44 protein-coding genes, 1 tRNA gene and 1 riboswitch are annotated in these 40,857 nt (G+C 67.2%); of the genes, 26 read left to right on the forward strand and 19 right to left on the reverse strand.

The annotated features are described in order from the left end of the window. On the reverse strand, positions 1-327 hold the full coding sequence (locus tag ACTS1X_RS10990; protein ID WP_442614438.1) for a chorismate mutase: 327 nt from the start codon (positions 325-327) through the stop codon (positions 1-3). A 90-nt stretch (positions 328-417) separates the two neighbouring features. Here ACTS1X_RS10990 and ACTS1X_RS10995 point away from each other — a divergent pair, with 90 nt between their 5' ends. Then, positions 418-1,581, forward strand: coding sequence for a JmjC domain-containing protein (locus tag ACTS1X_RS10995; RefSeq protein ID WP_442614439.1), 1,164 nt, complete (start codon positions 418-420; stop codon positions 1,579-1,581). Between the two features lie 18 nt (positions 1,582-1,599). On the opposite strand, the gene ACTS1X_RS11000 is transcribed toward ACTS1X_RS10995, so the two are convergent. Together ACTS1X_RS11000 and ACTS1X_RS11005 are read right to left on the reverse strand one after the other, a co-directional pair. Beyond that, positions 1,600-2,802: an NAD(P)/FAD-dependent oxidoreductase gene (locus tag ACTS1X_RS11000; RefSeq protein WP_442614440.1), complete on the reverse strand. Its 1,203-nt coding sequence runs from the start codon at positions 2,800-2,802 to the stop codon at positions 1,600-1,602. Then, positions 2,772-3,329 (reverse strand): pseudouridine synthase, encoded by a 558-nt coding sequence (locus ACTS1X_RS11005; RefSeq protein ID WP_442614441.1) that lies wholly within the window; start codon positions 3,327-3,329, stop codon positions 2,772-2,774. The genes ACTS1X_RS11000 and ACTS1X_RS11005 overlap by 31 nt, the downstream gene beginning before the upstream one ends. Before the next feature lie 101 nt (positions 3,330-3,430). On the opposite strand from ACTS1X_RS11005, the gene ACTS1X_RS11010 reads away from it, so the two are divergent. The 8 genes from ACTS1X_RS11010 (at position 3,431) to ACTS1X_RS11045 (ending at position 11,374) form a co-directional block, all read left to right on the forward strand. Next, positions 3,431-3,643 carry a helix-turn-helix domain-containing protein gene (locus ACTS1X_RS11010; RefSeq protein WP_442614442.1) on the forward strand — a complete coding sequence of 71 codons (213 nt, stop codon included), beginning with the start codon at positions 3,431-3,433 and terminating at the stop codon, positions 3,641-3,643. A gap of 21 nt (positions 3,644-3,664) precedes the next feature. Beyond that, positions 3,665-5,389 carry a cation:proton antiporter domain-containing protein gene (locus tag ACTS1X_RS11015; RefSeq protein WP_442614443.1) on the forward strand — a complete coding sequence of 575 codons (1,725 nt, stop codon included), beginning with the start codon at positions 3,665-3,667 and terminating at the stop codon, positions 5,387-5,389. Further along, entirely contained in the window at positions 5,386-6,201 is an 816-nt protein-coding gene (locus ACTS1X_RS11020) for a universal stress protein (RefSeq protein ID WP_442614444.1), read from the forward strand. Before ACTS1X_RS11015 ends, ACTS1X_RS11020 begins: the two co-directional genes overlap by 4 nt. A gap of 179 nt (positions 6,202-6,380) precedes the next feature. Further along, complete coding sequence (gene rpsD, locus ACTS1X_RS11025; RefSeq protein WP_442614445.1) at positions 6,381-6,995, forward strand: 30S ribosomal protein S4; 615 nt, start codon at positions 6,381-6,383, stop codon at positions 6,993-6,995. Between the two features lie 155 nt (positions 6,996-7,150). Next, the gene (locus tag ACTS1X_RS11030) at positions 7,151-7,975 is read left to right on the forward strand and encodes a thioesterase family protein (protein WP_442614446.1); all 825 of its coding nucleotides are present in this window, start codon (positions 7,151-7,153) and stop codon (positions 7,973-7,975) included. A gap of 100 nt (positions 7,976-8,075) precedes the next feature. Beyond that, positions 8,076-8,285, forward strand: coding sequence for a hypothetical protein (locus ACTS1X_RS11035; RefSeq protein ID WP_442614447.1), 210 nt, complete (start codon positions 8,076-8,078; stop codon positions 8,283-8,285). Beyond that, complete coding sequence (locus ACTS1X_RS11040) at positions 8,273-9,157, forward strand: fatty acid desaturase (RefSeq protein WP_442614448.1); 885 nt, start codon at positions 8,273-8,275, stop codon at positions 9,155-9,157. The genes ACTS1X_RS11035 and ACTS1X_RS11040 overlap by 13 nt, the downstream gene beginning before the upstream one ends. Before the next feature lie 75 nt (positions 9,158-9,232). Beyond that, complete coding sequence (locus ACTS1X_RS11045; protein ID WP_442614449.1) at positions 9,233-11,374, forward strand: penicillin acylase family protein; 2,142 nt, start codon at positions 9,233-9,235, stop codon at positions 11,372-11,374. A gap of 10 nt (positions 11,375-11,384) precedes the next feature. Here ACTS1X_RS11045 and ACTS1X_RS11050 read toward each other — a convergent pair whose 3' ends face one another. Both ACTS1X_RS11050 and ACTS1X_RS11055 read right to left on the reverse strand, forming a co-directional pair. Then, a complete protein-coding gene (locus tag ACTS1X_RS11050; protein WP_442614479.1) occupies positions 11,385-11,831 on the reverse strand; it encodes a YaiI/YqxD family protein in 447 nt (148 codons plus the stop codon). Positions 11,832-11,842: 11 nt separating this feature from the next. After that, positions 11,843-13,831: an alpha/beta hydrolase family protein gene (locus tag ACTS1X_RS11055; RefSeq protein WP_442614450.1), complete on the reverse strand. Its 1,989-nt coding sequence runs from the start codon at positions 13,829-13,831 to the stop codon at positions 11,843-11,845. A 125-nt stretch (positions 13,832-13,956) separates the two neighbouring features. On the opposite strand from ACTS1X_RS11055, the gene ACTS1X_RS11060 reads away from it, so the two are divergent. From ACTS1X_RS11060 to ACTS1X_RS11075, 4 genes are all read left to right on the forward strand, one after another. Further along, entirely contained in the window at positions 13,957-14,349 is a 393-nt protein-coding gene (locus ACTS1X_RS11060) for a YbaN family protein (RefSeq protein ID WP_442614451.1), read from the forward strand. Positions 14,350-14,548: 199 nt separating this feature from the next. Continuing rightward, entirely contained in the window at positions 14,549-15,370 is an 822-nt protein-coding gene (locus tag ACTS1X_RS11065) for a universal stress protein (RefSeq protein ID WP_442614452.1), read from the forward strand. Between the two features lie 154 nt (positions 15,371-15,524). Beyond that, positions 15,525-17,177 (forward strand): M28 family metallopeptidase, encoded by a 1,653-nt coding sequence (locus ACTS1X_RS11070; RefSeq protein WP_442614480.1) that lies wholly within the window; start codon positions 15,525-15,527, stop codon positions 17,175-17,177. A 25-nt stretch (positions 17,178-17,202) separates the two neighbouring features. After that, the gene (locus ACTS1X_RS11075; RefSeq protein WP_442614453.1) at positions 17,203-18,144 is read left to right on the forward strand and encodes a class I SAM-dependent methyltransferase; all 942 of its coding nucleotides are present in this window, start codon (positions 17,203-17,205) and stop codon (positions 18,142-18,144) included. 107 nt (positions 18,145-18,251) lie between these two features. Here ACTS1X_RS11075 and ACTS1X_RS11080 read toward each other — a convergent pair whose 3' ends face one another. Next, positions 18,252-18,926 carry a uracil-DNA glycosylase gene (locus ACTS1X_RS11080; RefSeq protein WP_442614454.1) on the reverse strand — a complete coding sequence of 225 codons (675 nt, stop codon included), beginning with the start codon at positions 18,924-18,926 and terminating at the stop codon, positions 18,252-18,254. After that, positions 18,919-19,422, reverse strand: a complete 504-nt coding sequence (locus tag ACTS1X_RS11085; protein WP_442614455.1) for a MarR family winged helix-turn-helix transcriptional regulator — start codon at positions 19,420-19,422, stop codon at positions 18,919-18,921. Before ACTS1X_RS11085 ends, ACTS1X_RS11080 begins: the two co-directional genes overlap by 8 nt. Positions 19,423-19,490: 68 nt before the next feature. Here ACTS1X_RS11085 and ACTS1X_RS11090 point away from each other — a divergent pair, with 68 nt between their 5' ends. The 3 genes from ACTS1X_RS11090 to ACTS1X_RS11100 all read left to right on the forward strand — a co-directional run bounded on the left by ACTS1X_RS11090 (position 19,491) and on the right by ACTS1X_RS11100 (position 21,283). Continuing rightward, entirely contained in the window at positions 19,491-20,612 is a 1,122-nt protein-coding gene (locus ACTS1X_RS11090; RefSeq protein WP_442614456.1) for a dipeptidase, read from the forward strand. A gap of 75 nt (positions 20,613-20,687) precedes the next feature. Continuing rightward, entirely contained in the window at positions 20,688-21,191 is a 504-nt protein-coding gene (gene folK, locus ACTS1X_RS11095) for a 2-amino-4-hydroxy-6-hydroxymethyldihydropteridine diphosphokinase (protein WP_442614457.1), read from the forward strand. A gap of 16 nt (positions 21,192-21,207) precedes the next feature. Further along, a tRNA-Lys gene (locus tag ACTS1X_RS11100) sits at positions 21,208-21,283 on the forward strand. A gap of 39 nt (positions 21,284-21,322) precedes the next feature. Here ACTS1X_RS11100 and ACTS1X_RS11105 read toward each other — a convergent pair. From ACTS1X_RS11105 to ACTS1X_RS11115, 3 genes are all read right to left on the reverse strand, one after another. Continuing rightward, complete coding sequence (locus tag ACTS1X_RS11105; RefSeq protein ID WP_442614458.1) at positions 21,323-21,709, reverse strand: PilZ domain-containing protein; 387 nt, start codon at positions 21,707-21,709, stop codon at positions 21,323-21,325. 87 nt (positions 21,710-21,796) lie between these two features. Continuing rightward, complete coding sequence (locus ACTS1X_RS11110; protein WP_442614459.1) at positions 21,797-22,438, reverse strand: DUF938 domain-containing protein; 642 nt, start codon at positions 22,436-22,438, stop codon at positions 21,797-21,799. Then, positions 22,435-23,448: a bile acid:sodium symporter family protein gene (locus ACTS1X_RS11115; RefSeq protein ID WP_442614460.1), complete on the reverse strand. Its 1,014-nt coding sequence runs from the start codon at positions 23,446-23,448 to the stop codon at positions 22,435-22,437. Before ACTS1X_RS11115 ends, ACTS1X_RS11110 begins: the two co-directional genes overlap by 4 nt. A gap of 89 nt (positions 23,449-23,537) precedes the next feature. Between ACTS1X_RS11115 and ACTS1X_RS11120 the strand changes: the two genes are divergently transcribed. Further along, the gene (locus ACTS1X_RS11120) at positions 23,538-24,017 is read left to right on the forward strand and encodes a methyltransferase family protein (protein ID WP_442614461.1); all 480 of its coding nucleotides are present in this window, start codon (positions 23,538-23,540) and stop codon (positions 24,015-24,017) included. Here ACTS1X_RS11120 and gcvPB read toward each other — a convergent pair whose 3' ends face one another. The 6 genes from gcvPB to ACTS1X_RS11150 all read right to left on the reverse strand — a co-directional run bounded on the left by gcvPB (position 24,018) and on the right by ACTS1X_RS11150 (position 30,198). After that, the gene (gcvPB, locus tag ACTS1X_RS11125) at positions 24,018-25,580 is read right to left on the reverse strand and encodes an aminomethyl-transferring glycine dehydrogenase subunit GcvPB (RefSeq protein ID WP_442614462.1); all 1,563 of its coding nucleotides are present in this window, start codon (positions 25,578-25,580) and stop codon (positions 24,018-24,020) included. It abuts the gene before it with no gap. After that, positions 25,577-26,959, reverse strand: coding sequence for an aminomethyl-transferring glycine dehydrogenase subunit GcvPA (gene gcvPA, locus ACTS1X_RS11130; protein WP_442614481.1), 1,383 nt, complete (start codon positions 26,957-26,959; stop codon positions 25,577-25,579). Before gcvPA ends, gcvPB begins: the two co-directional genes overlap by 4 nt. Positions 26,960-26,998: 39 nt before the next feature. Beyond that, positions 26,999-27,370 carry a glycine cleavage system protein GcvH gene (gene gcvH, locus ACTS1X_RS11135; protein ID WP_442614463.1) on the reverse strand — a complete coding sequence of 124 codons (372 nt, stop codon included), beginning with the start codon at positions 27,368-27,370 and terminating at the stop codon, positions 26,999-27,001. Between the two features lie 12 nt (positions 27,371-27,382). Continuing rightward, positions 27,383-28,558 (reverse strand): glycine cleavage system aminomethyltransferase GcvT, encoded by a 1,176-nt coding sequence (gcvT, locus tag ACTS1X_RS11140; RefSeq protein WP_442614464.1) that lies wholly within the window; start codon positions 28,556-28,558, stop codon positions 27,383-27,385. 146 nt (positions 28,559-28,704) lie between these two features. Continuing rightward, positions 28,705-28,793, reverse strand: a riboswitch (glycine riboswitch). A 95-nt stretch (positions 28,794-28,888) separates the two neighbouring features. Beyond that, positions 28,889-29,539 (reverse strand): MOSC domain-containing protein, encoded by a 651-nt coding sequence (locus ACTS1X_RS11145; protein ID WP_442614465.1) that lies wholly within the window; start codon positions 29,537-29,539, stop codon positions 28,889-28,891. Between the two features lie 5 nt (positions 29,540-29,544). Next, positions 29,545-30,198, reverse strand: a complete 654-nt coding sequence (locus ACTS1X_RS11150; protein ID WP_442614466.1) for a hypothetical protein — start codon at positions 30,196-30,198, stop codon at positions 29,545-29,547. 109 nt (positions 30,199-30,307) lie between these two features. On the opposite strand from ACTS1X_RS11150, the gene ispH reads away from it, so the two are divergent. Genes ispH through rnhA form a run of 3 tightly spaced genes read left to right on the forward strand, consistent with a single transcriptional unit; the run spans position 30,308 to position 32,661 of the window. Beyond that, entirely contained in the window at positions 30,308-31,258 is a 951-nt protein-coding gene (gene ispH, locus ACTS1X_RS11155) for a 4-hydroxy-3-methylbut-2-enyl diphosphate reductase (protein WP_442614467.1), read from the forward strand. 6 nt (positions 31,259-31,264) lie between these two features. Beyond that, positions 31,265-32,224: a homoserine kinase gene (gene thrB, locus ACTS1X_RS11160; RefSeq protein WP_442614468.1), complete on the forward strand. Its 960-nt coding sequence runs from the start codon at positions 31,265-31,267 to the stop codon at positions 32,222-32,224. Beyond that, positions 32,221-32,661: a ribonuclease HI gene (gene rnhA, locus ACTS1X_RS11165; protein WP_442614469.1), complete on the forward strand. Its 441-nt coding sequence runs from the start codon at positions 32,221-32,223 to the stop codon at positions 32,659-32,661. The genes thrB and rnhA overlap by 4 nt, the downstream gene beginning before the upstream one ends. A 67-nt stretch (positions 32,662-32,728) precedes the next feature. On the opposite strand, the gene ACTS1X_RS11170 is transcribed toward rnhA, so the two are convergent. From ACTS1X_RS11170 to ACTS1X_RS11180, 3 genes are all read right to left on the reverse strand, one after another. Continuing rightward, positions 32,729-32,905, reverse strand: coding sequence for a YegP family protein (locus ACTS1X_RS11170; protein WP_442614470.1), 177 nt, complete (start codon positions 32,903-32,905; stop codon positions 32,729-32,731). A 92-nt stretch (positions 32,906-32,997) separates the two neighbouring features. Further along, positions 32,998-34,110 (reverse strand): NAD(P)/FAD-dependent oxidoreductase, encoded by a 1,113-nt coding sequence (locus ACTS1X_RS11175; RefSeq protein ID WP_442614471.1) that lies wholly within the window; start codon positions 34,108-34,110, stop codon positions 32,998-33,000. Beyond that, positions 34,107-35,075 (reverse strand): alpha/beta fold hydrolase, encoded by a 969-nt coding sequence (locus ACTS1X_RS11180; protein ID WP_442614472.1) that lies wholly within the window; start codon positions 35,073-35,075, stop codon positions 34,107-34,109. The genes ACTS1X_RS11175 and ACTS1X_RS11180 overlap by 4 nt, the downstream gene beginning before the upstream one ends. A gap of 123 nt (positions 35,076-35,198) precedes the next feature. On the opposite strand from ACTS1X_RS11180, the gene ACTS1X_RS11185 reads away from it, so the two are divergent. From ACTS1X_RS11185 to ACTS1X_RS11210, 6 genes are all read left to right on the forward strand, one after another. Next, positions 35,199-35,603, forward strand: a complete 405-nt coding sequence (locus ACTS1X_RS11185) for an A24 family peptidase (RefSeq protein ID WP_442614473.1) — start codon at positions 35,199-35,201, stop codon at positions 35,601-35,603. A 36-nt stretch (positions 35,604-35,639) separates the two neighbouring features. Then, the gene (cpaB, locus tag ACTS1X_RS11190) at positions 35,640-36,698 is read left to right on the forward strand and encodes a Flp pilus assembly protein CpaB (protein WP_442614474.1); all 1,059 of its coding nucleotides are present in this window, start codon (positions 35,640-35,642) and stop codon (positions 36,696-36,698) included. A 1-nt stretch (position 36,699) separates the two neighbouring features. Then, positions 36,700-38,256 carry a type II and III secretion system protein family protein gene (locus ACTS1X_RS11195; RefSeq protein ID WP_442614475.1) on the forward strand — a complete coding sequence of 519 codons (1,557 nt, stop codon included), beginning with the start codon at positions 36,700-36,702 and terminating at the stop codon, positions 38,254-38,256. Between the two features lie 27 nt (positions 38,257-38,283). Beyond that, positions 38,284-38,922, forward strand: a complete 639-nt coding sequence (locus ACTS1X_RS11200) for a CpaD family pilus assembly protein (RefSeq protein WP_442614476.1) — start codon at positions 38,284-38,286, stop codon at positions 38,920-38,922. Continuing rightward, entirely contained in the window at positions 38,922-40,211 is a 1,290-nt protein-coding gene (locus tag ACTS1X_RS11205) for a pilus assembly protein CpaE (RefSeq protein WP_442614477.1), read from the forward strand. Before ACTS1X_RS11200 ends, ACTS1X_RS11205 begins: the two co-directional genes overlap by 1 nt. Before the next feature lie 71 nt (positions 40,212-40,282). Then, positions 40,283-40,857, forward strand: a 575-nt coding sequence (locus ACTS1X_RS11210) for a type II secretion system F family protein (RefSeq protein WP_442614478.1), incomplete at its 3' end; no start/stop codon positions are given.

The following is a 40,857-nucleotide window of genomic DNA, read 5'->3' on the forward strand; positions in this document are numbered from 1 at the left end:
CTAGCCCCGCATCTCGTCGTAGCGCACGAATTCATAGGCGATCGAGCTTTCGACGAGCATCTCCCAGAGCGCCGCGGCGAGCGGGACCGGGACGCCGAGCTCGGCCGCATGGGCCTTCACATGGGCGATCACATCGGCCTTGCGCGCCTCGTCGCGCACCGTTTCGCGGCTGGGCTTGATGCGCGCGGCGGCCTCCATATAGCGAAAACGGCGCGCCATCAGTTCGACCAGCGCGCGGTCGACCGCATCGACGCCCTCGCGCACCTCGGCCATGGATTCGCAGGACGCCGGATCGACCGTCCCGGCAACGGATTTTGCTGTGCTCATGCCCAGCGTCTCTAACCCGCGCGCCGCGAATGTCGAGATGGCGCGGCGGCGCGGATTCGCCTAGACCGATATCGAACCTAGCGAGAAACCATGCACTTCACGGATTTCGACCCCGAGGCGTTCCTGCGCGATCATTGGCAGAAGGCGCCGCTGCTGATCCGCAATCCCTGGCCGGACTGGCGCAACCCGATCGATCCGGAGGAATTGGCCGGGCTGGCCTGCGAGGAGGAGGTGGAATCGCGGCTCGTCGCCCATGCGGCGGATACGGACGGCGGACGATGGGCGGCCGAGCACGGCCCCTTCCCCGAAGACCGCTTCGGCGCGCTGCCGCCGCAGCAATGGACGCTGCTCGTCCAGGCCGTCGACCATTATGTGCCCGGGGTGGCCGCGCTGGTCGCGCCGTTCCGCTTCGTCCCCAACTGGCGGATCGACGATGTCATGGTGAGCCTCGCCGCGGACGGCGGCGGGGTCGGCCCGCATTTCGACCAGTATGACGTGTTCCTGATCCAGGGCCTCGGCCGGCGGCGCTGGCAGATCGGCGCGATGTGCGACGACAGCAGCGCGCTCCTCCCGCACGACGACCTGCGGCTGCTCGCGGACTTCGAACCGGCCGAGGAATGGCTGCTGGAACCGGGCGACATTCTCTACATTCCCCCGGGCATCGCGCATAACGGGGTGGCGGTCGGCGAGAATTGCATGACCTATTCGATCGGCTTTCGGGCGCCGTCGCGATCCGAGCTGATCGCGCACTGGACCGATCATGTGCTGGCCGCGCTGAACGACGACGACCGCTATGCGGATCCCGATCTCCGGCTGCAGGACAATCCCGGCGAGATTTCGGCCGAAGCGATCGGAAAACTGCACGCGATGGTGACCGAGAAAATGGGCGACCGCGACGCCTTCGCCCGCTGGTTCGGCGAATATAGCACGGCGCCCAAATATCCCGATATCGACTGGCGGCCGGAAGAGCCGGTGGACGCAGCGGAAATCCGCCGGCGGCTGGAGGCGGGCGGGACGCTCGTCCGCAATCCGGCGAGCCGATTCGCCTTTGTGCGGCGGGACGCGGGCGGCGTGCTGCTGTTCGTCGACGGGGAATGTTTCGCGTGCGGCGGCGAAACCGGCGCGTTTGTCGAGCGGCTATGTGCGGAAGACCGGATTGTGGATGCTGCGGGCCTGACGGGATCGGAGATGGCGACGGGATTGATCGAAACGCTGCTCGATCGAGGCAGCGTGGCGCTTGAGACCGGCGATTGATCGCTTGCGGCGAGATCGTCAGAGCGCCTGCGCCGCCGCCCATCCGCTGGCCCAGGCCCATTGGAAATTATAGCCGCCGAGCCAGCCGGTGACGTCGACCGCCTCGCCGATGGCGTAGAGGCCCGGCACGGTTTTCGCCTCCATCGTCTTCGAGGACAGGCCGGCCGTGGCGATGCCGCCGATCGTGACCTCGGCCTTGGCGAACCCTTCGGTGCCGTTGGGCCGGAAGCGCCAGTCGGCCAATTGCCGCTCCGCCGCGGACAGAACCCTGTCCGGCAGGTTGTCGAGATCGCCGTCCGCGCCCAGCCGCTCGGCCAGCGTCGCCGCCAGCCGGTCGGGCAGCGCATCGCGCAGCAGGGCCCGCACCGTGCCGCGCGGATGGGCGCGCTTGGCGGCGGGCAGCCATCCCCCCGCCCGCTCCGGCAGGAAATCGATCCCGATCTCGTCTCCGTGGCGCCAATAGGAGGATATCTGGAGGATCGCGGGGCCGGACAGGCCGCGATGGGTGAACAGCGCCGCCTCGCGAAATTCCGTCTTGCCGCAGCGCGCGACGACATCGGCGGCGACGCCGGAAAGGTCGCGGAACAGCACGTCCTCGCCGCCCAGCGTCAGCGGCACCAGCGCCGGGCGCGGTTCGACGACCTTCAGCCCGAATTGCCGCGCCAGGTCATAGGCGAAGCCGGTCGCGCCCATCTTGGGGATGGACGGCCCGCCGGTGGCGATGACCAGCGCGGGCGCCGCGTCCGTGCGGCCGCCATGCGTCACCCGGAACCGGCCGTCCGCATGGGCGATATCGGCGATCTGCCGGCCGAGCGCGAGGTCGACGCCGCCCTTCGCGCCCTCGTCGCGCAGCATGGCGACGATCTGCTTCGCCGACCCGTCGCAGAACAGCTGGCCGAGCGTCTTTTCGTGCCAGGCGATGCCATGGCGGTCGACGAGATCGATGAAATCCCGCGCCGTGTAGCGGCTGAGCGCCGATTTGGCGAAATGCGGATTGGCCGACAGATAGCGGTCGGGCGCGGTGTGGATATTGGTGAAGTTGCAGCGGCCGCCGCCCGAGATCAGGATCTTCTTGCCCGGCGCGTCCGCCCGCTCGATCAGCAGCACCCGCCGCCCGCGCTGGCCGGCGAGCGCCGCGCAGAACAGCCCGGCGGCGCCCGCGCCGAGGACGATCGCGTCATAGCCCGGCGTCATCGTGGCGCGCCCGCCGATTCCCGCCATTCGCCCGGCGCGATCCCGGCGACCGTCCAGTCCCCGACCGCCCAGCGCACGAGCCGCAGCGTCGGATGGCCGACCGCAGCGGTCATCCGCCGCACCTGCCGGTTGCGCCCTTCGCGGATCGTCAGCTTGAGCCAGCTGTCGGGGATCGAGCGGCGGACGCGGATCGGCGGATCGCGGGGCCAGAGACCGGGATCGGCGATGCGCTCGACCTCCGCCGGGCGGGTCGGGCCGTCCTTCAGCGCCACCCCGCGCCGCAGCGCGTCCAGCACCGCATCATCGGGTTCGCCTTCCACTTGCACGAGATAGGTTTTCGCCATCTTGAACTTCGGGTCGGCGATCCGCGCCTGGAGCCTGCCGTCATCGGTCAGCAACAGCAGCCCCTCGCTGTCGCGATCCAGCCGCCCGGCCGGATAGACGCCCGGCAAGTCGATAAAGGCCGACAGCGTCGGACGCGCGGTCGGCGACCCGCGGTCGGTGAATTGCGAGAGCACCCCGAAGGGCTTGTTGAACAGGATCAGCCGCGCCATGCGCGTCCCCCTGCACGATTCCGGCGCGGATTCCTATTTCGCTTCCGCAAAGCCTTTTGACGCGGTTGAGATATCCCTGTAGCGGTTGGGCGCTATCGGGGATGGTTGAGATGCTGAGCAGGCCGTTACTGACCACGCAGGAGATCGCCGCGCTGCTGAAGGTGCGCGAGCCGACCGTGCGGGGCTGGATTCATGACGGCGGCTTGCGCGCGATCAAGCTCAGCCGCGAATTCCGCGTGGTAGCAAAAGACCTGGAAGCCTTTCTCAATGCCCGCGCGACCCAACCCGGCCCGAAAGATCGCCAACCGCGATAAGGGCGATACAAGGATCCGATAGTGCACCCTGAAATCCCGTATCTTCGGGAAATCATAATCTTCCTCGTCGCCGCCGGGCTCGTCGTTCCGCTCGTCCGGCGCGGCGGGATCAGCCCGGTACTCGGCTTCCTGTTCGTCGGGCTGATCATCGGCCCCTATGGCGCGGGCCGGCTGGCCGGCGACACGCCGATCCTCGAATATCTCGTCATTTCGAATATCGAAGGGGTGAGCCGGGTCGCCGAGCTCGGCGTCATATTCCTGCTCTTCACGATCGGGCTCGAACTGTCGGTCGCGCAGCTCTGGGGGATGCGGCGGCTCGTCTTCGGCCTCGGCGCCGCACAGGTCACTGTCAGCGCGATCGTCATCGGCGTCATCGCCTATCTGTTCGGCAATTCGCTGGTCGCGGCGACGATCTTCGGCCTCTGCCTCGCCTTGTCCTCGACCGCGCTCGTGATGCAGCTGCTAACCGAAACGCGCCGGCTCAGCGCGCCGGCCGGTCGCTCGAGCTTCGGCATATTGCTGCTCCAGGACCTGGCGGTCGTGCCCATCCTCTTCTTCGTCGGCGTCGCCGGCGCGACGGTCGAGGGCTCGCTCGCCCTCGCGGCGGGCTGGGCGATCGGCGAGGCGACCCTCGTCATCGGCGCGATCTTCCTGATCGGAAGGATCGTCGTGCGGCCGCTGCTGCGCTTCGTCGGCGGCACGGGCAGCCGCGAGGTGTTCATGGCGGCGGTGGTGCTGCTCGTCCTCGCCACCGCGGCGTTGACCGCCGAGGCCGGGCTCTCGATGGCGCTCGGCGCCTTCCTCGCCGGGCTGCTGTTCGCCGGGACCGAATATCGCCACCAGATCGCCAGCGATATCGAACCGTTCAAGGGGCTGCTGCTCGGCCTGTTCTTCATCTCGGTCGGGATGAGCCTCGATATCCTCGCGGTGTGGGACAATATCGGCTGGGTGCTGCTGTCGGTCGTCGGGCTGCTGATCCTGAAGGGCGCGATCATCTACACGCTGGCGCGGATCTGGCGCCTGCCCAGGGACGTCGCCGCCGAGACCGCGGTGCTGATGAGCCAGGGCGGCGAGTTCGCCTTCGTCGTCATCGCGGCGGCGCTGTCCTACGCGCTGCTCGATCCGGAGATCGCGCAGTTCGTGCTGCTCGTCGTCATCGTCACCATGTTCCTGACCCCCCTGCTCGCCGTGGCCGGGCGGCGCCTGGGCCGGACGATCCGCGAGCGCAACGCCGGGGCGGCCGCCGAAGAAAAACCGATGGAGGACGGGCACCCGGTCATCATCGGCGGCTTCGGCCGGGTCGGCAAGATGCTCGCGCAGCTGCTCGACGAGCAGCGCGTTCCCTATGTCGCGATCGACAGCGACCCCGAACTCGTCGCGCGCGAACGCGCCGAGGGGGCCTGCGTCTTTTTCGGCGATGCGAGCCGGCCCGACCTGCTCGAGCATCTCGGCATCGAGCGGGCATCGGCGTTCGCGACGACGATGGACGAGCCGGGTTCGGCCGCTCATGTCATCAAGGCCGTGCACGGCGCCTGGCCGCACGTACCGATCATGGCGCGCGCCCGCGACGCCGGCCATGCGCGCCAGCTGCTGAAACAGGGCGCGGCGAGCGCGGTGCCCGAAACGGTCGAGGCGAGCCTCGAACTGTGCGAGCAGGTACTGACCGGCATCGGCTTTCCGGACGACGCCGCGCGCACGATCGTCGACGAGCGGCGCGGCCTGATGATTATCGGAGACGAGACATGACGGAAGCGAAACCGATGGGACCCAGGCATCTCCTGCTGCCCGTCCACGCCGATCACGGGCTGGACGCGCGGCTCGGCGCCGCTATCGCGCTGGCGCGGCGGTTCGGCGCCACGTTGCACTGCCTCCATGCGCGGACGCCTCCCGGCGCCGGACGCGCGATCAGCGCGAGCGGCATGGCGCGGCTCGACGAGGAGGAGGCGCGCGCGGGCAAGCGGCTGCGCCGCACCGTCGAAACCCGGCTGGCCGAGGCCGGCGTCGAGTGGGACTGGCAGGACCGGCCCGGCAACGTCGTGGACGCGCTGGTCGGCGAGGCGCCGCTCGCCGATCTCGTCCTGGTCAGCCCGATGACGGAGGGCAGCGGCCCGGCGGTGTCCGAGCCGATCGCCGAACCGCTGCTGCTGCGCAGCCCCACGCCGCTGCTGATCGCCCCGGACGGCCCCGCCGCCTTCGACACCGCGATGATCGCCTGGAACGGCAGCGCGCAATCGGCGCTCGCGATGCGGGAGGCGCTGCCGCTGCTGCGCGGCGCCGCGGCCGTCCATATCGTGACCGCGGCGGCCGATATCCGCGATTTCCCGCCGGAACGGGCCATCGACTATCTGCGCGCGCACGGCATCGAGAGCGCGCACCATATCGCCGCGGACGGCGGCGCCGACGCGGCCGACACGCTGACCCGGGAAGCCGCGCGCCTCGGCGCGGACTATATCGTCATGGGCGGCTATAGCCGGTCGCGGCTCAACGAGCTGATCTTCGGCGGCGTGACGCGCCATATGCTGCGCCGCCCGCCCGTGCCGATCTTCATCCGGCATTGAGCGCGCCGGCGCCGGACCATCGCGAACACGGCCCCAAATCCCTTGACTTTCCGGCGACGAGCCGCCACATGCGCGCCTTCGCAATTGGCCCCGCACCCCGGTGAAGTGGTGGCCGCGTCGTGCAGATCGGTACGGCGGTGCGTTCCGGGAACCTGAAACAAGCAAATTGGAGACGACTGATGTCGAAGCGCAACAGCGCCAAATACAAACTCGACCGCCGGATGGGCGAAAACATCTGGGGTCGCCCGAAAAGCCCGGTCAACCGCCGCGAATACGGCCCCGGCCAGCACGGCCAGCGCCGCAAGGGCAAGCTTTCCGACTTCGGCGTGCAGCTGCGCGCCAAACAGAAGCTCAAGGGCTATTACGGCGAAATCACCGAGAAGCAGTTCAAGCGCGCCTATACCGAGGCGAGCAAGATGAAGGGCGATACCTCGCAGAACCTGATCGGCATTCTCGAGCAGCGGCTCGACATGATCGTCTATCGCGCCAAGTTCGCGCCGACGATCTTCGCCGCGCGCCAGCTCGTCAATCACGGCCATGTCCGCGTCAATGGCGACAAGTGCAACATCCCCTCGCGCCGCATCAAGCCGGGCGACGAGATCATGCTGCGCCAGAAGGCCCAGGACATGGCGCTGGTGCTCGAGGCGCAGAGCCTCAACGAGCGCGACATTCCCGAATATGTGGTGCCCGACGGCACCGCCAAGGTGGTCTTCACGCGCATCCCGACGCTCGACGAAGTCCCCTATCCGGTGAAGATGGAACCCAACCTCGTCGTCGAATTCTATTCGCGTTAGGGTTCGGACCGAAGGTTCGGGGAGGACCCGATTCGAGAAGGGCGGCCCGCGGGCCGCCCTTTTTCGTTGGCGACCCTGTTTGCTGCCAGCGTCCTGTCAGCAGATCCCCATTCGGCGATTGCCCGGCCGATATTAGTCCCATATTGCAACCGACGATGGCAAACGGGGAGATCGGAATGGGCTATGCGCTCGACGCGGAAACGGAAATCGCGAGCCATGGCGACGGCCTCTATGCGCGCCCCGTCACCCAGGTCTTCTGGAACATGGAGAGCGCCTTTGGCGGCTGGGCGCTGGCGCTGGCGATGGAGGCGGTCGGACGGGAGGCCGATCCGGCCGCCGCGCTGTCCAGCATCAACGCGATCTTCGTCGCGGGGATCGACGGCGAGACGGTGTTCGTCCGCGTGGAGACGCTGAGCCAGCGCACGCGCACCGGCTTCTTCCGCGTCACGCTGCACAAGGATGCGGCCGACGGCCCGCTGCTGTTCGGCGCCGATATCGTGATGTCCGACCGGCGCGAGACCGATCTCGCCTACCAGCCGGACATGCCCGAGGTGACGCCGGCGGCCGAGACCGAGCGGCTCGCCTTCCCGCCCGGCATGGGCCCGCGCTGGTTCGGCCATTATGACCAGCGGATCGCGGTCGGCCGGCCCTTCACCGTCCAGGACAGGCCGCGCAGCGCGGTCTGGATGCGCGACGGCGACGGCCGGCCGCTCGATACCAAGGGGCTGGTCTCGATATCCGACGTGCCGATGCCCCGCGCCTTCTTCCTGGCCGATGCGCCACGCTTCAGCTCGACCGTGTCCTACAGCTTCGCGATGTTCGCGACCGAAGCGGAACTGGCGGCGATCGGCACCGACCATGTCCTCGTCGAGAGCGACAGCGCGCGCATCCGCCGGGGCATGAGCGACCAGCATGCCCGGATCTGGTCGCCGTCGGGCGACCTGATCGCGCTGACCAGCCAGACCGCCTTCTTCCGCTGAAAAACCCTGTCAAATTGTCATTGTTAGGCAGTTATTTAGCAATTCCCACTATTCACCTCTTCTCCGCGGGGAATTTCGAAATAATGGCAGAAGAGGATCAATGGCGATCGCTATTATCAAGACGGGATTCTATTTCGGGCCGCTGCTGTTCGGGATGTTGTTCATTCCCCCGGTAACCGCACAAATCATCGGGATTATGGGCTGGACCCCGCCGCTCGGCATGGCGCCGCTGGCCGCAGGCTTCGCACTGGGCGGCGTATGGGGCCTGTATGCACAGTGGCGCGGGAGCTGGCTGACATGGCGGCCATAGGCGAACTCCGGTCGGTCGCGACCGCCCATAACCGGCAACTGATGCAGCGCGAACAGGCGATCGCGCGCAAATATATGGGCGGCGTGCCCTGGCTCGCCGTCGCCTGGGGGCTCGGCAATTTCGCCGTCTGGCTCGCGCTCTGGCCGCTGGTCCTGTTCGGCATCCTGCCGCTCTGGGCCGCCTTCCCGGTCGCGACCGCCAATGTCATCCTCTGCTACCTGCCCTCGCACGAGGCGCAGCACGACATCATCGGCCGCCGCGGCACCAAGTGGCGCTGGCTCAACGAACTGGTCGGGCATCTCTCGACGATACCGCTCGTCCTGCCCTATCGCGCCGCCAAGCTCACCCATCTCGAGCATCACAAGCATACCAACCATCCCGAGCGCGACCCCGATTACAGCATGCGCGCCGACGGGCCTTTCCACATGCTCTGGGTCAGCCTGAAAAACCGCCAGCCGCGCTCCAATCGCGGGCTGCGCGGCTATCGCGAGGCGCTGGAGCGGATCGGCCGCCCGGACGCCGCGCTGGACGGCGTGCTCTACAACCTCGCCTATTACGCCCTGCTCTGCGGGTTCGCCTGGGCCGGTTACGGCATCGAGGCGCTGCTGCTCTGGTGGCTGCCGCGCCATATCGGCACCGCCTATATCCAGTTCTTCCTGAGCTGGGCGCCGCATCACCCGGCCAGGGCGGTCGGCCGCTACCGCAACACGCGGGCCTGGCGCAGCGCGCTCGGCAATATCGGATCGATGGGGATGCAGTATCACATCGTCCACCATCTCCACCCGACGATCCCGCTGACCCGCACTCCGGCCGCCTATCGCGAGATGCGGCCGATCCTCGAGGCACGCGGCTGCGATCTCGGCACGCTCTAGCACCGCCCCGCCCTTGATCTGGCGCGCCCGTCCGCCGATGATGGCGGGCGCGGGACGAGGGGACGGACAGGCTGCATGAAGAGACTGGCGAAGATTTTGGGGGTCGCCGCGACGCTCCTGTTCGTGACGGCCGCGATCAATGCGGCGCTCAACAGCCAATGGTATGCGCGGCAGGAGCAGGTCGCCGCGCCCGAGGCCCAGTATGACGTCGTCATCCGGCGCGACCGCTGGGGCGTGCCGCATGTGCTGGGGCAGACCGACGCCGACGCCGCGTTCGGCCTCGCCTATGCCCATGCCGAAGACGATTTCGAAACCTTGCAGGAAGTGATCGCCAGCGCGCGCGGGCGCCTCGGCGAGCTTACCGGCGCCGAGGGCGCGGCGCAGGACTATGTCTGGCACCTGTTCGACGCGCGCAGCGACGTCGACGCCGGCTATCGGCGCGCGCTGTCGCCCGAAACCCGGGCGCTGATCGAGGCCTATGCCGACGGGCTCAACCTCTACGCGTCGCAACATCCCGAAGAGTTGCGCATCCGCGGCCTGTTTCCGGTGACCGGCGAGGATATCGCCACCGGCTTCGCCTTCACCTCGCCCTTCTTCTACGGCATCGACCGGACGCTCGGCGCGCTCGCCGCGAGCGAGGAGCCGCCGCGCAACGGCGAACCGGCGACCGAGCGCGGCTCCAACGCCTTCGCCATCGCCCCGTCGCGCGATCCGGACGGCGCGACCAAGCTCATCGTCAATTCGCACCAGCCCTGGAACGGCCCGGTCGCCTGGTACGAGGCGCATGTCACCAGCGCCGAGGGGCTCGACATGATCGGCGGGCTGTTCCCGATCGCGCCGCTGCCGCTGCTCGGCCACAACCGCCATATCAGCTGGACCAACACGGTAAACCGCCCGGACCTGGTCGATGTCTACGAACTCACCCTCAACGAAGCGGGCGACGCCTATCGCTTCGACGGCGAATGGCGGCCGCTGGAGAGCCGCCGGATCTGGCTCCACGTCCGGATGGGGCCGCTCGTCGTGCCGGTCCCGCGGACCGTCCACCGCTCGATCCACGGGCCGGTGATGATCAACGACAATGGCGCCTTCGCGATCCGCTATGCCGGGATCGGCGAGATCCGCCAGGTCGAGCAATATTACCGGCTGACCCGGGCCGAGAGTTTCGAGGAATGGCAGGAGGTCATGCGGATGCAGGCGATCCCGGCCACCAACTTCATCTATGCCGATCGCGAAGGCCATATCGCCCGCCTCTACAATGCGCGCTTCCCCGACCGCGCGGAGGGCTTCGACTGGCGCGGCGTGCTGCCGGGCGACACCAGCCGCACGCTGTGGACGGCCGATGCGCCCTTCGCCTCGATCCCGTTCCTCGTCGACCCCGCTTCGGGCTATATCTTCGATGCCAACAGCACGCCCTGCATCGCCACCGCCGCGGCCGACAATCTCGATTGCGACGGTTTTTCCGCGCTGCTCGGCATCGAGAGCAACCGGACCAACCGGATGCTGCGCGCCGACGAGCTGATGGCCGCGATCGAGGGCCCGATCGGCTGGCCGGAGCTGCGCCGCGTGAAATACGATACCGGCTATTCGCGCCGGTCGGCGGCCGGCGCCTATTTCCGGCGGATCGCCGCGCTCAATTTCGAGCCGGGCGACCTGTCCGACGCGCAGCAGCTGCTGGCGCGGTGGGACTGGACGCTGGACGGCGAGGGACCGGCCGACGGCCTCGCCGCGCTCGTCCTGCGGCACATCATGCTCGCGGCCTATCGCGGCGATCCGCTTCCCGATCCGCGCGAGACCTTCGCCGGGGCCGTCGCCTTCCTGATCGACGAGCATGGCCGCCTCGAGGTCCCGCTCGGCGAGGTGGTCCGGCTGCGGCGCGGCGCGGCGGACCTGCCGCTCAGCGGCGGGCCGGACGCGCTGCGCGCCATCTATTGGGGCGATCCGGAAGACGGCGCGCATTCGGCCACGGCCGGCGACAGCTACATCATGGAGATCACCTGGCACCGCGACGGCACGGTCAGCTCGCGCAGCGTCCACCAGTTCGGCGCGGCGAGCACCCGGCCCGATTCGCCGCATTATGACGACCAGGCCCCGCTGTTCGCCGCGATGCGGATGAAGGACAGCTGGTTCGACGCGGAAGAACTGGCGCCCAATATCGTCTGCAGCTACCGCCCCGGCGAAGCGGGACGCACGCCCGACGGCGCCCCCTGCCCCCGCTAGCGCGGGACTCCTAGCCGCGCGTCAGCCGCACCAGCGTTTCGTCGAGCGCCGAGAGGAATCGCGAACGGTCGGCCTTCGCAAACGGCGGCGGCCCGCCGATCGCGTCGCCGCCCGCGCGCAGATCGGCCATGATCGCGCGCGTCGCGACCGCGGCGCCGATCGAGTTGGCGGTGAACGGCTTGCCGTTGGGCGCAATGACGCTGGCGCCCGCCTTGATGCAGCGGTCGGCGAGCAGGATATCGGCGGTGATCACGATCGTTCCGGCGCCTGCCCGCTCGGCGATCCAGTCGTCCGCCGCGTCGAAACCGTCGCTCACCACCTCGCGCGCGACCCGCGGGTGGTCGGGCACGCGCAGATGGCTGTTGCTGACGATCGTGACGGGCGCATCATGCCGGAAGGCGACCTTGTAGATTTCCTCCTTCACCGGACAGGCATCGGCATCGACGAGGATCCGGATCCCGTCTCCGGTCAAGACGGATTCCCGAGCCCCAGCGCCGCGCGCAGAAAGGCGTCGCTGCGCTCAAGCATCCGGGTGCGGGCGTCCGAATCGGTCAGATAGTGATTGAGACCCTCGAACACGATCAGTTCGCTGGGCCTGCCGACGTCGGTCAACCGATCGTGCATCCGGCGCGCATGGCCGATATCGACATTGATGTCCTGATCGCCATGAAAAAGGAGAACCGGAGCGTTGATGCGATCGGCATGGCGCGCCGGGGAACCGGCGAGAATATGCGGGCCGGTGCCCAGATATTCGGCGATATTGCGTCCGCCGAAAAAGGCCATGGCATCCTGGCGCAGCGCCGGCAGGTCCGTCACGGGCGCGATCGCGACGATCGCCTTGAACAGGCCCGGCTCCAGCACCCCGGATTGCAGCGCCGCGTAACCGCCATAGGACCAGCCGACCGCAGCCAGCTGATCGGCATTCGCTATGCCCTCGGAGACCAGCCAGCGCGCGCCGTCATTGACGTCGCCGATGGCGGTCGCCCAACTCTGAAAGCCGTTTTCGACAAGCCAGTCTTCGCCATACCCGTAGGAGCCGCGGAAATTGGGCTGGAGCACGGCATAGCCCTGATGCGCGAAGAACTGCGCGAGCCAGTCAAAGCTCAAAAAGGTACGCCATTCCGGACCGCCATGCGGCAGGACGATGGCCGGCAGGTTTTCGCCATCGCTTCCCGGCGGCAATGTCAGATAGCCGGGGATCATCGTGCCGTCGGCCGCCGGATAGCGAACCGGACGCACCTCGGCGAGCGTCACGCCCTCCAGCGCGGGCCGGGCGAGCAGTATCTCGTTCAACGCGCCGGTCGCCTTGTGGAACACGTAGTAGCGACCCGGATTCGTCGGACCGACCGCGCGAACGAGCAGCCGGCTTTCGTCGTCACTGGCATCGAGAAATATGATCTCCGGATTGCCCGGCAGCGCGTTGCTCAGAGCCTCATGCAGCGCTTCATATTCGGGATCGAAATAGGCAACGATGTTTTCGTCTTCCGAATAGCCGACACCGATCACGCGCTGCGCGCGACCCAATCGAAGGAGCCGGCTGACATCGACTTCGGGATGGGCATAAATCAGTTCGCGATCGAGCGTGTCGTTCAACGTGATGCGAAACAGCGCATCGCGGCCGTCATGCTTTTCCAGCCCGTACACCGCGTTCAGGGCGCGATCGACGACCAGCGGATAGAAGCCCGTATCATCCACCATGTTGTACGATCCGAACTCGCGCCATTCATCGCTGTCGGCCGTGCGGTAATAATAGTTGATCGTCTCGCCCGCCATGCCGGTGGCCCCCCGCCGCGAAATCGTCGCCTTCATGCGAACGGTCCCGTAGCCGTCGCTCAGGAAGCGGACATTCTGGCGCACCGGCGGTTCGATACGTTCCGTGCGGCCGGTGCGCGTGTCGATGAGGACGACCCCCAGTCCTTCGGCATTGTCGACGACCCGCGTCGCCCCGCGATTTTGCTCGGGCACATAGGTGCGGCTCATCGTGATCCGGTCATCGTCGTCCGGCAGCCAGTCGACGATGCTGCCCTCGAACTGCCGGTTGCGCCGGAAGATGTTGTCCCGCTGGCCCAGCGAACGGGCGTCCGAACTGTCGTCGTCGATCGCGAACAGGCGGTTGACCGGATAAATCTGGAGTTCGGCGCGCATCAAGGCCGAGACCGAACAGACCAGCCGCTCCTCGTTGACGAAGCGGCACCAGTCGAGCTCCATCGGGTCGCCGTCGCTGACCGACACGATCGACGACCGGCCGCCCGTCACATCGGCGACATAGGCGCGGGTTTCCTCGCCCGGTCCCGGGCCGAGATAGGTCACCCGGCTGCCGCTCGGCGACAGCGCGATCGCGCTGACCGCCGGCCGCTGGCCGAAGGCCTCGGCCGGGTTGTCGAGCTGCTGCGCGGCGGCGGGCGCGGCGATGCCCAAGGCGATCCAACCGGCCGACGCCAGTACAAGATTTTTCATGATATGCCCCGTTTGAAAGTCCAAAGCCCTGTATTTCCGCGACTATATCGGCTCGATCGTGCGAGGAAAAGGCACCGCCCGCAGTTTCCGATCTCGCCGGCGCGCCGAACATGCTAGGCGGCGGCGTGGACAAGCGCCTGGGCATCCGTCTCTTCTGGCTCGTGATCGGGCTTGGCGCGCTCGGGCTCGGCATTCTCGGCGCGGTCCTGCCGCTGATACCGACGACGCCCTTCCTGCTCGTCGCCGCCTTCGCCTTCGCCCGGTCGTCGCCCCGGCTCGCCGCCTGGCTCGAGGCGCATCCGCAATTCGGCCCGCTCGTCGCCAACTGGCGCGACCATGGCGCGATCAGCCGCCGCGCCAAGATCGCGGCGATGGCCGTCATTCTGGCGACGCCGCTGATCAGCCTCGCGCTGGGCATCGCGCCGTGGATACTGGCGGTGCAGATCGGCGTGCTGGCTGTCGTCGCCATGTTCATCGCAAGCCGCCCCGACGGCCCGGGCGGTGGCGATACGGCCTAGCGGGGCCGCTCCGATAGACGGCCTAAATCGCGGCGAGACACGAATCCTATAAAGGGCGGGAAATCACGCGAAAATCGCCGATTTCGAGGCGCTTTTCCGCCCGGCCGCCTTGCGCCGCCCCGCTGCGCTGATATCGTGGGGACCGAGGGGCGCTGGACCTGCGCGCGGCAGGTCGGAATGGAAAACAAGGGTCTTGTACATGCCTCCAACACTGTTGTTCGCAACCGATCTGACGGCGCGCGGCGATCGCCCGCTCGACCGGGCCGTATCGCTGGCCGACGAGATGCATTGCGACGTCAAGCTGCTCCACGTCATCGACAAGAAGGCCGCCGCGTTGAATGCCGACCCGTCCGACATATCGGAGAAGATCCGCGCCGACCTGCCCGAACAGGCGGCCGGCATGGACATCATCGTGGAGAAGGGTTCGCCGCCGCAGACGATCGCGCGGGTCGCCGAGGAGACGAGCGCCGACCTGATCGTTACCGGGGTCGCCCGCCATACGAGTCTGGGCGACATCACGCTCGGAACCGCGGTCGACTATATCGTCCGCCGGGCGCCGGTGCCGGTGCTCGTCGTCAAGAAGCGGCCGCTGCATCCCTACAAGACGCTGGTCGCCGCCACCGATTTCTCGGCCTATTCGCTGGGCGCGGTCAACGCCGCCGCGGCGCTGTTTCCCGAGGCCGAAATCCATCTCGTGCACGCCTATGCGGTCCCCTATAGCGGCTGGCTGAAATCGGACGAGGTCGAGAAGGAAGTCCGCGAGGAAGCCGAGGAATATATGGAGAAATTCCTCGCCGATCCGGGCTTTTCGGAAGAAGTGCGCGCCCGGCTCCATCCGCATATCGGCTATGGCCATATCGAGGAGGTCATCTACCGCGCGCTGCGCGAGCATGACGCGGACCTGCTGGTGCTCGGCACCCATGGCCGCAGCGGCTTCGCCCAGGCGACGATCGGCAGCAACGCCCAGTCGATGCTGACCGGGGCGCCGTCCGACGTGCTGATGGTGCGCAAGCAGAAATAGCCGGGTTCGCGCGGACCGACGCCGATTTCGCTTTTTCGTTGCGGAACCCGCGGGCGCGCGGTTAGTTGACGATATGTGAAGCGCCGGAACGCGGCGCCGCAATACAGGGGAGATTGTCTTGACGTTCCGCCACATCCCGCCGCTTGTCCTTCTGATGCTCGCCGGCGCCTGCGCGCCGATGGCCGAGGCGCCGCAAAGCGCGGCCGCCGAGCCCGCCGTCGCGCCCGCTGCCCCGCAAATCTCGCTCGAGACGCTGCGCGGTCTGACCGAGACCATGTCCTCGGACGCCTTCGAGGGCCGGGCGCCGGGAACGCCGGGCGAAGAGATGACGGTCAGCCTGCTCGCCGAGCGTTTCGCCGCGGCGGGCCTGCAGCCGGGCAACAACGGCAGCTGGTTCCAGGAAGTGCCGCTGGTCGAGATCAACGCGAACCCTGAGACCGCTGCCCTCTCCTACACGGCAAACGGCGAGACGGTGACGCTCGCCTATGGCAGCCACATGGTGATCGGCACGCCGCGCGTCGTACCCGAAATTGCCGTCGAGGACGCCGAACTCGTGTTCGTCGGCTACGGCATCAACGCGCCCGAGCGCGGCTGGAACGATTATGCGGGCATCGACATGGCGGGCCGCATCGCGGTCATCCTCGTCAACGATCCCGATTTCGAGAGCCCGACCAACGAGGGCCTCTTCGACGGCCGGGCGATGACCTATTACGGCCGCTGGACGTACAAGTACGAGGAAGCCGCGCGCCAGGGCGCAGCCGGCGCGATCATCGTCCACGACACCGAGCCCGCCTCCTATGGCTGGAACGTGGTCGAGAGCAGCTGGTCCGGTCCGCAGCTCAACATGGCCGCAGAGAACGACCATATGGACCGCGTGCCGATCGAGGGCTGGATGACCAACGAGGCGAGCCGCGCGATGCTGGCCGCCGCCGGGCAGGATCTCGACGCGCTCACCGCCGCCGCCCGGCAGCCGGGCTTCACCGCCGTGCCGCTCGGCATCACCGCGAGCGCCAGCGTCGATAACACGATCCGGCGCGAGAACAGCCGCAACGTGATCGCGATCCTCCCGGGCAGCACGCGGCCCGACGAATATGTGATCCACACCGCGCACTGGGACCATCTCGGCCGCTGCACGCCGGCGCCCGACGGCGACGATATCTGCAACGGCGCGCTCGACAATGCGACCGGCACCGCCGGGCTCGTCGCGCTGGCCGAGGCCCATGCCGCGGCCGGCCCCGCCGAACGCTCGCTCGTCTTCCTCGCGGTGACCGCCGAGGAGTCCGGGCTGCTCGGCTCGACCTATTACGGCGCCAATCCGGTCTTCCCGCTCGCCCAGACCGCCGGCGGCATCAACATGGACGGGCTCAACATCATCGGCGCCTCGCGCGATGTCGTCGTCGTCGGCTACGGCAAGTCCGAGCTCGAAGAGTATCTGGCGCGCGCCGCCGCGGCACAGGGCCGCGTCGTCCGGCCCGAGCCGACCCCCGAGGCCGGCTATTTCTTCCGCTCCGACCATTTCGCCCTCGCCCGTCCCGGCGTCCCGATGCTCTACGCCGAAGGCGGCGAAGATCTGGTCGAGGGCGGTCCGGAAGCCGGCGCCGCCGCCGCGCGCGACTATCGCGCCAACCGCTATCACGGGCCCAAGGACGAATATGACCCCAATTGGGACTGGACCGGCGCGATCATGGACCTGGAGCTCTATTACGCCATCGGCCGCGAGCTTGCCGATTCGACCGACTGGCCGAACTGGAATCCCGACGCCGAATTCCGGGCCGCCCGCGACGCCTCGCGGCCCGCATCCGACTGACACCCCGCTCTTTAGGAGAGACCTGATGAAACGCACCCTAGCCACGCTGATTGCCGCGACCGCGATCGCCGCCCCCGCCCTCGCCTATCAGGCGCAGGAACAGCAGGAGCCGCGCGAACCCTCGATCCTCGAACGCGTGCTCGATCGCGTTCTGGGCCCGGCCGAACAGCCCCAGACGGCCCAGACCGATCGGACGGCAGGCGAAGCGCCGGCGCCGGGCACGCTCTACAGCGTACTCGCAGCGGATTTCCGCGCCGAGGACCGCGCGCGCGACCGCTATCGCCACCCCGCCGAAACGCTCGATTTCTTCCGCGTCGAGCCGGGCATGACGGTCGCCGAATTCGGCCCCGGCGGCGGCTGGTACACGCGCGTCCTGGCGCCGTATATCGCGCCGCGGGGCCGCTATATCGCGGTCAACGCCGATTCCTCGTCGCGAACCCTCGACGCCGAACAGCGCGCCCGGATCGACAGCTGGCCGCAGCGTTTTGCCGCCAGTGTCGAGGAGTGGACGGGCGTCCCGGCCGCTTCGGTCACCGCGTTCGAGAGCGATGAAGCGCCGGAAAGCGTGGCGGGCACCGTCGACCGCATCCTGATCTTCCGTTCGCTGCACGGCCTGCGCAACGGCAATATCGCCGACAGCGAGCTGCGGCGGCTGCGCGCCATGCTGGCGGACGACGGCCTGGTCGGCGTCGTCCAGCACCGCGCGCCGGAAACCGAGACCTGGGAGCGCTCGAACGGCTCGCGCGGCTATCTGAAACAGTCGGACGTGATCAAGCTGTTCGAACTCAACGGATTCGAGCTGGTCTCGACTTCCGAGATCAACGCCAACCCGAACGACCCGGCGAACTGGGACCGCGGCGTCTGGACGCTGCCGCCCATCCTGACGCTCGGCGACGAGAATCGCGACCGCTATGTCGCGATCGGCGAAAGCGACCGGATGACGCTGCTGTTCCGCAAGGCGCGGTAGTTTTTCAGAATTTTCCTGACGGAAATAGCCGCACCGAAATTCGTCATTGCGAGCACAGCGAAGCAATCCGGAGCCGAACGCGCCACGCTCTGGATTGCCGCGTCGCCTTACGACTCCTCGCAATGACGCGAAACGCTTTTCAATCCCCGCAATTCGACCGCCCGCGCGAACACCGCTTCGAACATCGCGTCGGTCAGCCGGCCGGTATTCTGGTTGTAGCGCGAACAGTGATAGCTATCGATCAGCAGCCGCCCGCCCGGCAGCCGGTGCTCGGCGCCATGGCCGAACCGGTACCGCCCGGGCGTTTCGCCATGGGCACGCAGGATCGAGGCGTGCGCGATCGTCCCCAGCGCGACGATCGTCGTGAGCCTGGGCAGCGCATCCAGTTCGGGCGCCAGGAAGCGCCGGCACGCGTTGATCTCGGCGGCGACCGGCTTGTTCTGCGGCGGCACGCAGCGCACCGCGTTGAGGATGATCGCGCCGTTGAGCCTCAGCCCGTCGCCGATATCGCCCGCATAGGCCCCGGCGGTCATCCCGACCTTGCCGAGCGTCTCGTACAGCAGCCCGCCGGCATGATCGCCGGTGAACGGCCGGCCGGTCCGGTTGGCCCCGGTCAGCCCCGGGGCGAGTCCGACCACGGCGAGCCAGGCCTCCGGATCGCCGAACGAGGGCACCGGCGCGTTGAACCAGTCGGGATGCGCCCGTCGCTGCTCGGCGCGAAACCGGGCCAGCCGCGGGCAGAGCGCACAATCGGGCGGCGGCCCCGCGCCAAAATCATCCATCGGCACGCCCTGGATCGTCGAGTCGGCCGACCACCCGGTCGAACAGCGAACGCCGGGCCAGCGCATCGTCGAGCCGGTCGAGTGCCTCCGCGACCGCGCCTGCCTCGAGATCGAGCTCCGCCGAGGCATCCGAGAGCGCCCGCCACAGCGGATCGAGCGTCGCCACCAGCGCCCGGCCCTTCGCCGTCAGATCCAGCAGATTGCGGCGCGCATCGTCCGGATCGGCGCGGGTGGACACCAGCCCCGCGCCGGTAAGGGATTTGCGCGTCTGGCTAACGGAAACATGGGTGATGTCGAGGGCCGCCGCGATGTCGCCGACCGCCATCGGCCCGTTGAGGCGCAACTGGTTGAGGACGCCGAACCAGCGCTGTTCGAACGCAACCCCGAAGAAATCGTAGCAACGCGCCGCATCGCGATCGATCGTTTCCGACAGGCGGCGCAGCCGCGCGCCCAGCGCCCGTCCCCCGGAATCGCGTACATAGTCGGACCGTCCCATCTCATCGCCATAGCCATTGACAATTACGTAGTCACCTACGTAGTTGCCTACGCTAAAGGAGCCTGCCCATGACCATACGACCCGACCGCCGCACCTTCTGCCTGACGAGCGCCGCCGCGATCGGCGCCGCGGCCGCCGCGCCCCTGCGCGCGCTGGCGCCGACGGAAACGCCGGTCGATCGCATCATGCGCCGGGCCGTCGTCATCAACGGCAACATGCTGCCGCCCTTTTCCGAGGATCCGGCCAACGACATGGCCTTCGCCGCGGACCTTTCGGCCACCGGGTTGACGGCGGTCAAATACAGCCTGGCCGGCGCCGCGGGCGATTTCGGTACCGCTATCGACCATATCGGCGCGATCGCCAACGCCATCGCCGATCACGCCGACCGGTACCTGCTGGTCCGGACGGTCGCCGATATCGCGGACGCCAAGCGGACCGGACGGATCGGGATCATCTTCGCCTTCGAGGCCGCGACGATGTTCGACGGTTCGGTCGAACGCATCTCCTATTTCGGCGATCTCGGCGTCCGATCGATGCAGCTCTCCTACAATGGCCGTTCGCCCTTCGCCGCCGGCGTCATGGTCGACGATCCCGAGGCCGGATTGACCGAACTCGGGCGCCGGGCGGTCACCACGATGAACGCGGCCGGCATCGCGATCGACGCCAGCCATTCGAACGACCGGTCGACGTTCGACATCATCGGACAATCGAGCCGTCCGGTCATGATCTCGCATGGCGGCTGCGCCGCCATCCACCCCCATCTGCGCAACCGTTCCGATGCGGCGTTGCGCGCGATAGCCGACAATGGCGGCGTTTTCGGACTGTACGAACTGGCCTATCTGACGCCCGGCATGGAACAGCAGACCCTGGCCGATTACATGCGCCATCTCGTCCATGCGATCGACATCTGCGGCGTCGACCATGTCGGGATCGGCAGCGACTCGCTGATGCTGGAATTCGATACCGGGCCGGACAGTATCGCCGACTGGAATCGCAGCATCGAGGCGCGGCGCGCGGCGGGGGTGAACGCGCCCGGCGAAGGACCGCCGCCGTTCGTCGAAGGGCTGAACGGCCCGCACCGCATGCGGACGATCGCGGCGGAACTGCTGGCCCGCGGCCATGGGGAAGCGGCGATCGAGAAGATCCTGGGCGGCAACTTCTTCAGGCTGTTCGCCGAAACCTGGCGCTAGCCCGCACGGCTGCGGCCCTCACGCGACGGCGCCTTTGCGCTGGCCCGGGCGCGATCGCTGACCTAAGGCGCTGCCATGACGCGCGCGCGCTTCCTCATCGGCCTCGGATCGAACCGGTATCGCGGCGGGCCGCCGCGCCGCACCCTGGAGCGCGCCGTCGATACCCTTGCCGCGCGCGGGCTGGAGATAGTCCGACGCTCCGCGATCGTGACGACACGGCCGCTCGGCCCGGGCGCGCGCCGGTACGCCAATGCCGCGATCCTCGCGCGGACGGACCTGCCGCCGCCGGACCTGCTCGCGATGTGCAAGGAAATCGAAGCCGCGTTCGGGAGACGGTCCGGACGGCGCTGGGGCGACCGGATCCTCGACCTCGACCTGCTGCTCTGGTCGGGCGGATGCTGGTCCGGAGACGGGCTGACCCTGCCGCACCCGGCGCTTGCGGAACGCGATTTCGTGCTCGGCCCGCTCGCCGAGATCGCCCCCGGCTGGCGGCACCCGGTTTCGGGCCTCACGATCCGCCAGCTGAATCACCATCTGCGCCGCAATATCCCGGTTGACCGCGGGCCGAACCATCCCTAGGTCGCACGCGGTGGTCGGGCCCTTAGCTCAGTTGGTAGAGCAACTGACTTTTAATCAGTAGGTCGCTGGTTCGAACCCAGCAGGGCTCACCACCTTTTTCGGCATGTCGGATTTGTCGGGGCGGCGGCGCCCTATCTGCGGTGCGTGAAACCGGGCCGTTTATAGTCTTCGACCGGCTTGAAGCGCTGGGCCACGTTGAACTTCACGGGTTCCGCCGCAGGTCCCGATCCGGACATTTCCAGCTTGTCGAGGTCGATCGGCTCGTCGAATTCCATCCCGAACGACTTGTCGTCGACCCAGGCGACGCGGCCGTGCACCTGGCCGATGCCTTTGAGCATGATCGTCATCGTGTGTCCCGGCGATAGCGGGATATCGGTGACGCCGCCCAATCCCTTTTCCGAAAGGTTGCGGACACGCGCGTCACCGGCCGCGCCGCCATCCTCGCGCAGCGCGGTTTTCGTCAGCAAAGCCGTGCGCTTCGCCCGCTCGGTTGTCCCCCCCTGATAGTCGCATGTCATGTCCAATCCCTATCGTGGCTGGCTATGGCGATTTCAGGTGAGGACCGGCCTAGCAGAAGAGGGTAAAAGAAACGGAAATTCCGATGCTTAACGTCCCGGCACGCGGATATCGTTGTGGCGGCGCAGGACCACGGAAACATTATTGGCCGGCATGTCGATGATATCTTCGAGCATAAGGCCCTGGCGTTCGGCGCTTTTTTCGACATCGGCGATATCGCGCAGGCCCCAGGTCGGATTCCGGGCTTTCAGCGAGAGATCGAACGCTTCGTTACTCGGCGCCGTCGGACGGTCCGCCCTACGAAAAGGCCCGTAAAGATACAGCGGCGCGCCGGGGTCGAGCGCCCTTCCCGCGCCGGCCAGCAGCCCCTCGGTCGCCGCCCAAGGGCTGATATGGATCATGTTGATGCACAGGATCGCATCGGCGGACCCGATCGGCCAGACCTTCGCCGCCGCGTCGAGATCGAGCGGCGGCGCGATGTTGGAAAGGCCCGCCCCGGAAGTCCAGGCGGCGATCGACGCGCGGGAGGCGGGATCGGGATCGCTGGGCAGCCATTCGAGCGCCGGGAACAGCGCCGCGAAGTGAACGACATGTTCGCCCGATCCGCTGGCGATTTCGAGCACCCGGCCGGTTTCGGGCAACAGGCCGCGCAGGACCTCGGCGATCGCGTCTCGGTTGCGCACGGTTGCCGGGGCATGCCGCTTGGCGGCCGGATCGGCGTCGCCGCTCATACCGGCCTCGGATCGCCCGCCGCCGCCGTCGGAGCGGCATCCGGCGCGACCGCCCGGCGGCGCCAGATCCCTGCCAGAAAGCTGCCGATCACGACATGGTATACGGCCGATATCGCGCTCGGCACCGGCGCCAGCGCCGCCTGCATCGGCGTCGAGAATTGGGCGGCGAAGCCCTGCGTGGAGGCGAGGCTAGAGCCCAGCCCGCTATTCTGCATGCCGACCTCGATGCTGATCGTCCGGCGCTCGGTCTCCCCGAAACCGAGCAGGCGCGTTATCAGATAGCCGAGCCCGAACCCGAAGAGGTGGAGCAGCAGCACCGCGAGCAGCAGCACGCCGAAATGGGTCTCGATCAGCGGCTTCGACGCCGCGATGATCCCGCCGACGATCAGCACGACGACGAGCACCGAGGCGAGCGGCGAAACGATCGCGATCCGGGCCGTCGCGTTCGGGAAATAGCGGTTGAGCATGACTCCGGCGATCACCGGCACGAGGACGATCGAGACCATGTTCACGAACAGGTTCCACTGGTCGATCTCGACATATTTGCCCGCGAGCCAGCCGGTCAGCACCGGCGTCGCGACCACCGCGACCAGGGTCGAGGCCATGGTCATCGTGACCGACAGCGCCAGGTTCGCCCGCGCGAGATAGGCGACGACGTTGGACGCCGTGCCGCCGGGGCAGCAGGATACCAGGATCAGCCCGACCGCCAGCCCGGTTTCGAGCGCGAACCCCGTGGCGATCCCGATTCCCGCCAAGGGCATGACGGTAAATTGCAGCGCCACCCCGGCCGCGACGCATTTCGGGATCCGCGCGATCCGCCTGAAATCGTCGAGCGACAGCGTCAGCCCCATGCCGAGCATGATCACGCCGAGCAGCACGCTGATCAGCGGCTGGCCGAACGGGCGGAACCGGCCGTCCACCACCCAGAGGAAATGATCGGGAATGAACCAGGCCCAGGCGGTGCCGAGCACGGTCCAGAGCGCGAAGAGGCTGGTCAGGCGCTGGATCACGCAGGTCGGGGGCCGGCTATGGGCATCGGGACCGCATAGCGATAGACAGCGGACGTTCCAAGGGACACTGCAACGGGGAGGACGCGACCATGGCCAAGGCGAAACCGGGCGAAGCGCGGCCGAACGTGCGCTTTCCGCCGCCACTCGTCTTTATCGGCTTCATCCTGCTGGGGCTCGCCGCCGACCGGCTGTTCGCGCTGCCGCCGCTCGCGATGCCGCCGGCCGTCGGCTGGGCCGGGCTCGCCCTGGCAATCGCCGGCCTCGCGCTGATCGCCGTCGCCATCGGCCTGTTCCGCAAGGCCGGCGAAAATCCGGAGCCCTGGACGCCAAGCGAGACGATCATCGCGTCCGGCCCCTACCGGCTGACGCGCAACCCGATGTATCTGGGCATGGCCGCGGTCCAGCTCGGCTTCGCCCTGTGGTGGCCGAGCATCGGCGTGCTCGTGTCGCTGCCGATCGCCGTGATCCTGATCGACCGCTTCGTCATCGCGAAGGAAGAACGCTATCTGCGCGCCACCTTCGGCGCGGCGTATGACGGCTATCGCCGGCAGGTCCGCCGCTGGATCTGACTATTCCGCCGCCGCCGCGGTTTCCGGCTCCGTCCAGACCAGCACCGGCTTGCGCGCGGCCCCGGTTTCGTCGAGCCGGCGGCGCGGCGCATGGACCGGGGCGGCGTGCAGGGACTCGTCGCCGGCCTTCGCCCGCTCGACGACCGAACGCAGCGCGCCGATGAACTCGTCGAGCGCCGCCCGGCTCTCGGTCTCGGTCGGCTCGACGAGCATCGCGCCATGGACGACGAGCGGAAAATACATCGTCATCGGATGATAGCCCTCGTCGATCAGCGCTTTCGCCAGATCGAGCGTCGTAAATCCGTCCGCGAACCCTTTGTCGGAGAACAGCGCCTCGTGCATGCACGGCCCGCTCGCCGCGAACGGCGCGTCGAGCACGTCTTCGAGGCTGCGCAGGACGTAATTGGCGTTGAGCACCGCGTCCTCGGCGACCTGCTTCAGCCCGTCCGCGCCATGGCTCATCATATAGGCGAGCGCGCGGGTGAACATGCCCATCTGGCCGTGGAACGCGACCATCCGGCCGAAGCTCGATCCGTGATGATCCTCGGCGGTTTCCTCCTCGATCAGGACATAGTGATCGTCCTGCTTCTCGACGAAGGGCAAGGGCGCGAAGGGTGCCAGCGCCGCGGAGAAGACGACCGGCCCGGAGCCCGGCCCGCCGCCGCCATGCGGCGTCGAGAAGGTCTTGTGGAGGTTGATGTGCATCGCGTCGATGCCGAGATCGCCGGGCCGGACGCGGCCGACGATCGCGTTGAAGTTCGCGCCGTCGCAATAGACGAGCCCACCCGCCGCGTGGACGGCGTCCGAAATCCGCTTCATGTCCGGCTCGAACAGGCCGCAGGTATTGGGATTGGTGATCATCACGCCTGCGACGTCGGGGCCCAGCCGCTCCTCGAGCGCGGCGAGATCGACCCGGCCCTCGGGCGTCGCCGGGATGTCTTCCACCCGGTAGCCGGCGAATGCGGCCGTCGCCGGGTTGGTGCCATGTGCGCTTTCGGGGACGAGGATCACCTCGCGGGCGTCACCGCGCGCCTCGAGCGCCGAGCGGATCGCGAGGATCCCGCACAGTTCGCCATGGGCGCCGGCCTTGGGGCTCATCGCGACGGCCGGCATGCCGGTCAGCGTGCACAGCCATTCGCCGAGCTCGTGAATGACTTCGAGCGCGCCCTGCACGGTATCGACCGGCTGGAGCGGGTGAATGTCGGCGAAGCCTTTCAGCCGCGCGACGCGCTCGTTGAGCCGCGGATTGTGCTTCATCGTGCACGAACCGAGCGGAAACAGGCCGAGATCGATCGCATAGTTCATGCGCGACAGGCGCGTATAATGCCGCACGGTCTCGGGCTCGGACAGGCCGGCCAGCCCGATCGGGCGGTTGCGTTCGAGCCCGCCGAGCCGGCTTTCGGCCTCGGGCGCGGCGTCCAGATCGACGCCGGCCCGGTCGGCGGCGCCGATTTCGAAGATCAGCGGCTCTTCGAGCATCAGCGCGCGGTTGCCGGTGAAGGTTTCGGCCGCGCCTTCGGCTTCGTGCGGCCGGGTCGGGCGGCCCTGATTGTTCATGCTCATGCCGCGCCTCCTTCGCGCGCGGTTTCCAGGGCCGCTTCCAGCCCCTCGGCCAGCGTTTCGACGTCGGCGTCGCTCGTCGTCTCGGTGACGGCGACGACCAGCCCGTTGGCGAGCGCCGTTTCGTCCGGATACAGGCGGTTGAGCGACACCCCGGCCAGTATCCGGTCGTCGGCGAGCGCGCGGACGATCCGGCGGGCCCGCTGCGGCAGGCGCAGGGTGAACTCGTTGAAGAAACTGTCGTTGACGATGTCGACGCCCGGAATCCGGGACAGCCTATCGGCGGCGCGCACCGCCTTGGCATGATTGAGCGCGGCCAGCTCGCGCAGGCCGGCCTCGCCAAGCAAGGTCATATGGATCGAGAAAGCCAGCGCGCAAAGCCCTGAATTCGTGCAGATATTGGACGTCGCCTTTTCGCGGCGAATATGCTGTTCGCGGGTCGACAGCGTCAACACATAGCCGCGCTTGCCTTCGGCATCCTGGGTTTCGCCGCACAGGCGCCCGGGCATCTGCCGGACATATTTCTGGCTGCACCCGAACAGGCCCACATAGGGCCCGCCGAAGTTGAGGCCGACGCCGATCGACTGGCCTTCCCCCACCACGATATCGGCGCCCATCTCACCTGGTGGGACGAGCGCGCCGAGCGCCACCGGCTCGGTGACGACGGCGATCAGCAGCGCCTTGTGCGCATGCGCCTTGGCGGCCAGTTCGCTCATGTCGGAGATTCGGCCGAGAATGTCCGGATATTGCACGACGACGCAACTGGTCTCGTCGTCGATCCGGTCGAGCAAGGCGGCGGTATCGCCTTCCGCCGCCAGTTCCGGTGCGGAATGGACGAGCTCGTCCTTGGTGAAGCGCGCCATCGTCCTGGCGACCGACACATAGTGCGGATGCAGCCCGGACGAGAGGATCGCCCGTCCCCGCTTGGTGATCCGCCGCGCCATGACGATCGCTTCCCAGCAGGCCGTCGAACCGTCATACATCGAGGCGTTGGCGACATCGGTGCCGAACAGGCGCGCGACCTGGGTCTGGAACTCGAACAGCATCTGCAGCGTGCCCTGCGCGATCTCCGGCTGATAGGGCGTATAGGCGGTCAGGAACTCGCCGCGCTGGATCAGGTGGTCGACGCTCGCCGGGATATGATGGCGATAGGCACCGCAGCCGAGGAAGAAGGGCATGTCGGCCGCCGCGCTGTTCTTGCGCGCCATTTTCCGGAATGCGGCATCGACCGCCATTTCGGACGCATGGTTCGGCAGGTCCCGGATCGGCCCGTCGAGCCGCGCCTCTTCGGGCACGTCGGCGAACAGCGCGTCGATATCGGGGGCCCCGATTTTCGAGAGCATCGCCTGGCGATCGGCGGGTTCCAGCGGCAGATAACGCATCATGTTTCTCCGTCGCGGCTCATCATCGAGCCGCTGCAACTACAAACTGTCGACGAACGCCTTGTAGGCCTTGGCGTCCATCAGGCCTTCGAGCTCGCCCGCGTCCGACAGCGTCATGCGGAAGAACCAGCCCTCTTCCTCGGGCGAACCGTTGACCAGCGCGGGATCGTCGGCGAGCGCCGTATTGCCCTCGGTCACTTCGCCCGACACCGGCGCATAGACGTCGCTCGCGGCCTTGACCGATTCGACGACCGCCGCCTCGCCACCCTGTTCGAGCATCGTGCCGCTTTCCGGCACTTCGACGAACACGATATCGCCGAGCTGTTCCTGCGCATAATCGGTGATCCCGATCGTCGCATGGTCGCCATCGACATCGATCCATTCATGGTCTTCGGTAAAATAACGGGCCATCGCTGTTTTCCCCTACGGCTTTGGTTGACGGTGATATCGGTGCGGAACGAACGGCATGGCGGTCACCGTGCCGGTAAAGGGTTTTCCGCGCTGTTCGAGCATGATCTCGGTGCCGGGCTCCGCCATGCCGGCGGGTACATAGGCCATGGCGACGGGCTGTTGCAGGCTCGGCGAAAAGCCGCCGCTCGTGACCTTGCCGACCGCGTTACCTCCGCCATCGACCACGTCCGCGCCTTCGCGGACCGGCTGGCGCCCCTCTATCTTCAGGCCGACCCGCTTGCGATCGGCGCCATTTTCGCGCTGTGCCAGGATCCGCGCGGCGCCCGGAAAATCGCCCGCCTCGCGGCGGCGCTTGGAAAGCGCGAAGCCGAGATCGGCCTCGACCGGCGTCGTCTCGGTATCGATATCGTGCCCGTAGAGCGGCAGCCCGGCCTCGAGCCGGAGCGAATCGCGCGCACCGAGGCCGACGGGCTTGACCTCCGCCTGCCCGGCCAGTGCCTCGGCCAGCACCTCGGCGTGCCGGGCGGCGACCGAAATCTCGAACCCGTCCTCGCCCGTATAGCCCGAGCGGCTGATCCACAGGGCGACATCGCCCTCGGCCGACGCCCAGGTGAAGCCGCCGGCCTGCATGAAATACAGCGATGCCGTATCGGGCACGAGGCGGGCCAGCGCCGCGCCGGCCTTCGGCCCCTGCATCGCCAGCAGCGCCCGGTCCTCGAGGTGATGGATATGGATGTCGTCGGGCAGCGTCTCGCGCATATAGGCGATATCGCCATGCTTGGTCGCACCGTTGACGACGAGGTAGAAATATTCGCAATCCTCGGGCTCTTCCTCGCCCTCCGCGCGGCCGCAAAGCGCCGGATCGGCATAGGCGATCCGCGTCGCCATCAGGTCGTCGACGATCCCGCCGTCCGGCGCAAGCAACAGCGAATAGCGCATCCGCTCGACGCCGAGTTTCTGCATTTCGCCGGGCAGGACGGTCTCGAGCGCGTCCGCCGCGTCCCGGCCGCTGACGATGAGCTGGCCCATATGGCTGACATCGAACAGGCCCGCGGATTCGCGCGTCCACAGATGCTCGGCCATGATGCCCTCATACTGGATCGGCATCTCGTAGCCGGCGAAGCAGACCATCCGGGCGCCCCGGGCCCGGTGCCAATTGTCGAGGGGAAGTTTCGCGTCGTCGCCCATTATCACTCCATGACCAGAACCGGCCGGATTCCACCCGGCCTGCCCCCTCTGTCACGGAAGCCTGAGAGCTTTCACCATGTACCTAAGTGCACGGCTTACCCCTTCGGCGGGACATGGGCGGGCCATATCCACTTTCCAGAGTACCGATTGGCTGCGCGGTCCTTCGGCCTGAGAGATTCCGGGGCGGTTGCTCCTTCGGCGGTGCGGCTGGCGCACTCTCTCCCGCGCGGCCATCCGCCGGTTTCCCGGCGGCGGCATGACCATCGCTTGGCCCGCACCGCCCGGAGAGTCAACGGCGATAACGACGGAGCTGGTGAAAGAAGCCGCGGATCAGCGCGCCGCGATCTTCGCCGCCTTGGCGCGCCATTCCCGGGCAAGCACGTCGAGCCCTGCGAGGATTCCCACGGATTCGCGATCGGCCTTTCCCTCGCCCGCCACAAGCAGCGCGAAAACCCGCTCGACGGGCCATTCCGGATGCGGCCGGTCGACAAGGGCGAGCATGTCGCCGGCGGCGACACGGCCCGGCTCGATCACGCGATAGTACCAGCCGGTGCGCCGGTGCTCGACCATCAGCGAGACGAGCTCCGGCCAGTCCATCACATGGCCCTGCTTCCAGCACGGCTGCCGGCCCTGGCTGATTTCCACGAGCGCGGTGCCCAACCGGTAGCGATCGCCGATACAGGCGGCGCGTTCGGTCAGGCCGGACGTCGAGACATTCTCGCCGAACGCACCGGGGCGCTCGAGCTTGGGATGCATGAAGCTCAGCGATTCCCAGAATGCGTAATGATCGCGCGGATAATGATGGACCGCCTTGTCGGGTCCGCCATGGACGCGCAGATCCGCCTGCTCGTCGCCGATCAGGCCGAGCACGCCGATCTCGACCGGGCCGGTCTCTTCGGTTTTCGCGATGGCGCTCGGTTCGTCGCCGCGGAGCGGTTCAGCTCGACCGGTAAGGACAGCCTCGACGGTCAGCGGCTCCATCGCCGTCAGCGCGTGGCGTTATATTCGAGCTGGTCCGCCTCGAGCTGGAACCCGATCAGCAGCTCGTAGGTGACATTGTTGACCGCCGTCCGCACCGCGGGATCGGCCATCGGATCGAGCGCCGCATCGGCATCGCCCGGACGCCGGCGGCGGGTCAGCCGTTCCTCGATATCGGGCGGCAGGGTCAGCGCGCCGCGCGATATCCGCGCCGTCGCCTGGCCGTTGGTGCTCGCCCGGTACTGGCCGTCGGCAAAGGTCAGCCCGACCCGGCCGATCTCCTTGGACACGATCTGGCCGTTGCCGCGCAGCACGGTGGCGAAATAGGGGAGCACGATCTGCCGCTCGCCGCGCGGATCGGTGCGCCGCGCCTGGACATCGAAACTCGCGATCGTCTGGACGGTATCGGCCTCGTCGGCGCAACTGGCGCGGATATTGGTGATCACCGCAGTGGCGTCGATCGCGCTCGCCTCCCTGCTGGAGCGCGGGTTGAACAGGGTGATCTCGTTGGTGTGCACCGGCGTGGCGACCGCCGGGCAGGCCGTACGGTTCACGAGCAGGCCGATTCCCGATTCGCCCGTGCTGATGACATCGCGGCGTCCGCACGAGACCAGCACGAGCCCGATAGCCGCGACGAGGGCGATATTTCCATATTTCCGCACAAACACATCCCTACTCTGTATATCGGCACCGGCAATCGGCGCCCGAAAACGCGGCTCCCTCATAGGAAGCGGGTTCCGTCGCTGCAAGCAATCGCGTAAGACCAGTCGCATGAATGACAGCAAAACCGCCCTGACCCTGCTGATCGCCGCGCCGCGCGGATTCTGCGCCGGTGTCGACCGGGCGATCCGCATTGTCGAGCTGGCGGTCGAGAAATATGGCGCGCCCGTCTATGTGCGGCACGAGATCGTTCACAACCGCTATGTCGTCGACGCGCTGAAGGAACAGGGCGCGATCTTCGTCGAGACGCTCGAGGACGTGCCGGACGGCGTGCCGGTCGTTTTTTCCGCGCATGGCGTACCCAAGGCAGTGCCGGCGAAAGCCGAGGAGCGCGGTCTCGAATATCTGGACGCGACATGCCCGCTCGTCTCCAAGGTCCACCGCCAGGCCGAACGGCTGGTCGAAAAGGGCCAGCATATCCTGTTCATCGGACATCGCGACCATCCGGAAGTCGTCGGTACGTTCGGCCAGGTCCCGCCCGGCGCCATGACACTGGTCGAAACGGCCGAGGATGCGGAACGGGTCGAGGTCGCGGATGCCGGAAATCTCGGTTTCCTGACCCAGACGACGCTGTCGGTCGACGACACGATCGAGATCATCGAGGTGTTGCGCCGCCGTTTTCCGAACATCAACGCGCCGCGCAGCGAGGATATCTGTTACGCGACGTCGAACCGCCAGGACGCGGTCAAGGCGATCGCGGCAAGCTGCGATGCGATGCTCGTCATCGGCGCGCCGAACAGTTCCAACTCGGTTCGCCTCGTCGAGGTCGCGTCGCGGCAGGGAACGAGCGCGCGCCTTATCCAGCGCGCCACCGAAATCGATTTCGACTGGCTCGACGGCGTCGCGACGCTCGGCATCACGGCAGGCGCATCGGCGCCCGAAATCCTGGTCCGCGAGGTGGTCGACCATCTCGCCGAACGCTACGACATCACCGAACGCGAAGTGGAAACGACGCGCGAAAAGATGCTGTTCAAACTGCCCCGCGGCCTCGAAGCCGTCTGATCCCGCATGGCGGTCTATACGCATGTCTCCGCCGAGCGGATCGCGCGGCTGCTCGGGAGCTACGATGTCGGCACGCTGGTGTCCGCCAAGGGCATCGCCGAGGGCGTCGAGAACAGCAATTATCTGGTCGAGACCACCGAAAACCGGTTCATCCTGACCCTGTACGAAAAGCGCGTCGACGCGGCCGACCTCCCCTTCTTTCTCGAACTGCTCGATCATCTGGCCGAACGCGGACAGCCGGTGCCGCCGGCGATCGCCGATCGCTCGGGCCGGCAGATCCAGACCGTGGAAGGCCGCCCGGCCTGCCTGATCGCCTTCCTGCCCGGGGTGTCGCCGGGCGAACCGACGCCGGCCCAAGCGGCCGCGACCGGCGCGGCGCTGGGCGAACTGCACAAGGCGCTGACGGATTTCGACGGGCAGCGGCCCAACACGATGACATTGCCGAACTGGCATTCGCTGGCGGCGGAGTGCGGCGGCCATCTCGACGATATCGCGCCGGGGCTCGGCGCGCTGGTGATCGAGGAACTCGCCTTTCTCGACGCGAACTGGCCGGCGGACCTGCCCCGTTCGGCGATCCATGCCGATCTCTTTCCGGACAATGTCCTGATGCTCGGCAACCATGTGACCGGCATCATCGACTTCTATTTCGCCTGCACCGATATCCGCGCCTACGACCTTGCGATAACCCACGGCGCCTGGTGTTTCGCCGATGACGGCGCGGGCTTCGACGCCGAACTCTCCGAATCGCTGATCGAGGGATATCAGAGCGCGCATCCGTTGCTGCCCGAGGAGGCCAGGGCGATGCCGGTCCTGTCGCGCGGCGCCGCGCTGCGCTTCCTGCTCACCCGCGCCTGGGACTGGCTCAACACGCCGGCCGATGCACTCGTGACCCGCAAGGACCCGATCGCCTTTCGCCGGCGGCTCGAATTCTATCGCGCCGCCGATCCGGAGATCTTCCTGCCATGACCCCGGTCGAGATATTCACCGACGGCGCCTGCAAGGGCAATCCGGGCCCGGGCGGCTGGGGCGTCGTACTGCGCGCGGGCGACCGGGAGCGCGAGCTTTCGGGCGGGGAAGCGCATACGACCAACAACCGCATGGAGTTATTGGCGGCGATCCGCGGGCTGGAGGCGCTGAAACGACCGAGCGACGTGCGGCTGACGACCGACAGCACCTATGTGCGGGACGGCATCACCAAATGGATCCATGGCTGGCAGAGGAATGGCTGGCGCACGGCGGCGCGGAAGCCGGTCAAGAATGCCGAGCTCTGGCAGGAGCTGCTCGACGCCGCGGCGCCGCATCGTATCGAATGGCACTGGGTGAAGGCGCATGACGGCCACCCGGAAAATGAACGCGCCGATCGCCTCGCCAGCGATGCGGCGGATGCGGTCGGCGCGGAATAGGCGGGATTCCGTTTTCCAGACTCGACCTGACGGTCGAGCGCGAGGTCGAAGCTGGCGAAAACGGTTCCTAGCTGTTGTCCTCGATCGGGGCGCCCGGACCCTTGGTCTGGATCGACTTGATCGCGTTCTTCGCGCTCGCCTTGCTCGAATAGCCTTCGGTCGAGAACATCACTTCCGAATTATATTTGAAGCGAACCCGGAACTCGCCCTTCTTGTCTTTCCAGATTTCGAACTTGTGCGCCATCGGGTCCTCCCATTCATGTATCGGTCACCGGGGGATAGGCGAATGCCGACCAAAGGCAAAGGCCGGGAGTCCCGAATCCGCAACTTTCGCGATCAGGCGAAGCGCGCCGGCGCGTAGAGACCGGCGTCGACGCCGGCGAGCGCCGCGGGAGGGGTCTCGCCCAGCATCAGCGCCCGGCACAGCTGCGCGCCCGCGGGCGCGGTCTGGATCCCGAAGCCCCCCTGCCCCGCGCACCAGAAGAAACCCGGCGCCGCGGGATCGAAGCCGTAGACCGGGAGCCGGTCCGGCGCGAAACTGCGCAGCCCCGCCCATTTGCGTTCGACCGCCAGAACCTGCCAGTCGACCGCGCTTTCAAACCGGTCGAGGGCGATCGCCACGTCGATCTCCTCGGGTGCGACGTCGCCCGCTTCGGCCGGCGTCTCGTCTTGCGGGCTGAGCCAGACGCGGCCGCCGCCCTCGCTCTTGAAATAGAAACGCCCTTCGGCATCGATCACGAGCGGCAGGCCGGCCGGCGCGGCAGGATCGGTCCGCAGCTGGACGACCGTCCGCCGGTAGGCCGCGATGCCGATGCCCGCGAGACCGGCCAGCCGCGCGATATCGTCCGCCCAAGCCCCCGCCGCGTTGCCGAGGATGCCGGCCTCGATCCGTTCGCCGCCGGCCGAAACACGCCAGCGGCCGCCGTCATGCTCGACGGCCGTCACCGGCGCCGAACAGCGCAGCTCGGCGCCCGCCCGCCGCGCGGCGCGCAGATAGGCCTGATGCAGGCCGCCGACATCGATGTCCGCGCAGCTCGGCTCCCAGATCGCCCGGTCCCAACGGCCCCGGAGCCCGGGACAGCGACCGGCAAGCGCCGGACCCGCCACCGGTTCGAGCCGGACATCGCTGGCGGCGAAATCGCTCTCGAACGTTTCCAGATGCGGGTAACCGGACGGCTCGGCGATGTGCAGGGCCCCGCGCCGGTCGAGAAAGCCGCGTTCGGAAAAGGACGCCGGCGGCGTCGCGAGAAACGCGTGGGAGGCGCTTGTCAGCGGCTGCACGGACGGTCCGCCATAGGTTTCCGACCAGAACGCCGCCGACCGGCCCGTCGCGTGATAGCCGGCCATGTCTTCGGCTTCGAGAACCAGCAGCGAACCGGCCTGCGCCAGTTCGGCGGCAAGGCTGGCCCCGGCCATGCCGGCGCCGACGATCGCGAAATCGTAGCTCATGCGGATTGCGGTACGCGCTTTTCCAGAAATGCGGCAATCTCCGCCATGAACAGGTCGCGCATATCGTCCCGCTCGCGCAACACCTCATGCGCGGCGTGATCGTGCATGAACAGGCGGGCGTCGGGCAATCGCCGGGCGGCCTGCAGGATCGCCCGGGAATCGACGAGCCTGTCCTTCTTCGCCGCGACGATGAGGACCGGCGTCGTAACCCGCTCGAACGTGCCGGGCGCGAACATCGCGGCCGAGGATGCGTAGGCGGCGACCAGCCATTGCCAGCTCGGCGGCCCGATCTTGAGTTCCGGCTTCTGGCCGATCCACCACGCTTCGTCCGCATAGCGGTCGATATCGTGCGTCAGCAGCTTTTGCCGCGAGCTGCCGGGGATCGAGGGGCGTTCATTCTCCTGCCAGGCATGCTGGTCGGCGAAGCCGAAACGCGCGAATTGGCGGGCGACGAACGCCGCGACCTTTTCCGGCAGGGGCTTGCTGACGACCTTGAGCATTGGGGCGCTGAAGATTGCGCCGTCGAGACCGGGGCGATGATCCACCAGATAGCGCATCGCCAGATGGCCGCCCATCGAGTGCGACGCGATCACATGGGGTCCCGGCGTCTCGGCGCGCCAGGCGGTGACGAATTCGTCGAGATCGGCGATCCAGGGATCGAAACTCACGACATGGCCGACCGTCGGATCGGTCAGGAACCGGCCCGAGCCCGACTGGCCGCGCCAGTCGAAGCCGGTCAGATTCCATCCCGCCGCATGCCATTCGGCCAGCGTCTCGAGATATTTCTCGAAAATATCGCCCCGCCCCGTCTGGAACACCATACTGCCGCGGACCGGACGATCGGCCGGCGCCGGCCATGTCCAGCGCCGATGATCCCAGCCGTCGCAGGCGTGCCAGCGGTCCAGAACCATATCGTCGGGATAGGCGCGGCGATCGAAGGTCGGGCTTTCTTGGTTTTTTTTCATAGTTGCTGGTTACGGTTTAGAAAGCAGTAAGCCTTAGGGCCATCCCTCATGACAGGGGCAGCATCATTTTTTTCGCTAGCTTTACTGGCGCCTGCGCTGCTGTTCGCGGCGTATGGCGACTGGTTGCGCCGCGACATTCCGAACAGGCTCAACGCGGCGATCGCGCTGACGGCGCCGCTCTACTGGTGGGCGGCCGGCTTTTCGCTGTGGCCGGAAATCGCGATCATCGTCGGGCTCGCGCTCGCGCTCTTCCTGTTGTTCACATTCGCCTTCGCGATCGGCGCGATGGGCGGCGGCGACGTCAAGATGATCGGCGCGCTCGCGCTGTGGATGACGCCAATGCAGCTGCCGGTGATGCTGATCGTCATGGCGATAGCCGGCGGCGCGCTCACGCTTGCCATGCTCGTACACCATCGCGTTTCCGGGAAAACCGAAAGACCGGAAATTCCCTATGGGGTCGCGATCGCCATCGGCGGTCTCTGGGTGGTGATGAACGGGATTTTAACCATTGGGACCGTAACGAACTGATTGGCCAAGAAAGCCTGACAGGAGGCAAAGACCGTCATGGATGCACGTAAAGTCATTTTGCTCGTAGGTGCGCTGCTCGTAGCGGCTGTCACCGCCTTTATGGCGCGGAGCATGTTTGTGGGCGGCGGCGCGCCGACCGCAGTTGCTGCGCAAGCCGAGCCGCAAGGGCCCATGGTGCTCGTCGCCACGCGCGCCCTCCCCGTCGGCACCATCATCAACGCGGACAGCTTCCGCTTCCAGCCTTGGCCGGAAGAACTGATCGAAGGCAGCTATTTCATCCGCGAAGAGACCAGCATCGACGATCTGCTCGGTACCGTGGTTCGCAGCGACATCACGGCCGGCCAGCCGATCACCCAGGGTTCGCTCGTCCGTCCCGGCGATCGCGGCTTCCTTGCCGCGGCGCTCGGCCCGGGCATGCGCGCCGTTACGGTGCCGGTCTCCGTCCAGTCGGGCGTTGCCGGTTTCGTTTTCCCCGGCGACCGGGTCGACCTCGTCCTGACGCAGGAAGTCGAAGGGGGCGGCGAAGGCCCGCCGCTCGCGGCTTCGGAAACGATCATCCGCAATCTCCGTATCCTGGCGACCGACCAGCGGACGACGAACGAAACGAACGAGGACGGCCAAACCGAAGTGCGCGTGTCCTCGACGGTCACCGTCGAAGCGACGCCGCGGATCGCGGAAAAGATCGCCGTCGCGCAGACGATCGGCCAGCTCTCGCTTTCGCTCCGTTCGATCGCCGACAACACGGCCGAGCTCGAACGCGCCATCGCGGCCGGCGAAGTCGAAATTCCGGACAGCGACGATCCCGAAGCCGAACGCCGGATGCTGATCGAAGTCGCCCAGCGGCCGATCGACACCGACACGACCTATGTCACCGGCGGAGACGTCTCGCGCTTCCAGCGTCGCACCGTTCCGGCCCAGGATCGCAGCAGCAACAACGGACCGGGCGGAACGGCTGCCGAAATGGCGGCGGCAATGCTCGCCGCGGCGACCGGCAACCCGATCCCGAGCGCCCAGTCCTCGGAGCGCCCGTCCGGACCGTCGGTCCGCGTCGCCCGTGGCAACGCCGTCACGCATGTACCTGTTGGGGGTAACTAAGATGACCTTTACACGCAAAACCCGCTTCGGCGCGCTGTCTGCGGTTGCAGCAGCCGCGTTGGTCGCAAGCCTCGGCGCTCCGGTTTCCGAGCCGGTTCACGCCCAGTCGGTGGCCCGCGCCCAGCCGGTGAACGATCTCACGCTCTCGGTAGGCCGTGGCGAGCTCGTCAACCTGCCGCGCTCGATGACCGACCTGTTCGTCGCCAATGACGCCATCGCCGATGTCCAGGTGCGTTCGTCGCGGGCATTGTACGTATTCGGCAAGGCGCCCGGCGAGACGACGGTTTACGCGACCGATGCGGCCGGCAATGTCGTTTATTCGGCAACCGTGCGCGTCGGCAACAACCTCAACAGCATCTCCTCGATGCTGGATCTTGCGATGCCCGAAGCGGCGATCGCCGTCACCCCGATGAACGGCCTCGTGCTGCTGACCGGAACGGTCGCATCGCCGAGCGACGTGCAGGAAGCCCAGTCGCTGGTGCAGGCATTTGTCGGCGAAGGGACGCAGGTCGTCAGCCGGCTGCGCACGGCAACCCCGCTGCAGGTCAACCTGCAGGTCCGCATCGCCGAGGTCAGCCGCTCCATGGTTCGCGATATCGGCGTCAACCTGTTGGCGCGCGACACGAGCAACGGCTTCAACTTCGGCATCGCCCAGGGCAACGTCCCCGGACTGCGCCTCGGACAGAGCGGCGGCAATCCGATCGATGCGGCCGGCGTCGTTACCGCGCCTCCGATCACGGGCGGCACCACCTTCGCCGCCACGCTGAACGCATTGGGCCTCGATATCGACTCGGTGCTCGACCTCGCCGAAACCGAAGGCCTGGTGACGACGCTCGCCGAGCCGAACCTCACCGCGCTGTCGGGCGAAACCGCAAGCTTCCTCGCCGGCGGCGAATTCCCGATCCCGCTGTCGCAGGGTCTTGGTTCGGTTTCGATCGAATACAAGCAGTTCGGCGTCAGCCTGGCGTTTACGCCGGTCGTGCTCGCCAACGGGCGGATCTCGATGCGGGTGCGACCCGAAGTCTCCGAGCTTTCGGACAATGGCGCGATCACCATCTCCGGCTTTACCGTCCCGGCGCTGACAACGCGCCGCACCGAAACGACGGTCGAACTCGGTTCGGGGCAGAGCTTCATGATCGCCGGCTTGCTGCAAAACAGCCATAACAGCTCGGTCGACCGCGCTCCCGGCCTCGGCGATATTCCGATCCTCGGCGCGCTGTTCCGTTCGAACCGCTGGCGCCGCCAGGAAACCGAGCTGGTCATCGTCGTGACGCCGTATCTGGTGCAGCCGGTTTCGGCGAACCAGATTGCGCTGCCGACCGACGGCTATCGTTCGCCGTCCGATCTGGAACGCGTATTCCTCGGCCGGACGTTCAGCGGCGAGACCGGCGCGACGCGCCCGGGGCCGACCATGGCGCCGCCGACGACGGTTCGGCCGGGCATGGATACCGGAGCCGCCAACCAGGTTCCGGCCTCGCCGGCCGCGCCGCAGACCCGACAGGCCGCGCAGGCCGCTTCGCAAAGCGGCGCGGCGCCCGGCTTTTCTTTCAACGAATAGGTTCAGCGTTTCCTGGAGAAGACCATCATGCGCATTCTTGCCACTTCCGCCCTGCTCGCCGTTGCCGGCACGCTGTCCGCCTGTGCGGGCGGGCCCGTCAACCCGGGCATCTCGTCCATCAACCAGGCGGTCGTCAGCCGGACGGACTATGTGTTCGACGTCAATGCGGGCTCCGATACGCTGTCCTACAGCGAACAGGCGCGGCTTGCCGACTGGTTCGAGACGCTTGAGCTCGGCTATGGCGACCGCATCTCGATCGACGATCCCAGCCCTTATGGCGCGTCCGGCCGCCGCGCTGCGGTCGCGGAGATCGCCGGGCGCCACGGGCTGCTGCTGGCCGATCGGGCACCGATCACTGCCGGTCAGCTCGCGCCGGGCCAGATGCGCGTCGTCGTCAGCCGGATGACGGCGGAAGTACCGAACTGCCCCAATTGGGATCGCGACTCGATATTCAACTATTCCGGCTCGACGACGTCCAACTATGGCTGCTCGGTCAACGGCAACGTCGCCGCGATGGTCGCAAACCCCGAGGATCTGATCCGCGGACAGGCCGCCGACGGCGCGGGCGATCCACGCACGACGTCGCGCGCGATCGACACCTATCGCCAGGCTCAGCCCACGGGCGCGACCGGCCTGCAGAACGAAGCCACGACGGGAGGCGACTGATGAACGCACCTTTTAATTCCGGTTCGACGGGCCTTCGCGATCCGTTCCAGGCATTTGTCTGCGACGACGAAACGGCGGAAATGCTGAAACCCGTCGTCACCGAACTCGGCTGGGCGCAGGAAAAGGTCAACAAGGGCGGCCTGCAGAACGCCGTGCAGTCGCTATCGGTTTCGGCCAGCCCGAACATCCTGTTCGTCGACCTGTCCGAAAGCAGCGATCCGCTCAACGACATCAACGGCCTCGCCGAAGTCTGCGAACCGGGGACGATCGTGATCGCGGCCGGCCAGGTCAATGATGTCCGTCTCTATCGCGACCTGCAGTCGAGCGGCATCCAGGATTATCTGTTGAAGCCGTTCAACGCCGATCAGCTGCGCGACGCGCTGACCCAGGCGCAGATGATCCTCGCCGGCCCGCGCAACGCGGACGGCGACGAACAGGATCGTCCGCACGTCATGACGGCCTTTATCGGCACGCGCGGCGGGGTCGGTGCTTCGACCCTGGCCAGCTCGATCGCCTGGGTCACCAGCGAGGAACAGGGCCGGCTGACCGCGCTTCTCGACCTCGACATCCATTTCGGCACCGATGCGCTCGCGCTCGACCTCGAACCGGGCCGCGGCCTGATCGACGCGATCGAGAATCCGAGCCGGATCGACGGACTCTTTATCGAACGCGCGATGGTCAAGGCGAACGAAAAGCTTGCCGTCCTGTCCGCCGAAGCACCGATCAACCAGCCGATGCTGACCGACGGCAGCGCCTATTACCAGCTCGAGGAAGAGTTGCGGAACGCCTTCGAACTGTCGATGATCGATATTCCGCGCCAGACGCTGATCCAGTATCCGCATCTGCTCAACGACGTGAACCGGGCTGTCATCGTCACCGAGCTGACGCTCGCGGCGACCCGCGACACGATCCGGCTGCTGGCCTGGTTCAAGTCGAACGCGCCGCAGGCCAAGGTCATCCTGGTCGCGAACCGCGTGCCGTCCGGCGGCACGATCGAAATCTCGAAGAAGGATTTCGAGGCTTCGGTCGAACGCAAGATCGATATGGTCATCCCGTTCGATCAGAAAACGGCGGTGCAGGCGGCCAAGCTGGGCAAGACCCTCGCCGAGGCGGCTGGATCGGGCAAGACCGGATCGCTGGTCCGCCAGCTCGCCGATCGCGTGTCGAGCCTCGATGGCGAGGGCCAGGACGCGTCCGAAGAGGCCGGCGGCTCGCTGATGGACAAGCTCGGCGGGATCAAGTCGCTGATTTCGAAGAAGCCGCGCAAGGAAGCAGCGGAGAGCGCCTAACCGCGAAACGGCGATGCTGCAGCGGCAGCACCGCCGGTAGCGACTGGCAGTAGCGATTGGAAAGCAGGTTTATGTCTATCCTTCCCACGATCATCTTCTTTGCCGGGATGCTCGGATTCCTGTTGCTGCTGTATTTCGCCTTTGCCGGGCCGAATGTGCAGAAAGTGCAGGCCAAGCGGCTCAATGCCGTGCGCCAGCGCCACGCGCCGACGGCAAGCCCGATTTCGGCCGAAGCGCAAATGAACCGGATTCTCGCCAAGGGCGATACGAGGATGGACAGCTTCGCCGGCCGCTTCATTCCGCGACCGGAGATGTTGCGGACGCGGCTCTCGCAAACCGGCACCAAATGGACGCTCGGCCAATATATGATGGGAATGATGGCGATCACGATCGTGGTCGCGCTGCTACTCTATATCCGCGGGCTCCCCTTGCTGCTCGGACTGCTGGTCGGCGCCTTTGCGGGCCTGGCCCTGCCGCATATGGTCGTCGGGTTCCTGATCAAACGCCGGATAAACAAGTTCAACGCGAAGTTTCCGGACGCGATCGAACTGCTCGTGCGCGGCCTGCGGTCCGGCCTGCCGATCTCCGAAACGCTTTCGGTGGTCGCGAGCGAATTCCGTGCCGACCGGCTCGGGAACCTCGCTCG

This window comes from Parasphingopyxis sp. (assembly GCF_052168275.1).
Classification (GTDB): Bacteria; Pseudomonadota; Alphaproteobacteria; order Sphingomonadales; family Sphingomonadaceae; genus Parasphingopyxis.

What these genes read in the sequence shown, in the direction of transcription:
- ACTS1X_RS10990 (WP_442614438.1), bottom strand. Translation starts at nt 327, where the DNA reads ATGAGCACAGCAAAATCCGTTGCCGGGACGGTCGATCCGGCGTCCTGC.
- ACTS1X_RS10995 (WP_442614439.1), top strand. Translation starts at nt 418, where the DNA reads ATGCACTTCACGGATTTCGACCCCGAGGCGTTCCTGCGCGATCATTGG.
- ACTS1X_RS11000 (WP_442614440.1), bottom strand. Translation starts at nt 2,802, where the DNA reads ATGGCGGGAATCGGCGGGCGCGCCACGATGACGCCGGGCTATGACGCG.
- ACTS1X_RS11005 (WP_442614441.1), bottom strand. Translation starts at nt 3,329, where the DNA reads ATGGCGCGGCTGATCCTGTTCAACAAGCCCTTCGGGGTGCTCTCGCAA.
- ACTS1X_RS11010 (WP_442614442.1), top strand. Translation starts at nt 3,431, where the DNA reads ATGGTTGAGATGCTGAGCAGGCCGTTACTGACCACGCAGGAGATCGCC.
- ACTS1X_RS11020 (WP_442614444.1), top strand. Translation starts at nt 5,386, where the DNA reads ATGACGGAAGCGAAACCGATGGGACCCAGGCATCTCCTGCTGCCCGTC.
- rpsD (WP_442614445.1), top strand. Translation starts at nt 6,381, where the DNA reads ATGTCGAAGCGCAACAGCGCCAAATACAAACTCGACCGCCGGATGGGC.
- ACTS1X_RS11030 (WP_442614446.1), top strand. Translation starts at nt 7,151, where the DNA reads ATGGCAAACGGGGAGATCGGAATGGGCTATGCGCTCGACGCGGAAACG.
- ACTS1X_RS11035 (WP_442614447.1), top strand. Translation starts at nt 8,076, where the DNA reads ATGGCGATCGCTATTATCAAGACGGGATTCTATTTCGGGCCGCTGCTG.
- ACTS1X_RS11040 (WP_442614448.1), top strand. Translation starts at nt 8,273, where the DNA reads ATGGCGGCCATAGGCGAACTCCGGTCGGTCGCGACCGCCCATAACCGG.
- ACTS1X_RS11045 (WP_442614449.1), top strand. Translation starts at nt 9,233, where the DNA reads ATGAAGAGACTGGCGAAGATTTTGGGGGTCGCCGCGACGCTCCTGTTC.
- ACTS1X_RS11055 (WP_442614450.1), bottom strand. Translation starts at nt 13,831, where the DNA reads ATGAAAAATCTTGTACTGGCGTCGGCCGGTTGGATCGCCTTGGGCATC.
- ACTS1X_RS11065 (WP_442614452.1), top strand. Translation starts at nt 14,549, where the DNA reads ATGCCTCCAACACTGTTGTTCGCAACCGATCTGACGGCGCGCGGCGAT.
- ACTS1X_RS11070 (WP_442614480.1), top strand. Translation starts at nt 15,525, where the DNA reads ATGCTCGCCGGCGCCTGCGCGCCGATGGCCGAGGCGCCGCAAAGCGCG.
- ACTS1X_RS11075 (WP_442614453.1), top strand. Translation starts at nt 17,203, where the DNA reads ATGAAACGCACCCTAGCCACGCTGATTGCCGCGACCGCGATCGCCGCC.
- ACTS1X_RS11080 (WP_442614454.1), bottom strand. Translation starts at nt 18,926, where the DNA reads ATGGATGATTTTGGCGCGGGGCCGCCGCCCGATTGTGCGCTCTGCCCG.
- ACTS1X_RS11085 (WP_442614455.1), bottom strand. Translation starts at nt 19,422, where the DNA reads ATGGGACGGTCCGACTATGTACGCGATTCCGGGGGACGGGCGCTGGGC.
- ACTS1X_RS11090 (WP_442614456.1), top strand. Translation starts at nt 19,491, where the DNA reads ATGACCATACGACCCGACCGCCGCACCTTCTGCCTGACGAGCGCCGCC.
- folK (WP_442614457.1), top strand. Translation starts at nt 20,688, where the DNA reads ATGACGCGCGCGCGCTTCCTCATCGGCCTCGGATCGAACCGGTATCGC.
- ACTS1X_RS11105 (WP_442614458.1), bottom strand. Translation starts at nt 21,709, where the DNA reads ATGACATGCGACTATCAGGGGGGGACAACCGAGCGGGCGAAGCGCACG.
- ACTS1X_RS11110 (WP_442614459.1), bottom strand. Translation starts at nt 22,438, where the DNA reads ATGAGCGGCGACGCCGATCCGGCCGCCAAGCGGCATGCCCCGGCAACC.
- ACTS1X_RS11120 (WP_442614461.1), top strand. Translation starts at nt 23,538, where the DNA reads ATGGCCAAGGCGAAACCGGGCGAAGCGCGGCCGAACGTGCGCTTTCCG.
- gcvPB (WP_442614462.1), bottom strand. Translation starts at nt 25,580, where the DNA reads ATGAGCATGAACAATCAGGGCCGCCCGACCCGGCCGCACGAAGCCGAA.
- gcvPA (WP_442614481.1), bottom strand. Translation starts at nt 26,959, where the DNA reads ATGCGTTATCTGCCGCTGGAACCCGCCGATCGCCAGGCGATGCTCTCG.
- gcvH (WP_442614463.1), bottom strand. Translation starts at nt 27,370, where the DNA reads ATGGCCCGTTATTTTACCGAAGACCATGAATGGATCGATGTCGATGGC.
- gcvT (WP_442614464.1), bottom strand. Translation starts at nt 28,558, where the DNA reads ATGGGCGACGACGCGAAACTTCCCCTCGACAATTGGCACCGGGCCCGG.
- ACTS1X_RS11145 (WP_442614465.1), bottom strand. Translation starts at nt 29,539, where the DNA reads ATGGAGCCGCTGACCGTCGAGGCTGTCCTTACCGGTCGAGCTGAACCG.
- ispH (WP_442614467.1), top strand. Translation starts at nt 30,308, where the DNA reads ATGAATGACAGCAAAACCGCCCTGACCCTGCTGATCGCCGCGCCGCGC.
- thrB (WP_442614468.1), top strand. Translation starts at nt 31,265, where the DNA reads ATGGCGGTCTATACGCATGTCTCCGCCGAGCGGATCGCGCGGCTGCTC.
- rnhA (WP_442614469.1), top strand. Translation starts at nt 32,221, where the DNA reads ATGACCCCGGTCGAGATATTCACCGACGGCGCCTGCAAGGGCAATCCG.
- ACTS1X_RS11170 (WP_442614470.1), bottom strand. Translation starts at nt 32,905, where the DNA reads ATGGCGCACAAGTTCGAAATCTGGAAAGACAAGAAGGGCGAGTTCCGG.
- ACTS1X_RS11175 (WP_442614471.1), bottom strand. Translation starts at nt 34,110, where the DNA reads ATGAGCTACGATTTCGCGATCGTCGGCGCCGGCATGGCCGGGGCCAGC.
- ACTS1X_RS11180 (WP_442614472.1), bottom strand. Translation starts at nt 35,075, where the DNA reads ATGAAAAAAAACCAAGAAAGCCCGACCTTCGATCGCCGCGCCTATCCC.
- cpaB (WP_442614474.1), top strand. Translation starts at nt 35,640, where the DNA reads ATGGATGCACGTAAAGTCATTTTGCTCGTAGGTGCGCTGCTCGTAGCG.
- ACTS1X_RS11195 (WP_442614475.1), top strand. Translation starts at nt 36,700, where the DNA reads ATGACCTTTACACGCAAAACCCGCTTCGGCGCGCTGTCTGCGGTTGCA.
- ACTS1X_RS11200 (WP_442614476.1), top strand. Translation starts at nt 38,284, where the DNA reads ATGCGCATTCTTGCCACTTCCGCCCTGCTCGCCGTTGCCGGCACGCTG.
- ACTS1X_RS11205 (WP_442614477.1), top strand. Translation starts at nt 38,922, where the DNA reads ATGAACGCACCTTTTAATTCCGGTTCGACGGGCCTTCGCGATCCGTTC.